Below are 54289 nucleotides of genomic sequence, written 5' to 3' on the forward strand. Positions count from 1 at the left end.
CAAGCCGGTAAAACAGCTGCTGGAAGACATTAAGCCTGCTGTTGAAGTACAAGAAATCATTAAACCTCTATACAATTTTAAAGGCTGATGATGGAGGAGGAAATATTTTGAGACAGAAAATCATTATGAAGAAAATATTGGCTTCAGAAAAACAGTTCTATAGAGAACTGCAAGGAGAGTTGATGAGTCTGGAGAATATGACAGCTGTCCAGCAGCAAAAGCTGGCACAGCTGTTATGGGAGGCTTTTCACGGATCAATCGATGATCTGGGCGAAACACCGGAAGAAATGGAGCAGGAAGTGACAGAAATGATTGCTGGAAAATATGGTAAATTTCTTGGGAAGCACTCCTTTGCTCTTTTAGAAGAAAATAAGGAAGAGTTCCTAGGCTGTGTACTAGTCAGCTTTTTTCGGGAAATACCGCTGATCATCTACGTATCGGTAAGTCCGGCAGCACGAGGGCAAAAGCTATCAACAAAGATCATGAATCAAGTGATGCAGTCATTGGCACAGGAGTATGAAGCTGCCTATCTAGTCGTGATAGAAGAGAATCTTCCAGCGAGAAAGATTTATCAAGGCTTGGGATTTGAAGAAGTAGGCAGTGACTGGGACCGTGTATTGAATGAAAAGTGAAAAGAGGATTGATGCGAGGATGAACACTATCTATTTAAAACCAGTAACTACAGAAAATATCGATGTCTGTCTATCGTTAGAGGTGTTGGAGGAGCAGCAGCATTTTGTAGCGCCTGTAGCAAAAAGTCTGGCTTATGCTTATGTAAATCAAGACTATTGTCGACCATTTGGCATTTATGATGGAGAGAAAATTGTAGGTTATGTATCGACGATTTATGATCCGTCAGATGGGATGTACTGCATCTGGCATATGCTAGTTGATAGGAACGAGCAGGGAAAGGGATATGGAGCTGCAGGATTGGCAAAGGTCATTGAGTATTTCAAGTCTGAGCCTTTTGGTAAAGGGACAAGTATAGGGCTATCTTGTCATGAGCAAAACTCAACCGCTTTAGCTGTGTATCATAAACTTGGCTTTAAAGAAAATGGAGAAAAGGATGACGAGGGAGAGATAGTTTTACTTCGTTCGTTGTAAGCCAAACACGCAGAAAGAATAGAAAAAAGGTAAGCTGGACACTCGTGTCTGCTTACCTTTTTTGTACTTTTACAGAGTTATTTTTCAAACAGACTAACATATCTGCGGGTAAAATAATCGAAGAAGAAGGTCAGTGGATAAGTACCGATTTGTACATAATTTTCTTTTGTGACCCGAATCGTTTGAGTAAATTGATTGGTCAGTGTGTTCTTCGTATTTTGTGTGATAAAGATAGAGTCAGCGGGACTTTGACTAATCTTGCGCGTCAGCTCATGATTCTTTGTCAGTAATGTCCCATATGAAGAAATGACGATGATCAAGGCATTCTTGTCCAACTGATCGATCAGCTCTTTTTGCAGCTGCTCTGTTTCACCTATATAGAGGATTTTCCTGCTGGAGAGAAAAGCAGATTGTACTTCTTTTGCCAGTTCAAGTGTTGAGCTGTAACCAATCAAAACGACTTCAGAAGCGACATGGATTTTATGGAGAAGTTGATCGATTTCCTCGATATCAATTGTTTTTAGAACATCATGGATCGATGCTGTGATCTCTTCGCTGTAACTAGTCAAGTAAGCCTTGGGATCTTTTTGAAGCAATCGAAAGTCCTTTTCATTCATTCGTAGGCCGCTGTAAGGGGTGATGCCATCAAGCTGCTGCAGCGCATCCCGTAAATCTGCAAAGGAAGCAAAACGAAAATGGCGACTAAAACGAGTTAGAGTAGCTGGAGAGACGTAACATTTTTCAGCAATTTCTGAAATCGTTAAGGAAGGAACTTCTTCCGGATGAGTCAGCAGAAAAAGAATGATCTTGGAATAGGTTGTTTCTTTTCCATGTGTATTCAAGTAAGTTAAAAAATCAAAAATATCGAACATAACCAATGAGCACTCCAATCAATAGACTTCATTTTCATTAATGTGAAAATGGTCGTAAAAGATGAAAATAGCGATAAAAACAGGAAAATAGAATTGGTTATTCCTGTGATAAGATAATAGGGATTAAGTGCTTCAATTATACACTAGATTTTGATGGAAAAGAAAGGATGAATGGAATGAGCGGATTTCCAAAAGATTTTTTATGGGGCGGAGCAACTGCGGCCAATCAGTTTGAAGGAGCCTTTTTAGAAGACGGTAAAGGCTGGTCGACAGCCGACACAGCACGCTATATCAAAGAGAACGGAACAGATATCCATGCCATCACAAAACCAATGACGACAGCAGATGTCAAAGCGGCGATGGAGGACAAAGAAGGGGTTTATCCAAAACGTCACGGTATTGATTTCTATCATCGGTATAAAGAGGATATTGCTTTGTTTGCAGAAATGGGCTTTAAGACATTCAGATTGTCGATTTCATGGCCTCGTATTTTTCCAAAAGGGAATGAAAGTGAGCCGAATGAAGCAGGCTTGGCTTTTTATGACAAGGTGTTTGACGAACTGTTGAAGTATGACATTGAACCGTTAGTAACGATTTCTCATTATGAGTTTCCGTTAGAGTTGGCTTTTGAACAAAATGGCTGGGAAAGTCGTAAAACTGTGGCAGCGTTTGAGAAGTACGCACGTGTGCTTTTTGAACGATATAAAGGGAAAGTGAAATACTGGCTGACATTCAATGAAATCAATATCATTGGAATGACAGGGTACTTAAGTGGCGGTATCTTAGCAGATAAAACGGAGAACCTGCTTCAAGCACAATTCCAAGCTGCTCATCATCAGTTTATCGCAAGCGCATTAGCTGTCAAAGCGTGTCATGAAATCATTCCTGATGCTAAAATCGGTTGTATGCTGGCAAGAATGGAAGCTTATCCAGATACTTGCAACCCAATGGATGTGATGGAGAGTATTTACAGTGACCATACAAATCTGTTTTATTCAGATGTCCAAATCCGTGGCTACTATCCAAGCTACATGAATAAATTCTTCCGCGACAATAATATTGTAATCAAAAAAGAGGCCGACGATGATGCACTTCTTAAAGAAGGTACTGTTGATTATATGTCCTTCAGCTATTATATGAGTAGTATCGCTACGCATGAGAAGGATAGCGATCAGGTTGGCGGAAATCTTTTAGGATCGAAGAAAAATCCATATCTGAAAGCTAGTGACTGGGGTTGGCAGATCGACCCTGTTGGTCTACGTGTGACATTGCATAAACTGTATGACCGTTACCAAATCCCGTTGTATATTGTGGAAAATGGGTTAGGTGCGAAGGATGTTGTTGAAGCTGACGGCAGTATCCATGATGCCTATCGAATTGATTATCTTCGTGACCACATCAAAGAAATGGAAACTGCAATTGATGAGGGCGTTGAATTGATGGGTTACACACCATGGGGCTGTATTGATCTTGTCAGTGCAAGCACTAGTGAAATGTCTAAACGTTACGGTTTCATCTATGTCGATTTGGACGATGAAGGCAACGGAACGCTGGATCGGTCGAAAAAAGATTCCTTTGACTGGTATAAAAAGGTTATTGCCAGTAATGGGGCAGATTTAGCTTAACGATTAAAAGAGAGTGGGACAATAATCTGTTCCACTCTTTTTCATACCCTAAATCCGAATAAACGGCGAGTCAGAAGCAGCTCCTACGACAGTAAGCCATTGCTTACAAAGTAAGCAGAGCAGATGCTGAAAAGTACCTACCTGGTGCTTGTAGCTAAACACTTCTGTTTCGGCCTCTTTTTTATCAGTAAAGTTCTATAATTCTTAGTTATTTCGTTGAGCATAATGCTGCCAAGCAATTCCTCGGCTCTCACACCAGTCGATAATCGAGCGGTCGAAAATGAGGTCAGTTGTCAGTAAATCAGAAGTTTTTCTTTTTCCGAGAAGCGTATAAAGCATTTGGAGTTCTTCTTCCCACTGTCTGGTCAACTCAATTGCGGCATCAAGCCCATGAGTGAGTAATTCATTCAAGAGAGTGCCGGCTATACCAACGCTTTTTGCACCTAGGCTTAGGCACTTGATGATGTCCAGTGAATTCCGGATTCCACCGGAGGACAGTATGGTCATATCCTTTTGATGATTGGAGGACTCTACTAGTGAAAGTACGGTTGATTGTCCCCAATCACTTAGAAAGTCCAGCTCTCGCTTTTTACGACGGGCATTTTCGATTTGAGTGAAGCTTGTACCACCTTGCCCGCTGATATCAACCGCTGTTACTCCTGTCTGATAGAGCTGATCGATCGTTTCACTACTCATACCAAAACCAACTTCCTTAACGATCACAGGTACCTTAAGTCTGCTAGTGATTTCTTCAATCGATTCCAGCCAGCTGCTGAAATTTCGATCGCCTTCCGGCATAACAAGCTCTTGCGGTGCATTGAGATGGATCTGCAATCCATCTGCTTCGACTAGCCTGACCGCTGCTTCAGCATCCTTTAAAGAAGCACCAGCTCCGATATTTGCGAAAATCACGCCATTTGGATTTTCTTTGCGCACAACAGAAAAAGAATCAGCTGTATCTGGATTCTTCACTGCTGCACTAACGGAGCCAGTGGCAATCATGACGCCGGTTTCTCTTGCAATGATTCCCAACTGGCGATTGACTTCTTTTGTTTTTTCACTACCGCCAGTCATGGCATTGATATAAAACGGCTGAGGAAAAGAAAATCCCAAAAAAGCAGTAGAGATATCCGCCATGTCCAAATCAATTTCAGGCAATGAATGGTGGACAAAACGAATGTGATCAAAATCATTTTCTCGTTCCCTGTGAAAAGCTTTTGCTAAAGAAAGGTGTTCATCCTTTCGGTTCATCATGTTCTTGACCTCCATAAAAATAGACATGCAGCGGTAATGGTGTGAGCTCTTGTTTTTCCCAAGCGCTGACTAATGGCAAAATTCCTGATTTTTGTTTGAACAGTACGATACCGCAATCACCGCCTCCGGCACCAGATGACTTTGCAGCCCCGCCAAATTGTTCAGCCAGATCACAAAGCTTCTTAAGGGCTGGGGTTTCAATGACCACGCCAGTCAAATCAGTCAGTTGAAGCAGTAGTTGACGATTTTCTCTCAATGCAGCCTGAATGGTGTCGATGTCGTTGCTCTTAAAGCCTTGAATCATTTGCGTCACACATTCTCTGCTTTTATCCAGAAAGGTTTGGTAAGATAATTCCTTATCCCCTTTAGAACGATGAACTTGATCCACTAGATCAGAGGTTGATGCTGGACTCCCTGTCCAGCCAATCAACAATCTGAGATGCTTCGGTACAGCCAGTGACTCAATCATCAAATCAGGCCAGTCACTGATGAGCAGTTCGTGGAGTGTCTGTTCTTCCGATTGTTTTCTGACCCATTGATGATCAAAGGTGGAAAAAGCAATCCAACCGCCATAACAGCTGGCTGCAATATCTCCACAGGAGCCGTTTCCCTGTACGGCTAAATGGGCCAAAGCCGACAGCTTGAAGATTTTTTCATTGTCTAAGCCTAACTGATAGAAGGCATTCAGAGCTTTCACAGTGGCGACGGTTACCGCTCCGCTTGATCCCAATCCATATTTTCGCCCGCTTGCATTATCAAGCTCACTGGTTACTTTCAAATGATAGAAGGAAAGGGGTGCATCCTGCTCCTGTGCATATTTTTCGGTCAGGTGGATCGCTGCCAGGATATAGTGAAATGGATTTTCTCGAATATCTAAAACTAGTTCATTGTTTTTTCTGGTCCAGCGTACAGGAATCGAGCGGTACTGCTCTGATTGGATACTGCCCTCGTCCTGTGCTTTTTCAAGAGTAACTGTTACAAATTGATCAACAGCAACAATCACGGCAGGATGTCCTGGCTCAACGACAGCGTACTCACCTGAAATAAACAGCTTTCCGGGTGCTGAAATCTCAATCATGTGTCAACGACCTTTCCGAATTTAAAATCTCTATACCTGGTCCGGCACTTGCCATGACCAGTTGGTTTTCACTGAACTGTTCAGTGAACTGCGCCAACAATCTCGCCTGATTTTTTTTCTGTACTAAGACCTTGACATTGGGTCCCGCATCCATCGTGAAGTAACAGGAGATCCCTTCTGCACGGCAAGCACGAACGAGATTCATCGCTTTCAGACTATCTGGAGACCAGTAGGTAAATGGCGGCATTGCACCGAGTGTAGTTGCATGCATGCGAAGCGCGTTAGCTTCAGCAGTTTCCCCTAAGGATACGAAGTTCTTTTCTTTGATTGCTTGTTTGGCTGTTATCAGATCTTCAGCTGCAGCTGTCAGCCAGCCTTGATAAAAGACAGAGGTTTCGACTGTTCGTTTCATGCCGTCTCTGCTGGATACATCCTTTTGCGCATCATCCACCAGAACAAACAGCATTGCCAGCTCATCCTCCCATGAATCGGAAGAAACTTGAACGGCGTAGGAGGTGTCATCTGAATCCCCCTTTTGCCACTCTGCAAAGCCGCCGAAAATACTACGACAAGCTGAACCAGAGCCTCTTCGTGCCAATCTAGATAACTCTTCAGGTGTAAGGGATAGATCCAATGCTGCATTACAGGCCCCTGCTAATGCAGCTAATCCACTGGCGGAAGAAGCTAATCCAGCCGCTGTAGGTACAAAATTCTTGCTGGTTACTTCAGCGAAAAGAGGAACATCATACTTATGTCGTACAATATCAAGAAAGCTGCTGATTTTTTTAGTCTGAGCGTCATCTTGCAATTGACCATCTAAATAAAAGCGATCAGTTGGAAGCTCAGGTGTGAACTGAACACTGGTTTCAGTATAAAAAGCATCCAAGGTCAAAGAAAGGCTGTTGTTCATTGGTAGGATCAATCGATCATCCTTTTTGCCCCAGTATTTGATTAAAGCAATATTTGTATAGGCCCGTGCCTTTCCAATGTTCATGATTGTGCCTCCAATGATTGAATCCATGTATTTACTGCGCCGACTTCCGTAAAGGCGTCAGCAATCTTTTCAGCAGATGCTTGTGAGTCTGCTAATGCAATCACACAACCACCACGACCGCCACCGGTCAATTTTGCGCCAAGTGCCCCTTGTCTCTTTGCTGCTTCGACTAGATGCTCGATCATCGGATGACTGACCGTTAGCTCAGCCAGTATCAGTTGTGCCTGATCCATTGCTGTTCCAAGCTGTGGTGCATCATTTGCCATAATTGCTTGCTTACTGCGTTGAGTAAGTTCTCCCAGAGCTTCGATTTTTTTGCCGACAGTCATTCTATCTGTTTCAAATAGATGAGCGACATCTTTAACCGCTTCTCGTGTCTGTCCCTTGATTCCAGTATCAGCTACAATCAGCCAAGTGTTTTTCAAATCCATAGGGAAAAGACTAAGTTCCTGTCCTTTTACAAAAAAGATAGGCTGACTACCGCTTGTTGCAGCAGCATCGATACCACTAGGATTTCCATGAGCAATTTTTTCCGCCTGATTGACCAGTACAGCGAGCTCTTCATCTGTCGCTGAGTAGTCATAATAATCAAAAATACTGCGGATCACAGAAACAGCAACAGCTGCACTTGACCCCATACCTCTTTCCGGTGGAATCGTACTTGTGATTGTAAAGGAGAAGAAATCCTCCCTATTTAAAAATGCCAATGTTTGAATAATACTTTCTTTTATATTATGAAGCTGCTTAGGTGCTTTTGACAGACTGCCTGAGAAATACGCACAATCCAGCAGCATTTCCTCAGCTGGTTCCGCAATCGTCGTCACAGCAGCAGCGTGAAAGGGAAAAGCAATGGCTGGTTCTCCGTAAACAACAGCGTGTTCACCCATCAGGATAATTTTACCTGTGGCAGTGCCGATCCCTGAGTTATTGTTTTTCATTTGATACATCCTTTTACATTAAAATAATAAGTGAGTGGCGATCCATGGTGCAGCATAAAGGATCATGAACTGAACGCCGTAGTTGACCCCCATATTGTTCAGCGTGCCGCAGACGATCCCAACAAGTAGGACGCCGAAAATATTGATAAGACCTGCATCCATATAGGCAAGCAGAAGAATAAAGCCAATGAATAGTCCTAAGATCGCTTCATGAGGGATCTTTTTCAATACAAAAGCAGTCATCTGCTGTGCGTATTTCATGGCAATAAAGTAAGTAACAATAGAAGCAATCACTGCCGCTAATAAAATAGAAAAGATAAATTCATTTCGTGAAAGCAGATGATGGATATTATTATCCAACGTAAATACAGGTGGTGCATTAAATAGAGCATTTGCCGGACCGACTGCCACAGGTGATAGTGGAATCCCTAAAGCAATCAATGGAATGATCACACCGGAAAGATATGTTGCATGAGACAACGCACTCATTGAAGTGATGGCCATGCTGGCTTTTTTCACAGGATCTTTTTCTTTATTCGCTGCAATCTCTCCAAAAAGAATCGTTAGTCCAACTGGGCTGAGGAAAAAGAGAAAATTGGACAACAGAGAAACGAGTGCACTGGTTCCAGCTTCTTTTTTTGTTACAGTTTTTAAAGGGTGCTTCAAGCTGCCCTCTTCGTTGACTCTTTTTATAGTAATTTTCTTTTTCGCATGTCGAGGAAGCTGGTCCCGCTTTTGCTTATTCAAAAGACCTAATAAAGAAACAATCAATGGTCCTATGGTGATTCCTAAAAAGAAGGAAGTCGTAACATTTTTTTCCTGAGGAACTGCCCCAATCCCCCAATATAAATAACGCAATCCTTGAAAAAGAAGAGCTAAGGGAATGATGCTGAGTAGTGCGAATAATTTGTTTTTCCCAATCAGCGCCAGAAAAATTGCCCCGAACACAAAAAGCAAAGAGGCGTAAGCCTTAACAGACTCAGAAAATGGCGCTAGAATATTTGCCAGCAGAAGACTGACAGGGATCGCAATCACGGTTCCAATGATGGAGCCAGTCGCCATTTTCTTGATACTGGTAGCTGCCAACCCTTTTTCCTTTAGAAAAAGGGCATGCTCGATCATAGGAGTAGACATCACTCCGCCTGGTAAGCCAACGAGTGCTGTCGGGATAGCATTCATCAAGTTCAGTGTAATAATTGCTGCGATAAAGAAGGTCAAAACAACAATCGGTTTAACACCTGAAAGAACTAACGCCAATGTGACAGGCATCAATACGGATGTTTCATCTGTGCCGGGAACAAAGCCGATGAATGTATAAAGAACAATAGCGCCGAAAATTGCCAACAGCATTTGCAGAAGTAAAGAAATATCCATGATTATTCCTCCTCCTCAATCACTGTACGTTTCGGTTTGATGATAAAAGTAGTGATCAAAAACCCTAAAACCGCTCCGCCAAGACCAAAAAAGAGCTGTTTTGTCTGATCAGAGGCTGGTGCAAGGAAAAAGCCTCCCATAGTAAAAACACTGCATAAAACAATTGCAAGGATCAAATCCTTGATCATAACGAGATCTCCCCAGATCTCAATAAATTCTTTCTTCAATTTTTTTCTCCTTTCGATTTGTGAAACAGAAAAGGTTGTGATAGAACCGCACAACTCCTAAAAACACATCGATTGCTCCAAAAATAGCTTCCTATATTTTTGTGAGTATTTGACATATTTCCGAGAAAATCGCTTTTACATTCACGGTTCTCGGCCTGCTGCAATCCTTGAAGCAGGGAGGAGCTTTGGGACATCATTTATTATGATAGTCAACACAACCTATATCCAGTGAACAAAAAAGAATGCAGACTCAATACCTTAGCATCAGCCTGCAATTTTTTATGATTTCACAAGTTGAACCTTCATTAGTTTATCGAAAAAGAGAAGGCAAGTAAAAGAATTTTACTTATTTCTAAAGAAAACGTTAAGCCCGACAGTAAGGGATTTGCGGGATTTTTAGGGATAAAATAACACGCTACTTGAGAATGATTCCCAGTGTTTCGGCAATTGTCAGAGCTTGTTCTGCGTTGACGATCATTCCTCGAATCGATTCGGGAGAAAGAGCAATCGTATCAAATTGATTCTCTGAAAAATCAAGGTCCTTTAATCGGGTATTGAACCACTGACTTTGTGTAAGTTGGCAATCCTTCAGCCTCAGGTGCTGCCAATCAAGTTCAGAAAACTCTGCTTGCCTTAAGCTGGATTCTTCAAAATCAACAACCTTCATCGTAGACATTGAAAAGGAAGCATAATCCAAAATACAGCCGCTGAATAGGCAATCCTTCAGGTAGGCTTCAGCAAAATTGCAACCAGTCAGCTTGCATTGACGAAATTCAACTTGATGAAAGCCGGCTCCGATCCATTCGGAATTGGAGAAATCACAGTTTTCAAAAACCACATTGACACATTCGAACTGACTCAGCCGACTGCCCAACATCTGCATTTTTTTGATACAGCTCTCTTTAATAAATAAATGATGACAGTCAGCTTCTTCGACAAATTCGTTTTCAATTTGCAGTGCTTCAAGCATGGCTTCATCTTCGATTACCGGCATTTCACTTGTTAGACTATTTGGCAGTATAGGCATGATTCGCTTTTTTATTTTCATATTCATTTGGCTTCCTTTCAATCCTGTTTTTCATTCTATTATACTAAAACAATCTATGACTAATCGAAATAGTTGGAGCAATTTTATGTTTCTGTGAGGAAAATGAGGATAAGGAAAGCTAGGAGTGCTGAATAATATGCACTTGTAGTGATTAATTCTGAGCAAAAAGAAGTTTTTATGACTTATTATTAAGATAGCATAAGATTTTTCTTGATTTTTTAATGTTATGAAGGTAAACTATATCCCATAGCAATAAATAATTATTAAATTCTGAGTTTTCAGAAAAATCGGAAACAGAATTTTCTAGGAGGAAAAGGGAATGAAGTTAAAGAAATCATTTGCTTTAGGGGCAATCACATTACTTAGTGTGTCAGCATTGGCAGCCTGCGGAAGCGGCGGAGGAACCGACGATTCAAAATCTACAAGTTCAGAATCCAATGGAAAAGCCAGCGGAGAACAAATCTTTCGCGTAATTGAACAACAGGAAATGCCTAGTGCCGATTTGTCAGTAGCAACAGACGTAATCAGCTTTACTGCACTGAACAATGTTTATGAAGGATTATACAGATTAGACTTGGACAACAAGGTAATCACAGCTGGTGCAGCTGAAATGGCTGAAATCAGTGAAGATGGAACAGTCTACACTGTGAAGCTGAATGAAGACTCTAAATGGACTGATGGCGAGCCTGTAAAAGCAGAAGACTACGTTTATGGTTGGCAGCGTACAGTTGACCCTGCAACAGCATCTGAATACGGATATATGTTTGCACCGGTTAAAAATGGTGAGAAAATTGCCAATGGCGAAGCAAAACCAGAAGAATTAGGAATCAAAGCAGTTGGTGATTACGAATTAGAAATCACACTGGAACAAGCAACTCCTTACTTTGATTACCTGTTAGCTTTCCCTTCATTCTTCCCACAAAGAAAAGACATTGTGGAACAATATGGAAAAGAATATGCAGCAACAAGCGAAAATGCAGTATACAACGGACCGTTTGTATTAGACGGCTTCGATGGACCAGGTACAGATACTGAATGGTCATATAAGAAAAATGAAGATTACTGGGATGCTGAAACTGTTCAGCTGGATGAAGTGAAAGTAAGTGTTGTTAAAGAAGCACCAACTTCACTGAACCTATTCCAAGACGGACAAGCGGATGACGTAATCCTAACAGGTGAATTGGCACAGCAAATGGCTGCAGATCCTGAATACGTGATTCAAAAAGAAGCATCTACACAATATTTGGAATTGAACCAAATCGAAGAAGATTCACCATTTAGAAATGAAAACCTAAGAAAAGCGATCTCTTACGCAATCGATCGTGATGCTTTGGTAACTTCAATCCTTGGCGATGGTTCAGTAGCACCTAAAGGTCTAGTACCTGCAGATATGTCTACAAACCCTGATACAGGCGCTGACTTTGTAGAAGATGCTGGTGACGATATCAGCTCTGATGAAAAGAAAGCCGCAGAATATTGGGAAAAAGCGAAAAAAGAACTGAAGATCGATTCTCTGGAATTTGATATCCTTTCTTCTGATACTGATTCTTCTAAGAAAGTAACGGAGTACATTCAAGGCGCTATTCAAGAAGCATTGGATGGAGTAAAAGTAACATTGAGTCCTGTACCTTTCTCTGTACGTCTGGATCGCTCAAACAAGGGTGACTTTGATGTAGTAATGGGCGGTTGGGGTGCTGACTATGTTGACCCAAGTAGTTTCTTGGATCTATTCATTACCGGCAACTCTTATAACCGTGGACGTTACAGCAACACTGAATATGATGAGTATCTGAAATCAGCATCAACAACAAATGCTAATGATCCTGAAAAACGTTGGGATGACTTGGTAAATGCAGAGAAAATCATTACAGGTGAAATGGGTGTCATTCCTCTTTACCAAAAAGCAGAAGGTCATATGAGATCTGCTAAAGTGAAAGATGTTGGCTTCCACCCAGCTGGAGCTCAATACGATTACAAATGGACATACATTTCAGAATAATCTGAAATAGCCGTCTATATAAATTCTATTAGATATGAAAGTCTATGAAAATTTATCTTTGAATGCAGTACAAACAAAGGAAATAAACATATGTCTCACGTATTGAATAGGAGTTATATACAGCAAAAGGACCCTTGCCTTCTTAGGAAAAGGCAACGGTCCTCTTGCTATCTTTGCTTAGAAAAAGTAAAATAGTAAGGAAACGATAGCTGGAATCAGCAACAATCCCCCTGTTTCAAGCCAGTAAAGCCGGTGGGCGTTGCCGATTTCTGAAAATGGTATGAATTCTTTCGGTTCATTTTTCTTTCTCCATTGAAAAGCTTTTTTCATAAAGTATTGAAAATTATCGAAGAAGCCTGAGGACATGATCCACAGTGCGATCCCGATGATGAGAAAGAAAAGTGAAACGATAAAGAAGGTATCAGATATGGATTGGACAGTAACTGATTTTTTGATTAGAAATAAATAGATAAAAATGCCAAAACTGGAGATTATAAATGTGGCCAATGGCCATTTTAATTTTTTCATAGGTTCTTTCCTTGTCTATATTAGTTTTATTGTCTATACTTTATCGAAAACAGCTGTTGAAGTCAAAAAAATTTCGGAGGTGTCATTCTTGAACAGTTTTGGGAAGTATTTTCTTAAACGTGTTTTCTTCATGATAATCACATTGTGGTTAATCGCAACACTTACGTTTTTCCTAATGCAATTATTACCAGGTACTCCATATACCAATCAGGAAAAACTAAGTCCAGAAACAATTGCCATGTTGAACAAGCAGTCCGGGCTGGACAAACCGGTCATCGTTCAATACGGAATCTATTTAAAAAATCTTGTAGTGGGTGATTTTGGGATTTCATTCCAATTTAAAAATCAACCAGTAGCGAAGCTCTTGATTAATCGAATCGGTCCTTCTGTACAATTAGGTGGACAGGCGATTATATTCGGTACTTTTGTAGGTATCTTGTTAGGTATTATCGCAGCAATGCGTCAAAATACTTGGGTGGATACATTAGCAACCTTGCTTGCAATCTTAGGAAGGTCTATTCCAAACTTTGTTTTTGCAGTACTGCTTCAATACGTTTTCGCAATGAAATTGGGCATACTGCCGATCGCAAAATGGGAAACCTTTGCTTCTACAATTTTACCAACCATCGCTTTAGCGATGAGTCCTATGGCAGATTCGGCCAGGTTTATACGAACCGAGATGGTTGAGGTGTTACATAGTGACTATGTAGAGTTAGCGAGAGCGAAAGGATTAAGCCGCTGGCAGGTGGCATTCAGACACGGTTTAAGAAACAGCTTGATCCCGTTGATTACTTTGTTGGGACCTTTAGCTGTTGGATTGATGACAGGTTCTCTTGTTGTTGAAAATATTTTTGCAATCCCTGGTATCGGGGAACAGTTCGTTAAATCGATCATGACGAATGATTATCCAACGATCATGGCAGTAACAATTCTTTATTCTACAATGCTGGTTATTGTTATCTTGGTTGTTGACTTGCTTTATGGATTGATCGATCCAAGAATTCGTGTATCAGGAGGTGACAACGGCTAATGGAAACAATTAATTTGAACAAAGTACCTGATTCAGTTAAGAATATTCCTTCTGATGAGTTTCAACTTTTAGATGCTTCTACATCAAAAGAAAGAGAACGAATCGTTGCCCCGTCACTGAACTTTATTCAGGATTCATGGCGTCGTTTGAAAAAGAACAAGGCAGCAGTAATTTCACTGGCTATCTTGATTGTTGTTATCATTATCTCGATTGGTTCGATTTGGGTATCACCCCATGATCCAACCAAGCAAAATGTTTCTTATATTAATTTACCTCCGAGAATCCCGGGGTTGGATGCAATCGACGGCTTGAACGGTAAAGCTGTAGTTGCAGGTCAAATAGTAGATAAATATGCACAGGCAAAAGTTCCGGAAGGGACAAACTTCTATTTCGGTACAGATGGATTGGGTCGTGATGTCCTGAGTCGCTTAATGATGGGGACACGTGTTTCTCTATTGATTGCCTTTATTGCAGCAATTCTTGATATTACGATTGGTGTAACCTACGGATTGATTTCAGGATTGCTTGGCGGACGTGTGGATACTGTGATGCAGCGTATTTTGGAAGTCCTTTCCGGTATCCCGAACTTAGTAGTTATGATTTTGATGCTTACTGTATTTGATCCAGGTATCCTATCTATCGTTCTTGCGATGGTTGTAACGAACTGGATTTCGATGGCCCGGATCGTCCGAGCCCAGACCTTGAAATTGAAGGATCAGGAGTTTGTTTTAGCGGCACAAACATTGGGAGAATCCCGATTGAAAATTGCTGTGAAACATATCCTTCCTAATATTTCAAGTATAATCATTGTACAAATGATGTTCAGTATTCCATCAGCAATCTTCTTCGAGGCTTTCTTAAGCTTCATCGGATTGGGATTAAGACCGCCGACCGCTTCTCTGGGTACGTTACTGAATGAAGGTTACAAAACATTCAGATTCCTGCCTTACCTGATGTGGATTCCGGCAGCAACATTATCTGTAATCATGATTTGTTTCAATTTACTGGCTGACGGTTTACGTGATGCCTTAGATCCTAAGATGAAAGAGTAGAGTGAATGACTATGGAAAAAGTATTAGAAGTAAAAGATTTGCATATATCTTTTGATACATTCGCAGGAAAAGTCAATGCCATTCGTGGTGTGAACTTTGATCTTCATAAAGGAGAAACACTGGCAATCGTTGGTGAATCTGGTAGTGGGAAATCTGTAACAACCAGAACAATCATGCGTCTATTGAGCAGTAATGCGAATATTGACAAGGGTGAGATCCTATTTAAGGGTGCTGACATCGTCAATAAAACTGAAAAAGAAATGCAAAGTATTCGAGGAAAAGAAATTGCGATGATCTTCCAGGATCCGATGACTTCATTGGACCCGACAATGCCTATTGGTAAACAGGTAGCTGAATCGTTGATCAAACATAATAAAGTCTCTAAAAGCGAAGGCTTGGCTCAAGCACTGGAATTGCTGAAGCTGGTAGGTATTCCAAACGCTGAGAAGCGCTTGAAGAACTACCCTCACCAATTTTCCGGCGGACAACGTCAGCGTATCGTTATTGCGATTGCGTTGATCTGTTATCCGGAGGTTCTGATTGCTGATGAGCCGACAACCGCATTGGACGTAACGATCCAAGCACAGATCCTTGAGTTATTGAAGGACCTGCAGCAAAAAATCAGCACATCGATCATTTTCATCACCCATGACTTGGGTGTTGTGGCAAATGTTGCCGATCGTGTGGCTGTTATGTATGGCGGACGAATCGTAGAAGTGGGTACTTCAGAAGAAATCTTCTATAACCCGCAGCATCCTTATACATGGGGCTTGCTTGGTTCTATGCCTACATTGGAGGGAACAGAAGAGAAGCTTTACGCTATTCCAGGTTCACCTCCGGATCTGTTGGACCCTCCTAAAGGAGATGCCTTCTATCCTAGAAATGAGTTTGCATTGAAAATCGATGCAGAACAGCAGCCTCCGTATTTTGAGGTATCGCCTACTCATAGAGCGGCAACTTGGTTGTTAGCTCCACAAGCGCCGAAAGTAACTCCTCCGGCGGAAATTGAAAGACGTTGGGCTATTTATAGAGAGCGTCATAACATTTCAGAGACAGGAGGGGCAAACTAGTGGATTTAGAAAAACGTAAATTACTTTTAGACGTTAAAGGATTGAAGCAGTATTTCAATGTTGGTCGTCCTGATGAAGTTAAAGCAGTAGACGATGTCAGCTTCCATATTTATGAAGGCGAAACATTTGGACTAGTTGGAGAGTCCGGTAGTGGGAAATCAACAACCGGTCGAAGCGTGATCCGCTTGTACAAGCCAACAGCTGGCGAAATCATTTTTGATGGTGAAAATATTGCAAACATCCGTTCAAAGGAAAAAATGCAGGCATTTCGTCGTGAAGTTCAGATGATTTTCCAAGATCCTTATGCGTCATTGAACCCGAGAATGAAGGTCAATGATATTATCGCTGAAGGGATCGATATCAATAAATTAGCGAAAAATGAAGCCGAACGTACTGCCAGAGTTGAAGAACTGCTGAAAGTCGTTGGTTTGGACCCAAGCCATGCGTCTCGTTACCCACATGAATTTTCAGGTGGACAGCGTCAGCGTATTGGGATCGCTCGTGCATTAGCTGTTGATCCGAAGTTTATCATTTGTGATGAGCCGATTTCAGCACTGGATGTTTCGATTCAGGCGCAGGTGGTCAACTTGCTTCAGGATCTGCAAAAAGATGCTGGTTTGACGTATCTGTTTATCGCCCATGATTTGTCTATGGTGAAGCATATCAGTGATCGTATCGGTGTTATGCACAGTGGTAGATTACTGGAAATGGGTTCAAGTGAGGATATCTATAACTTTGGTGTTCATCCTTATACAGAAAGCCTGCTTTCAGCAATTCCATTGCCTGATCCAGACTATGAGCGTACTCGTAAGCGGATCATCTACAAGCCTCAGCCAGAAGATGGCAAAGAGCGTAAGCTGAGAGAAGTTGCGCCGGAGCATTATGTATTTTGTGCTGAAGATGAAGTAACGATGTACCGTGAAAAAATCGAAGACAAAAAAGCAAAAGCACGTCATTAATAAGCGAAAGCTTTTGATTTCTGAGTGCAGCAGTGCTCAGTAGAAAATACTATAAAAGCTGAACAAATCTGTTCAGCTTTTATAGTACTCTTGGTAAGTAAGAGAAAAAGGAAAGGTCTGGTCTGTCAGAGGAAGAAGACTTGCCGATTGAAGCTCCTTCAGTTCAAGAATCTTCCCGCGGCCATTCTTGCAGGGTGGTGTTATTGGTGAAAGTATTGAAAGCCTGCAAATACAGACTCTATCCAACTTCTTCTCAGATTGAATTTTTTGAAAAAACATTTTCCAGTGTGCACTTGGTTCATAATCTTCTATTACAGGATCGAATTGCTCTGTATAAAGAAGCAAAGAAGAACCCCCAAAGGAAGAACAGCCTGCCAACTCCGGCAAAGTATAAAAGGGAATATCCTTTGCTTAAAGAGGTGGACAGTCTGGCACTGGCAAATGCACAGGTTCATTTAGAACGGGCACTAAAACGTTTCTATAGTGGAAAGGATGTTGGCTTTCCCAAAATGAAGTCAAAGAAAAATCCGGTTACTTCCTATACAACCAACAATCAAAAGGGAACGATAAAAATTGTCGGTTTAAATTGTTTGAAAATTCCAAAATTAAAAACGTTGATTAAATTAAAGGTGCATCGTGAACCAAAAGGGAAAATCAAATCAGCTACGATTTCAAGATCTTCAACAGGCAAGTATTTTGTATCGATCCTTTGTGAAGAGACTATTCAGTGCCGTAAAAAAACAAATAGGGCTGTCGGAATCACTCTGGGTTGTTCAGAATTAGCCATTTTATCTAATGGTCAAAGAATCGATAATGATCAACTGACGAAAGAAATCGAGGGAAGAATTCAACGGGAAGAAAAAAAGCTGGCTCGAAAAAAACAATTGGCCAGTGAAAAAGGTCTGGATCTGCTGGAACAGAAGAACTATCAAAAACAAAAAATGAAGGTTGCCAGATTAAGAGAACGATTATTGAATCAGCGTCATGATTTTTTAAATAAGGTGACAACAAATCTGGTAAATGAATATGATTTGATCTGTATCGAGGATGCACATAAAAAAGAATTCAATCGAAACTGTAAATTGAATAAACGGGTTTCTGATGTTTCATGGTCTCTATTTGTTTCCAAGCTGGAGTATAAGGCTATGTGGCACGATAAGCAGCTAATCAAGCTCAAACGAAGCTGCACTGAAGAACCATGTGCTAAACCTTTAACAGAACTGCTGTTGGATATCGATAGCGAGAACGGCAAGCACGACAAAGAAATTGCTTCGAGTATTCAACTGTTGTTTCAAGGATTAAATCAGTAAGTGTGAAAAACTGTAGGGACTACAGGGCTAGCTTAGGGTATATAAGATAATCGATTATCTGTTTCTAAGAAGCCCTTTAAGGGATTTAAAGGGCAGTTCACTAATTATTAATAAAAGAATATAACTCATTTTCCGGCTTAATTGGGAGATGAGTTTTTTTTGATCAAATCAGGGTAGGTGCTTCTCGACAGGAAGGTTGAAAAAACAACTAGAAGAGAAAGCTTGAAGGGAGTGTTGACAATCAAAGAAATATCGTTTATACTAATCTAGTTGAGAAATAAAAGCAGAAGCACCCGCTTCTCGCCTTAGTTGAGTATATCACTGGGCTGGATAAGAGGATTCCTTGTATCAGAAGATATGAGTATGAATTTGCGCGGGTTCTGAATAGGACCGGCTTTTTTTATGCGATTATCTGCTGAAATGTAGGATATGATAAAGCATTCCGCTGGATTTTCTCTAAAAAACTTGGAGGTGAATGACCATAGCAAAGGATATGATGGTGAACGACGGTATTCGTGCGCGTGAGTTACGTTTGATCGGGCAAGATGGTGAACAACTAGGTGTAAAGACAAAAGTAGAAGCATTGCAAATTGCTGAAACTGCAAACCTGGACTTAGTCCTTGTTGCTCCAGGCGCAAAACCACCTGTTGCACGGATAATGGATTATGGTAAGTTCCGTTTTGAACAGCAGAAAAAAGAGCGTGAAGCTCGTAAAAAACAAAAAGTAATCAGCGTAAAAGAAGTTCGTTTAAGTCCGACAATTGATGTCAATGACTTTAATACAAAGCTTCGTAATGCACGTAAATTCTTGGAAAAAGGTGACAAAGTGAAAGCTTCGATCCGTTTCAAAGGCCGTGCCATTACCCACAAAGAAATTGGTCAGAAGGTTCTTGATCGCTTAGCTGAAGAAACTGCAGATATTGCTACAGTGGAACAGAAAGCGAAAATGGATGGACGCAGCATGTTTCTAACGCTGGCACCGAAAGTCGACAAGTAATTTGAGAAATATCAATGGATCTGTTCGTTAGAACAAAAGATTTTGAGGAGGAAAATTAGTCATGCCAAAACAAAAAACACACCGCGGATCAGCAAAACGCTTCAAGCGTACTGGTAAAGGCGGGTTAAAAAGATTCCGTGCGTTTACAAGTCACCGTTTCCACGGTAAAACTAAAAAACAACGTCGTCAATTACGTAAAGCAAGAATGGTATCAGCTGGCGATTTCAAGCGTATTCGCCAACAATTAGCAGGTATGAAATAAATCGAGGTTGTGACAAAGCTTCTCTATGCTTTGAGAACACCGCTCATTTAAACTTAAAAAGTTTAAAAGGCTGGACTCGATTTTCTAACCAGTCAATTCTTGTAACGAAAAAATAAAAATCCAAAGAAATGATAGATATTTAGGAGGAATTCAACATGGCACGTGTTAAAGGTGGAACAGTAACCCGTAAACGTCGTAAAAAAATCCTTAAGTTAGCGAAAGGCTACTACGGATCAAAACATACTTTATTTAGAACAGCTCAAGAGCAAGTAATGAAATCTTACAGCTACGCATACAGAGATCGTCGTCAGAAGAAACGTGACTTCCGTAAATTATGGATCGCACGTATCAATGCGGCAGCTCGTATGAATAACCTTAGCTACTCTAAATTGATGCACGGTTTGAAATTGGCTGAAATTGATATTAACCGTAAAATGCTTGCAGACCTAGCTGTAAACGATGCAGCTGCGTTCACTACTTTAGCTGACCAAGCGAAAGACGCTTTAGCTAAATAATTAGGCAATTTTTAACTCCTCTGTCTTAAGCGACAGAAGGAGTTTTTTTGTTTAGTAAAGAATAAAACAAACAGGATCCACTTTGCGATTACAGCAAGTGAATCCTGTTTATTTTTTTTATAAAAAATATGTGCTATTTCTCTGTTGGCTGATAAAGAAAGTGTCTGCCAACAGAAAGGTCTGTTGAGTTGCTAGAGGGAGTCTTAGGTGACCCGTCTTGAGTGTAACGAGAGGCATTGGCTGCTGCGTCCTTCTCTTGGAAGATGTTGTAGGCACCTGTGAAAAGGGCAATGCCAATCAAGATTAAACCAATAAAAGTAATAAATGCAAGGCTTGGCGGACGCATTTTTTGAGAATCAAGCATGACCTTTAATCGATTTTGTATCTCATTAGGGTTTTCATACAGAGTGACCGCAGCGGTCTTTTCTTTGTAGGTTCCCGTATGTCGAGTCATTTCAATCAATGTCATCCCGTAGTCATAACGTTCTTCCTTGGTCATCCCTCGTGTAGAGAGCTCATCACATGCATACTCACATTCCTGATTAACGATCTTATTGATATAGTAGACCAGAGGATTGAACCAATGGATACAGAGAATCAGCTGCATGAACCATTTATATAAAAGATCCCTGCTTTTAAAATGACTAAGCTCATGTGTCAGGATATGATGCAGCTGAACTTTTGTCAGATTCGTATGCGGGAGAATGATCGAGCTTTTTCTTATCCCCAATAACAACGGAGAAGATACCAGTGGAGTAGTATATAGCTCAATGGGTGCAGTTATCTTCTTCTCTTCACAAATCGTACTGAGCAAATCAAGGATTTCAGGATCATCAACAGGCATCCAATCTGATTTGATATATTTTATAAAGCTTTGATATTTTGTGATTTTTTGTACCAAAAGGAAAAAAGCAGCAATCAGCCAAATATAAAATAGATACTGATCAACAGGTGTCCGAACGCTGCCCAGTACGACATTGTTCCCGACAACGACATTTTCCCCGACAAAGATTGGTGAGGCACTATTTGCTTCGCCGAAGATCAGCTCATAAACAGAAGTGGCTTCCAGTGAAGGATAAACTGCTCCTATGAGGCTATATTCAGCGGTTACAGGAAGCAGAAATCGGAAGAGCACAATCAACAGCAAATAATACTGAACGCGCTTCGTCACCTTTTTCTGCAAATATGGACTGGCTAATTTCCATATAATAAAGACAATTGATCCTGAAAGACTAAGAGAAAAAAGCAGGTTAAGAAATTGTTCGATCGTCATTCCGCATTCTTCTCCCAATATTCTTTTAGCTTAGCCATCTCATCATCTGAAATCAAATCATTTTCAACTAATGTAGCAATCAAGCCCTTAACTTCCCCCTCGTAGACTTTTCCAACAAACTCAGTTGTTTCCTGCTTCAGGTACTCTTGTTCGGTTAAAACGGCGATATACTCATTCTTTCGTCCTTTTTTTTGAACCTTCAGCATATTTTTGTCCGTCAAACGGGATAGAAAGGTTAAAATCGTATTGTTTTTCCATGTAAATTCTTTTTTATGCAGCTCGTCAACGATTTCAGAGAACATCATGTTTCTGTTCTGTTCCCAGATAATCTTTAATATTTCCAGCTCTGAATCGGATATCAATGAAGCCATCTGCAGCCTCCTTTTTATTTTAGTTGTCGTGTTTTCATTTAAAATCATAAATATTTTTACGATTTAATTATAACATGAATATTGACACAATATAATAACGTATGCTAGTATAACTACATGTTGTAGGTATAAAATGTGAGCGCGCACAAATGAACTTAACAACACTCTCAAATTTAGGGGGTATTACTTGAATAAAAGGTATTTGCTGGGACTGCTTACCTTATTTATTGTTGGCACTGCAATAAATAGCTATTGGATGCTTCACAATTCAGCTGCATCGATAACGCCACCTGACTCATCAGAAGCTGAGGTTTCAGAGAGAAGCGACGAGCAGGTCGAACAAAGCATCCAAATAAACGAAGATATATATGACGATCTCTACACATATGTCAGTAATCCACAGATGATTTCTCAAGCAGCGATATTTGAACAGGAACTCTCATTTGTTGCTGAGGTAAGAGGCGAAGCGATGGAGATAGAATCTCCTGATGATTCATTTGTCGGAGAATGGTATGTCACAGCTTATCTATTAAGAGATAAGGACACACCTATTTATTTGAATATTTCATCCTTAGAGAAGGAAGACTGGCCTCAGGATGGCGATGTTTTAAAAATTACAGGAAAACCAGTTGGCTACCTCTATGCAGCATATGAAAATAAACGAATGGACGTCCTTGATATGAAGGCTGTAAGTTTAGAGGAAAAAAGGAGTAGTACACAAGCAGCTGCTAAAGAAACGATCGAAACAGATGACTATAAAATAACAATTACGGATACAGCAGTATTGTATGATTCTTTTGATGACCAGACCTTGATTATTTATTATACATTCAAAAATAAAAAGAGTACGATTGCTGCTTCTCCAATCAGGACCCATTTTTTCTTTACTCAGGGAGAAAATCAGTTAGCTCATACGATTTTAGCTGATAGTAATGACCAACTTGATTCTCTGGCCTTGAAAAATGATTTGTTGGAGCCGAACACTGAACTGCTGTATTATGCAGCCCTCAAGTTGGCGGAAGAAGAAACACCGGTCAAGATGACCGTCTATGATGATGAATACAATGTATTAAGCATGCTGGAATTAGCAGTGACGGAAGCGAAGCAGCAAAATGAATAGGCATCCTTGCTGAAAAAGCTGAGAGAAAGCTAGGTCAATTTAACTTGCTGTTCTGGTATGAGGATAGAAAGATTTTGGAAGAATGAGCAGCAACTCAAAAAAATTATTACAGGGAGAAACGAAATGAAAAAGAAAGTGTTATATATAGGGATTTTGATCAGCATGGTGACGGTACTGTTTGCCGGATGCGGTTCAACTGCTGATAAAGAAGCCGGAGCAGATCAATCTGCAAAGTCAGAAAAGAAGCAAGCGAATGTTGATGATATTCGAGTGGGACAGACAAAAGAAGAACTGATCAAAGCATATGGAGAGCCGGAGAAGACTATCTCTGATAATACAGAAGTGATTCAGGGACTGACAACAGATATGGCTGATCTGCAAGCAGATATGACAGGGGAACAGGAAGAGCAAGTAAAACAATTCTTCGGCGGTAGTGAAGAAAAAATGCAGGAAGCCTTTACCGACATGCTGGATACGGCAAGTGAAGGTATCGAACTTTTGACATATGCTATAGACGGTAAAGAGATAAATATCTATATTGTCGGCGGGAAGGTATTGCTTAGAACTTTCTAAGCTTGTAAGAAGTGAATAGAGTGGATAGTGGGATTCAGTCAGCAGGAAGTAGGGGAGAAGGACCGGACAGCCGATAAAATAAAAACGGCGGTATCGGAAAATCTTAATTATCCAGCTTGAAGAAATTGAAAAGAATTATAGATCACAGCAGCTTCTTATAGAGAGTGAAGCAGGAAAGCTTAGAAAAATAGGATGGAGTTACAGCAAATGAAATATATTGTAAAACAAAAATTGATTGCATTGAAGCCGACATATGAAATTTTAGATGGTTCCGGGAATGCAGCTTATAAAGTGAAAGGCAGCTTTCTTGGTCGGGAAAGTTTTGAAATCACTGATTTAGAGGGACAGACGGTTGCCAAGTGTAAGACCAATGTGAATGCATTAAGCGTATTAGGTTCATTTCTGCGGTACAATTTCAAAAAATACCATATCAGTGTTGAAGATAAAACAGCATTATCTATTGCCAGATCATTAAATATTTTTAGTTACAAGTTTAATGTCGATTCCTCGCTAGGAACAGTACAGCTGGGCTATGGAGTGACTGGTAGTCATCAATTTACGTTGGATGGAGCAGTTCTTTGTGATATCGACAAGCGTAAGCTGACTATGGGGGGCGATGAATACCATATCGAGATCGACGATGCACATGATCACAGAGTATTTTTGCTGACAACAATTGCTTTAGATAGAATCTATTATACAAAGAGATAGAAAAAGAATAGCACTTCAAATTTATAAAAAGAACGTATATATGGAAGCGATGAGGTAATCTGAACAAGTTCAGATTGCTTTGTCGTTTTTTGCTTGCAATCAGGAGTGGTGATTAATGTCTGAAATAATATTCTCAGAGATATTTAAGAATAATATAGACGAATAATAGAGCGCTCCGTTATAATAGAGAAAAAGAAAAAAGGATGATGACATTTTATGGACCCCCAGATAGGCATGATGTTGCCTGTATTGATTCTATTGATTTTACTTTCGGCATTTTTTTCTTCCAGTGAAACAGCCTACTCTTCGCTGAATAGAATCCGAATGATGAAGCTGGCAGAAGCCGGTGATAAAAGAGCAAAGACTGCATTAGAGCTGCTAAACGATTTCGATCGATTTCTTTCAGCAGTTCTGATTGGAAATAATATTGTAAATATTGCCAGTTCCTCTATAGCGACCATGTTGTTTGTGGCTTACTTCGGGAATATGGGTGTGACCCTATCTACTGTCGTAATGACTGTGGTTGTACTGGTCTTTGCGGAGGTTTCCCCAAAGACGATTGCGAAGGAATCACCTGAGTATTTCGCTTTGGCCTTCGCCAGACCACTAAAGCTTTTGATTGTTGTTTTATCCCCATTGACGTTGTTTTTCGCAGGAATGAAAAAAATCCTAGTTTGGTTGATGCCGAAAAAGGATGGCGGACCATCTATTACAGAAGAAGAATTGCTGACCTTAGTGGAAGAGGCTGTACAGGAAGGCTCGATTGATGAAGAGGACGAAATCCTGATCAAGAATGTGGTAGAGTTCAATGATTTGGAAGTGCAGGATATCTATACACCACGCCCGGAAATCGTTTCGATCAGCAGTAAGAAAAGTCTTGAAGAAATTTCAGATATGTTTCGTGAAAGCGGCCTTTCTCGTTTGCCCTATTATGATCAGACGATCGATCAAGTACTTGGTGTAGTGAATCAGAAGGATTTTTATTACGATGTTTTGATTGGCGAGATGGCACTGACTGAAATCGTCAAGCCGGTTCTATTTATTCATAAGACCATGCGGATTTCAGAGCTGATGAAAAAATTCCAGCTGGAGCAGAGTCATTTGGCTATCGTCGTTGATGAATACGGTGGAACGGAAGGATTGGTTACATTAGAAGACGTAGTAGAAGAGCTAGTAGGAGAAATCTGGGATGAACACGATGATCGTCAGACAGATTTTCAAAAGCTGAGTGAACGCCAATACCTGATACAGGGAGCTGCGGAGTTTGATGTACTTGAAGAACTGTTCGGACTTGAGAATGATACAGGTGCAACGACTTTCGGCGGGTATATCATGTCTACGCTTGGCCACGTACCAATGGTTGGGGAAGTACTTGATGTTGCCGGATTAAAGCTGGAAATCATGAAGATGGATGAGCATCGGGTTGATGAGGTGATGGTAACAGTCACTAAGAATCAAGAGGAAGATAGTGAAGTAGCCCAGCATAGTGAAACACCAGTGCTGGAGGATGGACATAAATTAATATAAAAGAAAAGGCAGAGCCAAAAGTGGGATGCTCCGAGAATCAAGAAGAAATAGACGAAAATGACTTTTCATATTTTCAGTATCCAAGTAGGTACTTTGCCACGTCAGAACTACTGCAGTAGTTCTGATGTGTTAAAGCAATTTCGGCTCAATTTCGAAGGAGCAGCTTTTGGCTCGCCGTTTATTCATGTTTAGAGTGTGGGACAATTTATTGTCTTACACTCTTTCTTTATTATAGGATAATCAAGCTTTTTTAGTATAAGGAGCAGCGGTTTCTTTCAGAACGGCATTCAGTTCTTCGATGTTTTGACGACCGATTGTCTGCAGCCATTCTCTGGCAGCTGCTTCTCCTTGCTTGATGAATGGTTCCACGCCACCAGCCCAAGTCGCCCGTCCGCAAAGAACGCCGTTAAAGGTTGAACCTGCTTCTTTTGCGAAGTGAAGGGTCTCCTTAAATAAATCAGCAGAGACTCCTGCGCTCAAAAAGATAAATGGAATATCTGTTATGCTGCTTTGCTCAAGAAAATAAGCTTGTGCCTGTTCTTTGGTATATACGACCTCATCACCAAAACCTTCCACAAAATTCATATTTACAGGAACTTCGACCTTCAGTACATCTACGTGAAATTGAGGTTCAGAAAAGGTTTTCATCATTTCAATTACTTTTCTTGGTTTGATTTGAGCATATTCTTTCGATTGTGGATCGCTGATTGTATCATCATAAGACAGCAGCTCAAGATAGAAGGGCAGCTCTTCTGCGATGCACTCAGAAGCAATTCTTTCAACAAAGGCCCTTTTACGATCGTTGATTTCAACGCTTTCGTCTACGTCATAATACAGTAAGAATTTGCAGGCATCTGCACCCGCTTCCTTCAAGCGTCGAACAGACCAGTGATCAAGTAAATCCGGGAAGCGTCCTTTAACCGAAGAATCATAGCCAGTTTTCTCATAAGCGAGCAATAAACCGGCTTCCTTATAACGTGCCTTACTGGCTGGAAGACCATACTCCGGGTCTAACAGAATAGAAGAAGCATAGGGTGTTAGCTCTTCTGAAACAAGGGTTTTGAATGTCTCGATTTCTTTTTCATCTGTGGATGCTTGAAAGCGAGTCATCATTTTTTTCATGGCTCCCCGCTGGTCGATCGCTAATGCGGCAATCACACCGTCTTTATTTGCTAATCGCTTCATTGCAGCTTGTTTTAATGAATCATTCAATTTGAGTTCCTCCTAAAGTTCTTCTACAAGTATTTGGTCAAAATAGTCATTGAATTTATCGATGTTGATCGTTCCTGTCTGGGCTTCTAAAGTATTAAGCAGTCCGGTGGTCATTCCGGTTTTTAGTAGATCTGGTAATGATTTCTTTTGGTACAGTGCAGCTGCCATTCCAGCCAGTGAAGAATCACCGGAGCCAACAGGACTGACTGCCTGTATTTTCGGAAGGGAAGCCTTATAATAGCTATTGCCATGCTTGATCAGAGCACCCGCTGCACCTAATGTGACGACGATATAGGCGACACCTTCAAATATAGGGTTTTGAAGATAGCGCATCAGTGTCTCTGTTTCACAGCTAGGTTCTACCTGCAGAAGTTCGGCAATTTCATGGTGATTTGGTTTGATAAGGTAAGGTTTGTCCTTTCCAGTTAATGCCTGCTGAAGGTAGGTACCAGATGAATCCAGCAAAACGTTACAGTTGACTTCGGCTGCTTGAGAAATCAGCACTTGATAAAAGTTATCAGGGAATCCTTTTGGGAGGCTGCCTGAGATAGTGATTAGTTCTGTTTCTGCTTTTAATAGCGCTGCAAAGTGTTCCAAAAATCGACTGATTTCATCATCTGTTATGGTAGGACCCGATTCTAAAATTTCTGTCTGTTTATTTTCGGATAATACCGCAATACAATTACGTGTTTCCCCAGTACAGGAAGAAAAAGAATGCTGAATACCCAGCTGATCTAGCCCATCCTTCAGTAGCTCACCAGTATGACCGCCTAAAAAACCGGTAGCTGTTACTGGAATATTCAACTGATGAAGCACTCTGGTAACGTTCAGACCTTTCCCGCCAGGTGTTTTGGTGACTTGATTTGTTCGGTTGACAGTATCCAGTTGAAAGCTGTCAATGAAGTAAGAGATGTCAATCGAGGGATTAAGGGTCACAGTTAATAGCATGGATGGCTCTCCTTTCCTAGTCAGTGTATTCTCCGCGATCCCATTTTTTCAGAAACTCATCAAAAATATGCTCATCAGCAATTGCTTCTCCCTGAGTTGTTTCAATCTCTTGGATTTTTTTGATGAGCTGTTTATTTTCAGGTGTCGGCTGATAGTCTGTTTTCAGAAATTCCTGAATGATATCACACAGCAAGAGCTCTCCGATGATTTTTCCGCCAAAGGCAATAACGTTAGCATCTAACTCTTTTCTCGCATAAACAGCGGTAGACATATCTCTAACTAGCGCTGCACGTATTCCGGGTACTTTATTCACCGCATTTGTTATACCGACCCCTGTCCCGCAAATGGTAACGCCCATATCTGCTCGACCTGAGCTGACCAGCAACCCAACCTTTCTTCCGTAGATAGGGTAGTGGGTTCGAGAGAAGTCGTAGGTTCCGACATCTAAAACCTCATGTCCTTGGCTTTTTAAAAAATCTGAAACGGCAATCTTTGTATCTGTGACAATATGATCACAGCCAATAGCAATCTTCATTCTTCTTCCTCCTAAAACATTTTATTGAGCATATCTACACGGATTTGGTGGCGTCCGCCTTCGTAATGTGAAGTTAGGAAAGCGTAAACAATATTTTTTGCGAGATCTGTACCGACAATGCCGCTGCCGATCGTGATGATTCGAGAATTGTTATGTTCACGAGTCATATAAGCAGAGCGCTCATCAGAGACCTCAGCAGCAATTATCCCTTGGTGCTTAACCGCAGTCATGAAGCTGCCAGCTCCATAACGATCGAATAGGATACCAAATGCTTCCTCATTTTCCTTGATTTTTTCGACAACTCTTGTAGTTGAATCGATGAAATCAAGCGTTTCTGAAGTGGTTGTGTCCACAACATCAAAGCCCTTTTCCTTTAAGAAAGAATGAATCATGTCTTTCATTTGCGTTCCTTCTTTGTCTGCACCAATTATTACTTGCATCACTTGTTCCTCCTAGTTGATAATTTGGATGATTTTTTCATATTTTGTAAACATTTCCTCTGGAATCGTGTGGTCTGTGATTAGATAATCTGCATCTGATAGAGAATAAAATTTATAAAAATCCTGTTTATCCAGTTTGAAATGATCGGCGATAATATATTTTGTGTGAGCGCTTTGCAAGATTGTTCGTTGGGTAACACCTTCATCTTCATTTGAATTTGTCACAAAGTTGTCCAAGATCCCGTTTACACCAATAAAGGCCTTATGAACTTGGATGCTTGCAACTGTATCATTGGCGATAGTACCAACAAAAGCCCCAGTTTTTGAGCGGTAAGAACCGCCAATCAGTACTAATTCGAAGCGACTGTCATTTTTGAATTTATCAAAAACATGGATTGAATTCGTAATGATTTTTGCAAAGTCGCAGGTCAGGTGATCGTAAACCAGCTCAATGGTTGTACCAGGACCCAAAAAGACAGTGTCGCCTGTCTCAATTTGTGCGGCAATATTTTTAGCAACCTCTTCTTTTTCGGATAAATGGATGTTTTTCTTTTCAATATGGCTTAGCTCCATGAGTGTGAGGTCATTGTTCTTAGCTGCTTTTGCGCCTCCGTGTACACGAATCAATTTACCCTGTTGTTCAAGCTCCTTCAGATCTCTTCGAACAGTCATTTCTGTTACATTGATCTTTTCGGTGATTTCACTGACCTTCAAAAATTCCTTTTTATCTAAAAGATCAAGCAGAGCTTTTTGACGTTCTTCCTTTATCAAATCTAACTCCTCCTTAATAATTGTTTTAAAATGTTCGTTAATGTTTAAATAGAACTTATCATCTATTTTCCTTTATGTCAATGGAAAATCTTTTTGTTTTTCAAAAGAATTGTATTGACATATCTATGAAAGCGGTATATCATTTGTTTGTAACGAACATAAATGAACAAAAACAAACATAAAGTGAGGGTGTACTATGAATAAAGAAGAAGCAGCAATGGTTGGTTTTGAAGTCGTGGCTTTTGCAGGGGAAGCTCGTTCCAAGTTAATGGAAGCATTAAGTGAGGCGGAAAAAGGAAATTTTGCAGATGCAGATCGTTTAGTAGAAGAAGCAAATACAAGCTTGATTGAAGCACATAAATCACAGACACAGATGTTGGCAGCTGAAGCTAGAGGAGAGTCAATAGAGGTAGGGTTCATCATGGTTCATGCACAGGATCATTTGATGACGACTATGTTATTGAAGGATACTATCAAGCATTTGTTCAATATTTATAAGAAATAGCCGAAAGAAGAAAGGAGTTTTACCATGAATGTATTAGTTTCTCGGATTGAAAAAATGAAACCAACGTTCGAAAAGATATCGAACAATCCTTATTTGCGGGCAATTAGAGATGGATTTATCAGCCTGATTCCTGTTATTTTGTTTTCAAGTATTTTTCTTCTTGTTGCCTATGTTCCTAATATTTTTGATTTCTATTGGAGTGGGGAAACAGAAGCAGTCATTATGAAGGCCTACAATTATTCCATGGGGATCTTAGGTTTGCTGATGTCATCTACTGTGGCGAAAAGCTTGACGGACAACTTCAATAGTAAGTTACCGAAAACCAATCAGATCAACACTGTTTCTACAACGGTAGCAGCTATTATTTCTTTCTTACTACTTGGTGTTGACCCACTTGAAGGCGGATTTGCAACTGGCTATATGGGAACAAAAGGGTTATTGACAGCCTTCGTTGTGGGTTTCGTCGTACCGAATATTTATCGACTATGTATCAAGAACAATATCACCGTGAAGATGCCGGAAGAAGTTCCCGGAAATATTTCTCAGACCTTCAAGGATTTGATTCCTATGACGCTCTCTGTTGTTTTCTTCTGGTTATTTGATCTTGGGTTTAGAAATCTTGTTGGAACGAACTTTTCTGAGAAAATCATCGAATTGTTCCAGCCGATATTTAGTGCTGCCGACGGCTATCTGGGTTTGGCTCTGATTTTTGGTGCAATGGCCTTCTTCTGGTTTGTTGGGATTCATGGACCGTCTATTGTTGAGCCTGCTGTGGCGGCTATCTATATTACTAATGTGGAAACTAATCTGCAGCTGTATCAAAACGGCGAGCATGCTAACCGTATTTTATCTCAAGGTACACAGTACTTTGTTGCTACTCTGGGAGGAACTGGAGCAACACTGGTGATTACACTGATGTTTGCTTTTCTGGCAAGATCCAAGCAATTAAGGACGATTGGGCGAGCATCCTCTGTGCCGGTTTTATTTGGTGTCAATGAGCCAATGTTGTTTGGCGCACCAATCGTGTTGAACCCGATTTTCTTTATTCCATTTATTTTGACACCAATCTTGAATGTCTGGCTGTTCAAATTCTTTGTGGATGTATTGGGAATGAATGGGTTTATCTACAATCTGCCATGGACGACTCCCGGACCACTAGGTTTGATCATGGGTACGGGGTTCGCTTTTCAGGCAATTATTTTGATGCTGGTTCTGTTAGTTGTTGATTTTCTTGTGTATTTCCCATTCTTTAAGGCGTATGATAATGAGCTGTTGGAAAAGGAAAGAACACAAGAAAGTGAAGTAGTGGAAGAGAAGCTGGAAGCAGCGGAAGAGCAAGCTGTAACAGCGGCCGCGGCTGAGGCAATGGCAGATACAAAAACAGAAAAGAAAATTCTTGTATTATGTGCCAATGGTGCAACAAGTGCGATGTTGGCAAATGCCATCAAAAAGGGCGCAAAGCAAAAGGATATACCGCTGGATTCTACAGCTATGGCCTATGGTCAGCATAAAGACTTGATTGGTGAGTTCGATTTGATTATTCTGGCACCTCAGATGGCATCCATGCTTGGGGAACTAGAGGAAGATGTCAAGGGCTATAAAACGAAGGCAGTTTCTACCTCTGGTGCGGAGTATGTTGCATTGGCTCGAACACCTGAACAGGCGTTGAATTTTGTATTTGAAACGTTGGCATAATACCACGTGCTGACAGAATAAATAAAAAGGAGTCTATCATGCAGAAATTTCCGAAGAACTTTATATTTGGTGCGGCAACTGCGGCGTATCAAGCAGAAGGAGCAACGCAAGTCGATGGTAAAGGAAAGACTTACTGGGACGATTACTTGGAGGAACAGGGAGTGTTTGATCCGAGTACAGCCAGTGACTTTTACCATAAATATAGAGAGGATATTGAACAGGCACATGCCTTTGGTATAAACGGCATTCGAATTTCAATTGCCTGGACGAGACTCTTTCCTGAAGGAAAAGGTGCCCCGAATCAGTCTGGTGTAAGCTACTATCATGATTTGATCGATGCTTGTCTGGCACAGGGTGTAGAACCATTTGTTACGCTGCATCACTTTGATACCCCAGCCCCTCTATACAAGAAAGGGGATTGGCTTTCTTCTGAAATGATTGAAGCATATGTTGCTTTTTCTGACTTTTGCTTCAAAGAATATGGGCATAAGGTAAATTATTGGATCACGATCAACGAACCGTGGTCAGTTGTAGCCGGTCAGTATATTATTGGTCATTTTCCACCGAATATTCATTATGATATCCCGAAAGCGATCCAGTCGATGCATAACATGATGGTCGCACATGCAAGGGTAGTGAAACTATACAAAGAACAGGGATATTCAGGTGAAATCGGGATTGTTCATATTTTGGAATCGAAATATCCAATCAGTGAGCTTCCAGAGGATCAAGATGCGGCTGTAAGGGAGCATATTCTAGCTAATCGTTTTATGCTGGATGCAACATTCACTGGCACGTATTCGGCTGAAGTGATGAATGTTATCGAAGATATTCTGAAGAAGAACCAAGGGGAATTAAGGACAGAACCGAGGGACTTTGAGTATCTGAGCTATGCGGCCGATAAGATTGACTTCTTAGGTATCAACTATTATGCCAGCCATTTTCTAAAGGCATATGATGGAGAAAGCATGATCCATCATAATGGCACAGGGGAAAAAGGCAGCAGCGTCTTTGCGCTAAAGGGAATTGGTGAACGTGTCAACAATCCGTTGATTCCTACAACAGATTGGGACTGGCCGATTTTCCCGCAAGGGCTGGAAGACATGCTGGTATCTATCAAAGAGATGTATCCGAATTATAAAAAAATCTATGTGACGGAAAACGGTATGGGAGATAAGGATGTACTGATAGAAGAGACGGTTCAGGATGATGCAAGAATCGATTATGTCCGTCAACACTTGGCAGCAATCTTGAAGGCTGTTGCACGTGGCGTAAATGTTCAAGGGTACTTTATCTGGTCCTTGATGGATGTCTTTTCATGGACAAACGGCTACAATAAACGTTATGGTTTATTTTATGTGAATTTTGAGACACAGGAAAGATATCCTAAAAAGAGTGCTTACTGGTATAAGGAAATGGCAATGAAGAATGAACTGGTATAAAGCTGATAAATGAAAAATGGACACACAGAGACAAGCTTTGCTGCTCTGTGTGTCCATTTTTATCTTGCTTCATGCATTCCAGCAGATTAATCCAGTTCTGCTCCGTTGCTTTCAATAACCTTTTGATACCAACTAAAGCTATCTTTTTTGTAGCGCTTCATGTCCTTCAAATCAAAATCGGAACGGTTGATGTAGATGAAGCCGTAGCGTTTTCTAATTCCTTCATGGGTACTGATCAAATCCATAGCACTCCATGGACAGTAGCCAATGATATCAGCGCCATCGCCGATTGCTTCGTTCATTGTACGAATATGATCTCGTAAGTACTCGATACGATAAGTATCATGGATTTTTCCGTCTTCTGTCAGCTCATCTCTGCCGCCAAGCCCATTTTCAGTAACGATCATTGGCAGATGATAGCGAGAATAAATCTCATTTGCTGTTGTACGGAAGCCTTCTGGATCGATTTCCCAGCCAAATTCAGTTGTACCTAAGTGCTCATTTTTGACACTTTGGAAGTAGCCTGGCAAATTGAAGCCGCTTTGCTGGTCTGCTTTTCCAGAGCTGTCAGCCGTTACAACGCTGGCTTTGACAGTTCCTGAATTGTAATAGTTGAAGGCGATGAAATCACAGGTGCCGGCTTTCATGATTGCCAAGTCTTCCTCAGTCATCTCAGGTTCTGCACCGATTTTTCGCAGCATTGCCAAGACTTGATGGTTGTAAACACCGTAAACAGCGGCATCAAGAAATAGCCAGTTTCTCAGCGCATTAAAGTTTTGTGCTGCAAGGACATCCTCTGGCTTATCTGTTTCCGGATAGGCAACAGCGATATTTGGTGCCGGCCCGATTTTCCCGTTATAGCCCTTTTCATGATAATCTCTCATGACCATTGCTTGAGCCACCAACATATGATGGTTTTCTTGGAAAAGCTGCTTATATGGACGATCGCCAGTCCCAACCGCTGCACCGGCAAGCACCATCATGTTCTGTTCATTGATTGTTTGCCAGTAAGTGACACGATCGCCAAAGTGTTCGAATAAAATATTGCAGTAACGAACAAAGGCATCGATTGTTGCCCGATTCCCCCAGCCGCCTTTTTCATCAAGCACAGCTGGTAAATCAAAGTGGTAAACAGTAACAACCGGTTCGATTTCATGTTTGATGCATTCATCGATCAAATCACTATAGAACTTGATGCCGGCTGGATTGATTTCACCGTCGCCATCAGGAACGATACGTGTCCATGCAATAGAGAAGCGGTATGCCTTCAGTCCCAGCTCTTTGAATAGTGCGATATCCTCTTTCATGTGATGGTAGTGGTCAGCGGCCACTTTAAAATCACTGGTATTGTCAGGCAAAATCTTGACATCCTGAACAGATTTTCCTTTACCGTCTTCATCCCAAGCCCCCTCAACCTGATAAGCACTGGTTGCTGCTCCCCATAAAAAATTATTTGGAAAATGGTTTGTCATCCTGTTTCATCCTTTCGATTCTGTGATATAGATAAACAATAAGACATGGGAATGTTCCCATGTCAAGAAGTAATCTTATTAACTTTCTTCAGCGATTTCAATTTCCATTTCTTCGTCGTATGCTTTCTCGCCTTCGACCTCGATTCTATAAGCTTTTAGGTCTTCCATCTTGAAGAATGGGTAGTATAGACCGAAGCTAAGAAGAATCTGAACAACCTGAAGCAGTGCGCCGCGCCAACCTGAAAGCAGGAATCCGGCTACTACCGGCGGTGTTGTCCAAGGGAGTAGAATCCCATTCGTGATAGGAACTAAACCTGTTGCCATAGCAGAGTAAGCAATGATACACATCAAAAGCGGCGCAATGATAAATGGAATCAGCATAATCGGATTCAATACGATTGGGATACCAAATACTAAAGGCTCGTTGATATTGAAAATAGCTGGAGCAAATGACAGTTTACCCAGTGTTTTAAACTGAGAAGATTTTGCAAAAAACAGACAAGCGATTGCCAAACCAATCGTAGCACTTGAACCGCCTAGCTTGATAAAGTTTCCGTAAAATTGAGCATTGACGATATTTGGCAGTACATCTCCACGAGCAAAGGCTTCTGCATTTTCCACCGCTAAGGCTGTCCAAATCGGTGTCATAACAGCGCCGATGATATTTGAACCATGAATACCAAAGGACCAAAGCAATGCTTCGAATAGAAGAACAATCAAAGTTGCCGGAAGAGAGCTTCCTAATGCAAGCAATGGTGTCTGCAGCACATTGAAGATGAAGTTCTGAGCTGTTTCAAACTCTGTAAAGGTAAAGCCGATTCGAATCAAGTTGAAAGCCACAATAACGAAAAAGCCGGGAATCAGAGCAGAAAAAGATTTCGATACATTTGACGGAACAGACTCCGGCATTTTGATTGTCCAGCCCTTTTGTGTGACCCAGCGGAAGATTTCCACTGCCAGGATCGCAGTGATCATTCCGACGAACAGGCCGGAAGCACCAAAGTTTCCAAGTGGCAGGAACATACTTCCTGATTCATCTGAAGTCAATGGTGTTAACACAAGGAACGCAACAATGGCTATCGCCTGTGAGGAACCTCTGTCAACCTGATAGTGTTTTGCCAATTCACTGGCAATCCCCAGAATAACAAAGATCGTCATAGCATTCATTGTCATGTTGTTTACTTGAAGGAATAAGTTCATCCAGTCATCACCGAAAACAGAAGCCATAAAGTTTAAATAGGCATCAGATGGTAATTGTGTAACTAATAGGAATAAGGAACCAATGATCAATAAGGGCATTGCAACAAAGAAACCATTTTTGATAGCGGATAGATACCGATTTGAGTCTAGTCTATAAGCGATGGGGCCTAATTTATCTTGTAAACCGTCCATAAATTTATTCATTTTTTTGTCCTCCTTTTAATAATGATAGGGCCATTTCTACTACTTTTGCTCCGTCCATTCGACCGTAGTCAATGATGGAAATTGTACTCACGACAAAGGAGCTTTCCTGATATTTTTCCTTGTATTTCTCCTCTAAAAAGGAAATTTGGGGACCTAACAGCAGGATATCTGTTTCAGACAAATGCTTTTCAAACTGTTTTTCCGGAACAGCGATAATTGCGACATCAATATTTTGAGCAGCGGCATATTTTTCCATTTTGCTGACCAGAAGACTGGTTGACATTCCGGCAGCACAAGCGACAGTAATATTGATCATCTTCAGATTCCTCCCTTATCTAAACGATGGTACAGCTGAATCATGCGATCCGCCATATCAATGGATGTGATGGCACTCATCAAATGATCTTGTCCGTGCATCAAAAGCAAAGGGGTAGGAAGAACAGTTTCCTCAAGATGGTCCTGAGTCAGCAATGAATGATAATCATGAGCAGTGCTGAGGGCATCATGAGCCTGCTGCATCAAATCTTTTGACAGTTGATATTTTCCTTCGGCAGCCTGATCGACCGCCTGCATGGCTAAACTTCTAGCTGTTCCCCCCTGTAAGATCAAGCCAATAATCCAATCCTCCTCTACAAGTTTATTTTCCATTACAAACCCTCCTATCTAGCTGATTCATCTTTATATAAGCAAGATGTATGCCAAAACACATGAAGCGGATAAAAATGTGTTTACTATAGAGAGATGGCAGCAGCTGAATCACTGAACTGTTTTTTTCTGTTGGTGGGTGCAAGGGGGAAGTGAACGCTGAAGCAGTAGGTTAACCAAAGAAAATTCATGACTTTTCAAATTGAATAAAAAAACTTGGAGATCCTGAGCAGCAGTTGTCAATAGCTGATGTGTTTTCCTCTTTGGAAAAAAATGAAACACATCAAAGCACATTGACCTTTACATTTTATGAAAACCCTTTAAAATGGAAACAGAGAGAGGTGAAGAGATGAAACGGATGGAACTTGTTTATGAAGGCTTGAAGCGTTTGTACGAAGGGGCTGGTATCACAACGAATGAAGTAGCAGAGCAGCTGGAGCTTTCCAGAGCGAATGTCAGTAGTGATTTGAATCAGCTGGTTGCCCAAGGGATGGCTCGAAAGGAATGCGGAAAGCCGGTTTTGTATCATCCTGTGATAAAAATGACAGAGCTGGAGCAGTTTGTATTGAAAAATCCTTCCCTGAAAATGATCGTTAATCAGGCGCAGGCGGCTATTCTATACCCTCCCAATGGACTGAACATGCTTTTTTATGGAGAAACAGGGGTCGGGAAATCCATGTTTGTTTCCTACATTTATGATTATGCAAAAACAGTCAAACGAAAAAGTGAGGACTATCCGTTTATTCGTTTTAACTGTGCTGATTATGCGAATAATCCGCAGCTGTTGATGGGGCAGCTGTTTGGTGTGACGAAAAATGCATACACTGGTGCGGAAGAGGAACGAAGAGGTCTGATTGAAAAAGCAGATGGCGGTATCCTGTTTTTAGATGAGATTCATCGACTGCCTCCGGAAGGTCAGGAGATGCTGTTTACCTTTATTGATTATGGAACCTATAATCGTTTAGGAGAGACCGCGAAAGAAAGAAGTGCAACCGTTCAACTGATTGCTGCAACGACGGAGGCGCCAAATTCGGCTTTGCTGCAGACCTTTCAGCGACGGATACCAATGGTTCTGAAAATCCCTAGTCTGGCAGAGCGAACATTGGAAGAAAGAGCATGGCTGGTTTCTTTGTTTCTTCAGGCGGAAGCCAACAGGTTGAACGAGCCAATCAAAATCACACAGAACAGCTTGCGGGCATTGATCAGCTATCATTGTCCAAGTAATATCGGGCAGCTGAAAAGTGATGTTCAGCTTTGCTGTGCGAAGGCATATGCTGACTTTCTGCTGAATGGTCAGCAGGATATTCGGATACATAGTCCGGAACTGATGCCGCATATTCTAAATGGACTTTATCAGGAACCGGATAAGCGAATCATTTGGCAGAAAATGCGAACGACTGTTGGACGCTATGTCCTTTTTCAGCCGGATCAGGATCTCGATAAGGATGGTTCTTCGGATCAGAACAACATTTATAAATTGTTGAATGAAAAAACAGATGAGGTCAAATCAGGCAAATTGAGCTATGAAGAGCTGGTAAAAATCGTCGAAGAAAATTACCAATCTCTTTATAGAGAAGAAAGTGACGGACGATCCATCAAAAATCTGAAAACCGTCTTCTCAGAGCCCTTGTATGAGACATGTATCCAGACAATTCAGCTAGCCGAGCAATTGTTGGAGCGAAAACTGAATGAGAAAATACAAGCAAGCCTGGCAATTCATTTATTGAATACGTATGATCGAATTCGTCGTGGAGACCACTTGACGATTCATCCGGATAATCTTGAGATAGAAGCAAAATATCCTGAATATGTGATGATTGCAAAAGAATGTCTATTGTATCTGAATTGTTCACTGGATATCAACATTCCTGATGAAGAGGCTGTTTTTTTAGCGATGTTCTTTATCTATAATAGTGACGACAGTCCCGAAAGCTCCAGACAGGTTCAAGTGATCGTGCTGGCTCATGGTGCTTCTACGGCAACCTCTATGACAACCTTTGTCAATCGCTTGCTGAATGTTGAACAGGGCGCTTGGGGTATAAATATGGATTTGGAAGAAAGTCCAAAATCGATGCTGCAGCGATTGAAGCAGCTGCTGATTGAGAGTAATACGACTGCGGATTTGTTATTCCTTGTGGATATGGGATCGCTGAACAATATCGGCCATGAGATCGAGAAGGAGTTAGGCAACCACTGTGCAACGATTGGACTGGTCAGCACATCCCATGTACTGGAGGCAACGAGAAAAGCTGTATTGGGAATTCCCCTTGATGAAATTTATCAGTCTACATTGCAGGTCAATGAATATGCAGTGCCGAGAGAATCGTCGGTTTGTCATTCTGCTTGGGACGACAAAAAGGAATCGGTGATTTTGACATTCTGTGTTACAGGAGAGGGCACTGCTGTGACGATGAAAAACATTTTGAAGAATAAGTTGACGGTCGATGACGAAGCATTGACAATCATTCCGGTGACGCTGCTGCATAATGAAAGTGCTGTAAATTATCTTTCAGCGATGCAGAAGAAATACACGATCCTCTGTATCGTTTCGTCTTTACCAATCAAAACGAGTATCACACAATTTCAGCTGTACGACTTGTTTCAGCCGGAGGCGCTGGCCCAGATTCAGGAAATCGTAGATATAGACAGCACGTATCGCAATATTGGTCAGACGCTGAAGGATGAGCTTTCTGATATAGACAGTAACGAGATCGTTGCTGATGTAAAAAGTATTTTACCGCTTTTAGAGAAGAAGCTGCAGCGTCAATTTCATAAACGAACGATTTTCGGTGCAATTTTCCATATCTGCTGCTTGGTGGATGGTTTGAAAAAGGGTGACAGAGGAAATGATTTTCCGGATCAAAAGATGTATGAAGAAAAATTTGCATGGGAGCATCTAGTGATTAGGGAAGCAATCCAGTCGATCGAGGAAAAATATGCTGTGACGATTTCAGATGGAGAAATCAGTTATATGGTCAGCCTGTTTGTTACGTATCCCCAGACAGCATTAGGCTAAGCAGATGAACAAAAAAAGCTGGTTTTATAGAAATATATGTTCTTTTCTGATGTGCAAGAAAGGATAATAGAGATGAAATTGTTGTGAAAAAGTGGTACACTCACTGTAGAAAGTGAGTGATATGAATGATTCGATTTGCAAGAAAAGAGGATGGTGCGATGATCGCTCCATTGATTCTTGTTATTTTAAAAGACATGGAGCTGCCTATATTTGAAGAAGTTTCAGAAGAAATGGTACTCTCGATCCTTGAAGAGGCCATCGCAGATCCTGCCTATCGTTATGGCTATAAAAGAGGGCTCGTTTATGAGGTAGATGGGAAAGTAGCAGGGATTGCCTTTGGGTATTCTTCCGAAGAAGAACCGACCATCGACGTGCCGCTGAAGAATATTTTGAAGAAATATGGCATTGATGACGAGCTTGAGCTGTTTGTCGATCCGGAAACATTGCCGAATGAATGGTATTTAGATACGATTTCTGTAGCAGCAGACTTTAGAGGGATGGGCGTCGGCTCTAAGCTGTTGGATGCACTCCCTGAAATGGCGGAGCGAGAAGGAAAGAAAGTGATTGGGTTGAGCGTAGATGAGGCTAATCCTAATGCCAAGCGTTTATATGAGCGCCACGGTTTCAAGGCAGTCGAAGAACGCATGATCAGTGGTCATCTTTATGAGCATATGCAGAAAAATATTTTAGAAAAATAAAAAAGAGGCTGAGACAGAAGTGTTTAGCTACAAGCAATAAGCCGGAATTCACGAAAATTGTTTCACCAATTTTTGTTGAATTCCGGCTTATTGTCGTAGGAGCTGCTTCTGACTCGCCGTTTATTCGGATTTAGGGTATGGGAAAGAGTGGCAACAGATTATTGTCCCACTCTCTTCTCTATTTGGAAAGCGGTACGAACACAATTTTTAAATCAAAGGATGACCGAAAGCTTATAGAACAAGCGCCGCATATCGCATTTCAATTCTCAGAGCTGTCAGCTTTTGCATCGATTGCTTCCATCAACAAGAACCCCAACCGATACCAATCATCGGCTGCTGTTTCTGGTTGTTGTCTTTTTTTTTATTATAAAGCCAGTAATCAAGGACTGCGGCGATACAGATACATAGTGGTGCGTCCTCATCCTTCTCTACCTCCAAGGAAAAGTAGTTCCCGGAAAATAAAGTGGCTTTACTCATTTCCATGATTTTATGACTGTTATGATGGATCGTATAGTAATGGTTTCGAATGTCCCCGATCACTGTCCAGTGAAGTTGATTTATATAGTAAAAATCTGCATTCAGATTCAACAGCTTTTTAAGTGTTCCAACTTTTTCAAATCCTTTATAAAGATCGAAGCGAGTACCGAAGAAAAACGAAAGCTGTTTGATGCTGGCAACTAGTTCACCGTTCATAGCATAGAGGGATAGAGCGTCTCCTCGAGTGCCCCAGCGTCCCACCAGCAAAAAGAGTGATTTGCCATCCTCATCTTTTACAATAGTTCGAGTCACGTTGCTCAATTGTTGTTCCTGAATAAAGTATTCAGACACGAAGCTCCACCTCTTTTCAGATTCACCGACAAAAATTATAAATCTTCACGAATCGACCGTAAAATCGCTTCACCTACGCCATTTTCCAAGTTTGTTGATGTGACATATTTTGCATATTCCTTTACTTCTACCTCAGCATTACCCATTGCAAAGCTGACGCCTGCCCATTGCAGCATACTAACATCATTGAAATTATCGCCGATCGTCATGACCTGCTCCGCATCGATGCCGCGTAATTTTGCAACGTGTGCAACTGCAATACCCTTTTGGGCATTTTTATGGTTGATTTCAATGTTGTTCTGAGCAGAAGAAGTAACAACCACATTCGATAGTTTTTCGATCTCCATACCGGCAGGACCGAGTACCTTAGGCCCGTCGATGCTGAAGCCAATAATTTTCAGTATTTCAATATCATCACGCTTTATCACTTCACTCATATCATCGACATAAGTGATTTTTAATAGAGATAAATGAGCCGCCGCCATTGCAATGGCCACCTTATAGGTAAGGTGAGGCATCGTTTCAGCAATGTGAGCTGCGAAATTTTCAATTCTCTTTTCTTGATGTTCTGAGAAGATTCCTTCATTTGTAGAAATCTCATAATAGATATTATTTTGATCAAGGAGATCAAGAGCCTTCAAGGCTGTATCTTTTTCAATTCCGGCAGTGAAGATTGTCTTTCCTTGTTTATCAAAAACCTGAGCTCCGTTTAGTGTGATCATGGCACAATCGATCCCGGCTTCTTCCAGTGCAGGCTGAGCCTCTGAATACGCTCGGCCGGTAGCGACCATAAATTCGATACCCTGACGAGCTGCTTCACGAATAGCAGAAGCGTTGTCATCGGAAATGGCCATTTTGGAATCCAGCAATGTACCATCCATATCTGAAGCTATTAACTTAATCATAAACTATTTCCACCTCATTCATTTTACATACCTATAGTTTACCATGTTTTCAGTCTAACTGTTATAATAAAATTCCCTTGTAACTTTTAATAAAGTTGGTTATTCTAGTTAGGTAAAGGAGCTGAGGACATGAAGACAATTATTCATAATAGCTGGCAAGAAATGTTGGCGGAGGAATTCAGTCAACCATATTACAATGAGTTAAGAGAATTTTTGAAAAAAGAATATTCAACACAGACGATTTATCCGGATATGTATCATATCTATTCGGCATTGGAACTGACGCCATATGAGGATGTCAAAGTAGTGATTTTAGGTCAAGACCCATATCATGGGCCGAATCAGGCACATGGCTTGAGTTTTTCTGTACAGCCTGGAATCAAGACACCGCCTTCTTTAGTGAACATCTACAAAGAGCTGCAGGAGGATTTAGGTTATGCACCGGTCAATCATGGTTTTTTGGAGAGCTGGGCAAAACAGGGAGTATTGCTTTTGAATACGGTTCTGACGGTTCGGGCAGGACAGGCGTATTCTCATCGTGGTCAAGGCTGGGAGCAATTGACAGATGCTGTAATCAAAAAGCTGAATGAACGGGAGAAACCGGTTGTTTTCATTTTATGGGGCAAACCGGCACAGGATAAAATGCGGATGATCGATACGAATAAGCATGTGATCATCAAGTCGCCGCATCCTAGTCCCTTATCAGCACACCGCGGATTTTTCGGGTCAAAACCGTTCTCTCAGGCAAATCAGGCATTGCAGCAGCTAGGCGAAGAGCCTATCAATTGGCAGCTTCCTGATACAGTGTCTTAAAACAGCGTGAAACTGTTATAGTATAGATTGACAAGTTTGTGAAAAAGTTATCATAATAAGGTTTTTTCATTGATACAGACAAAAAAAACTGTTATTTTCTTTTGGAATAGTGTATGATTGTGAATGTACATGTAAAAGAATATTGGAGGGTGTATTGTGGAACTATTCGATAACTTAAAAGCGAAAGTCATTAACAAAAATGTGAAGATTGTTTTTCCGGAAGCATTAGATCCAAGAATTTTAGGTGCTGCAGCTCGTTTAAAAGCAGAAGAATTACTTGAGCCTATTTTGATTGGTAAACCGGAAGAAATCGTTAAGGCAGCCCATGCACGTGGGATCAAGACATCTAATTTTACGATCATCGATCCTGATAACTATGATCAATGGGATGAAATGGTTGAGTCATTTGTAGAACGTCGTAAAGGGAAAGTCAGCAAAGAAGACGCTGAGAAAATTCTTAAAGATGTTAACTACTTCGGTACAATGTTGACATATATGGGAACTGCTGATGGAATGGTCAGTGGTGCGATCCACTCAACAGGTGATACAGTGCGTCCTGCATTGCAAATCATCAAAACAAAACCTGGTGTGAGTCGTACGAGTGGTGCGATGATCATGTTCCATGGTCGTGGACAGGAAAGATACATTTTCTCTGATTGTGCAATCAACGTGAACCCAAATGCTGAAGAGTTAGCTGGAATCGCGATCGAAAGTGCAAAAACAGCGAAGTTATTTGATATCGAACCTAAAGTAGCAATGATGAGCTTCTCAACAAAGGGTTCTGCGAAGGCTCCTGAAGTGGATAAAGTCGTTGAAGCGACAAAATTGGTAAAAGAAATGGCGCCGGATTTGGACATCGATGGTGAATTACAATTTGATGCTGCTTACGCTGCATCTGTTGCACAATTGAAAGCACCAGGTTCTGACGTTGCGGGTAAAGCGACAGTCTTTGTTTTCCCTGAACTGCAATCTGGAAATATCGGCTACAAAATTGCTCAGCGCTTAGGTAACTTTGAAGCGATTGGACCAATCCTGCAGGGCTTGAACAAGCCTGTTTCAGATTTGTCTCGTGGAGCGAATGAAGAAGATGTATATAAACTTGCTCTTATTACTGCTGCACAAGCAATGATGGATAAGTAAGTCAAAGCAATCTAAAAGAGAGTGGGACAATAATCTGTTGCCACTCTTTTCCATACCCTAAATCCGAATAAACGGCGAGTCAGAAGTAGCTCCTACGACAATAAGCCGGAATTCAACAAAAATTTGTAAAACAATTTTCGTGAATTCCGGCTTATTGCTTGTAGCTAAACACTTCTGTCTCAGCCTCTTTATTTGCTGTGTGTAAAATTATAATACAGGTAGGCAAGTGAGCCCTCCTGTATTATTTCTATTTGCACATCATCGCACAATCAGAAGGGATAACTATTTCAAATACTCATCCTTTGTAAATTCGGTCTCTTCATATTTGCCCTTTTCTCCATAAAAACGATTGTAGCGTTGCTTGAATTTACGGAAAAGGTAGATAACAAAGACCTTGAGAAGACAGTAAATCGGAATTCCGAAGATTACACCAACCAAGCCTAAAAGATCACCCATAACAAGCAATACCAATAAAATGGTGATTGGATGGATTTTCAATTTGTCGCCCATCACTCGTGGAACGACCAAATCGCCATGAATCAGTTGAACGACAAACCAAACGATTAGGAATTTGATTCCCATAAAGGTCGAATCCTGAAAAGCAATGATCAGTCCGGGGATGAATGCGATAAAAGGTCCAATATATGGAATAATACATAGAATCCCAGCAGCAAGAGCCAGAATTCCGGCAAAAGGCATACCAATCAAAAGGAAGGTCGGTAGATACATCACACCTAAAACAAGAGATGCAATGATTTGCCCCTTCAGATAGTCACCAATTTGGATGTTTACGATTTGACTGAGTTCATCAAAATCATTTCGGAAAACCGGCGGCATGATTCCTTTCAAGGTTTTGTAGAACTTTTCTTTATCCTTCAGTAAGAAGAATGCAATAATTGGCCCAGTAAATAACGTCAGAAAAGTCGTTGATACTGCAGAAAAAACATTGCCTAACCCTTGGGCGCCTTTTTCTAAGTAATCACCTGCGACACCACTGATTTTACTCCAGAGATTTTCCAGAGATTCCGTTGCTTGACTGAATTCTCCGGCGAACGGTGTTTTAGCAACAAAGGATTCTGCAGTTTTTTGAAAGTCATTTAAAAAGGTTGGGAATTGCTCGATCAACTCTTCAGTTTGTTTTTGAATCATTGGGAAGAGCTGCAGTCCACCTAAGAACAGCAGTGCCAAAACTAAAACATAGAGTCCGGCAATGATCCAAACTCGAGGCAGCTTCTTATCTAGTCGCTTTACGACAGGGTTCAATAAATAATAGATAATGATTCCGAAAACAGCTGGAGGAAGAACGGTAACAAAAATAACAAAAATAGGTGTAAAAATAAATGAAATCGTATGAAGCAAAAAAATCAATATGGCGGTAAGACATAGTACGGCTAGAGTGAATATCAGATTCCCTCCGCCTAAAAAGCGTTGCCAGCGGCTTTTTCTCTTTTCCATTCTCGCTCCTCCTTTTAATAACTTAAGATTTTGTTATTCGTCCACCAAGACTGCAAAAGGTAAAGTGCAAATTTCCCCATATTTAGGTAGATGAACAAATAAAACAGCAATAATAAACAACTGTATGTTTGAAGTATATATTACATTTATTATAGACTATCGTTGCATAACTGTAAAAACAAAGGAACAGGTGGTGACTAGTATTTTTATCGAGAAGAGGTTGCTAAAGAGATTTAGAGATAAAATCCTGTTGCTGTAGTGCGTCCAATGATCACTTTATGATATACTCTCAAAAAGGAAAGCATCTTGATAATAGTTTTTGAAAACAGAAAATACTATTTAAGCACTTAAGAGAAGTGCTGTTGTCAATAATCGAAGCGATGGAACGAAAGGGCATGAGAGAAAATGAAATTAACAGTAAAAAATAGTCACGAAACTGAAGCTCTGGCGAAGGTGATCGGCACCGTTGCTCAGGCGGGTGACATTATCATATTATCCGGTGATTTAGGTGCCGGGAAAACAACGATGACAAAAGGGATCGCTCTGGGGCTGGGCATCGACAAAATGATCAAAAGCCCTACTTATACAATCATTCGAGAGTATCAGGGAGGTCGCTTGCCGCTTTATCATATGGATGTGTATCGCGTGGAGGGACAGACAGAGGATCTGGGGCTGGAAGAGTATTTTGAAGGAGAGGGGCTGAGTGTTGTCGAATGGGGACAGCTACTTGGGGAAGATGGTCCGGAACAATACCTCGCGGTTGACTTAGAAAAAAATCCTGCTGCAGAAGAAGAGCGTATGATTTCTTTAGATGGGATCGGTGCAGCTGGATCGGCGCTTCTTGAACGAATCGAAGAGCAGTGGAAGGAGAACGGCAAATGACAGAAGAGATTGAACTGACAATCAGAGAAGCGATACCTGATGATGCACAGCAGATCATTGATGTTTTACAGAAGGTTGCTGTTGAGACTCCGTATTTAGTGATGGATGGGAATGGGGAGCCGATGATTATTGAGGATATGGAACATAATTTAGCTGAGCTCTATGACTCACCAAATAATACATTGATGGTGGCGACCCTCGATGGTCAAATTGTTGGCACGGCTTCCGTCAGTGCTTCTAAGCAAAAACGAATGGAGCATCTTGGTGAGATTGGCATCAGTGTTCTGAAGGAGTATTGGGGCTTTGGTTTGGGACGTACTATGATCGAAGCGCTGATTGATTGGGCTTTTGAAGGAGGGATTATCCATCGTCTGGAGCTAACTGTTCAGGAACGAAATGAGCGGGCAATCAAGCTATATGAAAAAATTGGATTTCAGACAGAAGCGGTCATGTCCCGAGGGGCAAAGACGGATGATGGAGAGTTTTTAGATGTACGATTAATGAGTTTACTGATCGATTGAGAGGGGAGCATTTAAGCGACATAAAAAAAGTTTTTATTTCCGAAGGGTTATTGTTTGCAATTTTATTTGAGCGATAGTATTATAATCTCACAACAACTAACAACCCTTTTTATTTTTCATTTAACTCCTTTTTCCCATCCTTATTTTAATAAGGGTGGGTACTTTTTTTATAATAAAATTGTTATAATAATTTTATTATGGTGTAAATTACTATCTTTTAGTATGAAAGTATTTATAATTATGATAATATTGTTATAAAGCTTGGATAACAATATTTTTAATTAGGAAAACATAGACATTGTGTTGAATCTCTGGGGAATCATTAAAAGATGAGTCGTGTCTTTTGTGAATGGGAGCGCTATGTCTGGTAATTGTTTACATAGAAGCGGAGATATAGTGGATGGAAAAGAAAGATAGAAATGATTTTTTTGCGGAGCTTGAACAGGAAGAAAATCGAATTGCCCATGAACACTATAGGGCAGAGCAGACAGAGAAAGAAATGAGTAAGCTTCGGACTGATTATGAAGGATTGTTTTATAAGTCGACGCAGCTATTTTCAAAGCTGGAAAAGCTGTTTCATAAGAGTCAGACAAGATATGTTTTCACTGAACTATTTTCTGAAGTAAAGAGAGAAGAACAGGATATTTTTGAACGAATAGATGGAGAAAAAGCTGCTTTACATCTGAAGAAGAAAGAATTGGAGCAGCGAGAAAATGAGATTTACTATGAGAAAAGACGGTTAAAGGAAGAACTGCGTTGACGTCTTGAGGAATAGATGAGATTTGTGTTTTTCAACAATGACAGAGGCTGAACGAAGGAACCGACAGAGCGAGCTGACCCAAGAAAGCGAGAGAAAGAATCTGGCTTTTGATGGAGGCTGTGAATTGTCAGGTTCTTTTTTTTGTTTACAGGTATATTTTTGTGTGGTACGATGTAAATCGTAATTATTACTATTTATATTTTAGGAGGACATGTCATTGAGAAAGTCAGGCGTTTATACAGGTATACTTACATTATTTATTTTCGGTCTGGTCGGCTGCGGCACAGTGAAGAATTCTGAAAGTCAAGAATCATCATCTTCGATGAGTGAAGAAACTTCAGAGACTGCCCATGATCACGATCACTCTCATGTGAAGACACCGGCAGCAGAAGGTATTTTTGAGGATTCTGAAGTAGAGGACCGCACACTTTCAGAATGGGAAGGAGAATGGCAATCTGTTTTTCCGTATTTAGAGGCTGGTAAGCTGGATGAAGTGTTTGAGCATAAAGCAGAAGATGGAGAAAAAACTGCTGATGAGTATAAGGAATATTACACGATTGGCTATCAGACAGACGTAGAAAAAATTGATATCTTTCAGGATTTGATTTCATTTTACAAAGATGGAGAATGGGCCTCAGGAAATTATGAATATGCAGGATATAAAATTTTGACTTATGAATCCGGTAAAAAGGGTGTTCGCTACTTATTCGACAAGGTAAAAGGAGATGAGGCTGCACCTAAGTCAATACAGTTCAGTGACCATATTATTGCTCCGGAGCAGTCAGGGCACTACCACATTTACTTTGGAAACTTAAGTCAGGAAGAATTGTTGAAAGAAATGGATAATTGGCCGACTTATTATCCAGCTTCGATGTCTACCTCGGCTATTGTACATGAAATGCTGTATCATTGATCCGCTCTTAGCATGGACTTATGCTGCAGTTGTTGATGGATTAGGTGTAGACAAGGTGAGCTGTTTTGAAAGTATAGGGAATGTTGACGTGAGCTGTTCCTGTATGCTATAGTTTCTCTAATTGGTAATGATAATCATTATCATTTAGTGGGGAGAGAATGAATTGATGAATAGCAAAATAGAAGCTGTCATTCGAGAGCGTAGAACAATAAGGGAAGTACACGGAGAAGAAATCTCAGAAGAATTATTGACGAGTATTTTGGAGGCTGCCGCATATGCACCGTTTCATTCGGCTAAGGAACCATGGAAAGCCTACATGATTCGAGGACAGGAAGAGCACAAAGAATATATTGAACGAGTGCTGAACTGTTATTCAAGAATCAAGGTATGGGAAAAATTTGGTGCTGAACGAATTTTAGATTTTGAAGAAAAAACACGCAGTTATTATGAAATGATACCTGTTTCGATGGTCATTACAAGTAAGCAGATTCATGAAGAAAAAGCAGATTTTGAAGCAGTATTGGCAACTGCAGCGTTGATTCAAAATATACAGCTGCTTGCATGGGAGCAGCAAATTGGTGTGACTTGGCGGACAACAGCAGATATTTTTGATAAAGTATTTCAACAGGAAATTGGTATTCCCAGCAATGAAAAAATAGTAGGAACACTTCATTTTACGCAAATCCCGAAAAAAATCCCGAAAGCAAAGAATCGACAACCAGTATCAGATTGGCTTCACTCGTTGGAACTGCCGATTTTATAAAGAGAAAAGCCATGTTCGCTGCTGAGATTAGCGGACATGGCTTTTATTTTAGTAGTTGTTTTTCTATTTCCAACGGATTGAGATTCAGTGAGTATAGCTCAATAGAGATATGTTCAAGGGAAAGTAGTGTGTCCTTTGCTGATAACTCATAGATTTCAATAAAGCAAACCTCTTCTTTTTCTTGAGCCGATAAACGCATTTTCAAGTGCAGGTATTATTTGGTTGTGTTCAAATCGTATGGATGACATATATTGATCCGTCTTAAAGAAGAAGACTGCAGTCCCTTTATGGAAGAACGACCACTATCGTACAAGACAATCGATATGTGAAGCGGCAATTATTTCCTGGTAAGCAAATAGATCCTCTGAATGGAGTTGCGGGATGTCATGCATAGCATATTCTCTATTCAAGTATTCATATTTTTTTTCTCCAAATTGATGAAAGGGCAGAAGTTCAACCTTCTCCACACCATAGTCACTAAAGAGCTTTGCAAAGTGCTTCGCATCATCTAAGCTGTCATTATAAAAGGGAATAACTGGAATCCGAACAACCAAATCAGAATGCTGAGCTGCAGCAGTCTTTAAATTTTCCAAAATCAATTGGTTGGAAACGTGTATCCCAGCTTGATGTTTTTCATCATCATAATGCTTTACATCAAAATAAAGCAGATCGACATATTGAATGAACATCTCAAAGACATCATTTTTGGCATACCCTGTGGTTTCGCAAGCGGTATGAATTCCTCTTTGCTTCAGTTCTTGCAGCAGCTTAGTCGCAAATTCAGCCTGATAAAGCACCTCTCCACCAGACAATGTAACCCCACCATTAGATTCTTCATAGAAAGGCGTGTCCTTCAGAACATCATCAAGAATTTCTTCCATTGATTTATATTCTCCAACAAGAGTTGTCTGTTTTTTTTGATTATCCCACATTTCTTCAGGCCTACCAGATTGAGATTCAGGGTTGGCACACCAATAGCATCGTAGCGGGCAGCCTTTAAAGAAGACTACTGAACGAATACCGGGTCCGTCATGGATACTAAATTTTTGGATATTGAAGATACAGGCTTTCTCATTCATCATGAATCCCTCCTAATTTCAAGATAAGCTTATCACGATATTGATCAAACGTAAATGTTTTTTATTACGAACGAAACTTTTCGGCGGTTTGAGATATGAATAGTGCTGTGATAGAATAAAAAAGCGAGGAGGGTATTATGTCTAGAGAAGAAAAGATTATTTCCATGGTTAGCAAGCAAAAAAAAATAGAAGTCAACCGTTTGGCAGAGCTGCTGAAGGTTTCGAAAGTAACAATCAGGAAAGATTTAGATAAATTGGAAGCCCGGGGGATCTTACATAGGCAGCATGGGTTTGCCCTATTGAATAACGAGGCAGATATCAACTATCGCTTGGCTAAGAACTATGAGTTAAAACTGAGAATTGCTAAAAAAGCCGCTGAAACAGTATCTGACGGGGAAATGGTCATGATCGAATCTGGTTCAACCTGTACTTTATTAGCTGAAGAGCTGGCTTTTCAGCGAAACGATATTACGATCATTACCAATTCCAGCTTTATTGCGTCCTACATCAGAAAAGCAGAAAGTGTTAAAATCATCCTGTTGGGAGGCGAATATCAAAAGGAATCTCAGGTAAATGTCGGACCTTTGGTGAGACAGGTGATTGAGAACTTCCATGTAGATAAAATTTTCGTAGGAGTTGATGGCTGTGATTTGGCACGAGGCTTTACAGGCAGTGACATCAATCGATGTGATACAGCAAAGGTCATGGCAGGACATGCCAATAAAACGATTCTGCTTACCGATTCAAGCAAGTTTGAAAAAAAAGGAGCCGTTGCTGAATTTGCTTTTAAAGAAATAGCAGAGGTCTACACAGATAACGGTATTCCCAATCAAATAAAATCTTTCCTTGAGAAAGAGCAGATTTCCGTAACAACGGTTTAACAGATGCTAAAAGCTGTTATTGCACAATTGTGCAGTAGCAGCTTTTTTTATAGTAATGATTGAGAAATTTTCAATGTGATGGTACAATTTGTTCGAAAGAAACTGTTTTGCGTTTCGAAAGAACTTTTTAGATAAAACGGAGGTGCTTTACAATGAATGCTGTAATCAAAGAAAAACAGAAGAAGCCTTATTTTGGGAATTTAACAGGAAGAATGGAGGACTATAGAGAAAGTGTTCTGACTGCCAAGCCCTATATCTGTGCGGAACGAGCGCTTTTGGCAACAGAAGCTTATAAAGAACATCAAAACCAGCCAAATGTTGTGAAGCGTGCATTGATGCTAAAAAACATTTTGGAAAAGATGTCTATTTACATTGAAGATGAGACGATGATCGTTGGGAATCAGGCTGCTTCTAATAGAGATGCACCAATATTTCCAGAGTATACTTTGGAGTTTGTTTTGAATGAGTTGGATTTATTTGAAAAACGGGACGGCGATGTATTTTATATTACAGAAGAAACGAAAGAAGATTTGCGATCGATTGCTTCGTTTTGGGAAAATAATAATTTGAGAGCTAGAGCAGGTGCTTTACTTCCTGATGAAGTCTCTGTTTTTATGGAGACAGGATTCTTCGGCATGGAAGGAAAGATGAATTCCGGAGATGCTCATTTAGCGGTGGATTACAGAACTGTACTTGAAGTCGGCCTTGTCGGATACAGAGAGCGAACACTTAGAGCAAAAGAAAATTTGGATTTGACAGAGCCTGAAAGCATCGATAAATATCAGTTCTATCAGGCGGTATTGATAGTCTTGGACGCAGTGAAACTATACGCAGAGCGTTTCTCAGCTTTAGCCATGGAGCTGGCAGGAGGCGCCGATCCAAAAAGAAAAGCGGAATTATTGGAAATTAGTCGCGTATGCGGCAAGGTCCCAAATCAGCCAGCTGAAACATTCTTAGAAGCCATCCAATCGGTTTGGTTCATCCAATTGATCCTGCAAATTGAATCGAATGGTCACTCTTTATCCTATGGGCGCTTCGATCAGTATATGTATCCTTATCTGAAAGCAGATATAGATAGTGGAAAGGTAACTGAGGGTGAAGCAGTCGAGCTGTTGACGAATCTGTGGATCAAAACTTTAACGATCAACAAGGTCAGGAGTCAGGCGCATACGTTTAGTAGTGCAGGGAGTCCGCTTTATCAAAATGTGACGATTGGCGGTCAAACGAGAGAGAAGGAGGATGCGGTGAATGAACTGTCTTATCTTGTTCTGCAAAGTGTTGCGCAAACAAAGCTGCCGCAGCCGAACTTGACAGTGCGTTATCATTCCGGCTTGGACAATCGATTCATGAATGAATGTATCGAGGTCATGAAACTAGGCTTCGGGATGCCGGCCTTCAACAATGATGAAATCATTATTCCTTCTTTTATAAAAATTGGTGTTACTGAAGAAGATGCGTATGATTATAGTGCAATAGGTTGTGTTGAAACGGCTGTTCCCGGTAAATGGGGCTATCGTTGTACAGGAATGAGCTACATGAATTTCCCAAAAATCTTGATGATTGCAATGAATGACGGAATCGATCCGGTTTCCGGTAAACGATTTGTGAAAGGGTATGGACACTTCAATGAGATGAAATCTTTTGAAGAACTGCAGGCAGCTTGGGATAAAACCGTTCGAGAGCTGACACGTATGAGTGTGATTGTAGAAAATGCTATCGATCTGGGACTTGAGCGAGATGTGCCGGATATATTGTGCTCGGCATTAACAGAGGATTGTATTGGACGTGGAAAAACACTCAAGGAGGGCGGTGCAGTCTATGACTTTATTTCCGGACTTCAAGTTGGAATTGCTAATTTGGCAGATTCCTTGGCAGCCATCAAACTGCTGGTATTTGAAGAAGGTAAAGTAACACAGACGGAGCTCTGGGAAGCGTTGATGACGGATTACGAAAGTGACCGCAGCAAAGAAATCCAACAGATGCTCATCCATGATGTTCCTAAGTATGGAAATGATGATGATTACACAGATGATTTGGTGACAAAGGCCTATGACAGCTATATAGAAGAAGTGAAGAAATACCCCAGCACTCGTTTTGGCCGTGGACCAATTGGCGGGACCCGCTACTCAGGTACATCCTCTATTTCTGCAAATGTTGGACAGGGAAAAGGAACAATGGCAACGCCGGATGGACGAAATGCATGGGTTCCGCTGGCAGAGGGCTGTTCCCCGTCCCATAACATGGATAAAAACGGTCCTACTTCTGTCTTGAAATCTGTTTCCAAGCTGAGAACAGAAGAAATAATCGGCGGTGTACTGCTAAATCAAAAGGTCAATCCGCAAACCTTGGCAAAAGAAGAGGATAAGCAAAAGCTGATCATGCTCCTTCGAACCTTCTTCAATCGACTGCAAGGGTACCATATCCAATATAATGTGGTTTCTCGTGAGACCTTGATCGATGCACAAGAACATCCCGAAAAGCACCGTGACCTGATTGTCCGAGTTGCTGGCTATTCTGCCTTCTTCAATGTATTATCCAAGGCGACTCAGGATGATATCATTGAGCGAACAGAGCATGTGTTGTAGTAGACGAAGAGTTTGAGAGTTATTTCATCTCAAACTCTTTTACAGCATAAGAGAGTGGGACAATAGTCTACTCTCAAAAAGAAAACAAGTCTGATTTTGATGATCAATATCAAAATCGGGCTTGTTTTTTCTTCTTTTCGTCTCTTTCTCTCCATGTGCTTCCCTAATTT

General features: G+C 40.8%; 55 protein-coding genes and 1 other annotated feature (1 of these 56 only partly in view). Of the genes, 31 read left to right on the forward strand and 24 right to left on the reverse strand.

Annotation, left to right across the window (positions count from 1 at the left end; translation table 11 throughout):
- The 3 genes in view from I6N96_RS11595 to I6N96_RS11605 are tightly spaced (at most 19 nt apart) and all read left to right on the forward strand, a layout consistent with a single transcriptional unit that may run on beyond the window.
- On the forward strand, positions 1–88 hold the end of the coding sequence (locus tag I6N96_RS11595; protein WP_209557698.1) for an RtcB family protein. It extends 1088 nt beyond the left edge of the window; only the last 88 of its 1176 coding nucleotides appear in the window; the start codon falls outside the window, past its left edge; the stop codon is at positions 86–88.
- A gap of 19 nt (positions 89–107) precedes the next feature.
- Complete coding sequence (locus tag I6N96_RS11600) at positions 108–632, forward strand: GNAT family N-acetyltransferase (RefSeq protein WP_209557699.1); 525 nt, start codon at positions 108–110, stop codon at positions 630–632.
- Between the two features lie 19 nt (positions 633–651).
- Positions 652–1104 (forward strand): GNAT family N-acetyltransferase, encoded by a 453-nt coding sequence (locus I6N96_RS11605; RefSeq protein ID WP_209557700.1) that lies wholly within the window; start codon positions 652–654, stop codon positions 1102–1104.
- 77 nt (positions 1105–1181) lie between these two features.
- Here I6N96_RS11605 and I6N96_RS11610 read toward each other — a convergent pair whose 3' ends face one another.
- Positions 1182–1976, reverse strand: a complete 795-nt coding sequence (locus tag I6N96_RS11610; protein WP_209557701.1) for a MurR/RpiR family transcriptional regulator — start codon at positions 1974–1976, stop codon at positions 1182–1184.
- A 176-nt stretch (positions 1977–2152) separates the two neighbouring features.
- Here I6N96_RS11610 and I6N96_RS11615 point away from each other — a divergent pair, with 176 nt between their 5' ends.
- A complete protein-coding gene (locus tag I6N96_RS11615) occupies positions 2153–3601 on the forward strand; it encodes a glycoside hydrolase family 1 protein (RefSeq protein ID WP_209557702.1) in 1449 nt (482 codons plus the stop codon).
- Positions 3602–3805: 204 nt separating this feature from the next.
- Here I6N96_RS11615 and fni read toward each other — a convergent pair whose 3' ends face one another.
- From fni to I6N96_RS11650, 7 genes are all read right to left on the reverse strand, one after another.
- The gene (gene fni / locus I6N96_RS11620; RefSeq protein WP_209557759.1) at positions 3806–4852 is read right to left on the reverse strand and encodes a type 2 isopentenyl-diphosphate Delta-isomerase; all 1047 of its coding nucleotides are present in this window, start codon (positions 4850–4852) and stop codon (positions 3806–3808) included.
- Positions 4836–5933, reverse strand: a complete 1098-nt coding sequence (locus I6N96_RS11625) for a phosphomevalonate kinase (RefSeq protein WP_209557703.1) — start codon at positions 5931–5933, stop codon at positions 4836–4838. Before I6N96_RS11625 ends, fni begins: the two co-directional genes overlap by 17 nt.
- Positions 5926–6927, reverse strand: coding sequence for a diphosphomevalonate decarboxylase (mvaD, locus tag I6N96_RS11630; protein ID WP_209557704.1), 1002 nt, complete (start codon positions 6925–6927; stop codon positions 5926–5928). Before mvaD ends, I6N96_RS11625 begins: the two co-directional genes overlap by 8 nt.
- Positions 6924–7865 (reverse strand): mevalonate kinase, encoded by a 942-nt coding sequence (mvk, locus tag I6N96_RS11635; RefSeq protein ID WP_209557705.1) that lies wholly within the window; start codon positions 7863–7865, stop codon positions 6924–6926. The genes mvaD and mvk overlap by 4 nt, the downstream gene beginning before the upstream one ends.
- A gap of 18 nt (positions 7866–7883) precedes the next feature.
- A complete protein-coding gene (locus I6N96_RS11640) occupies positions 7884–9239 on the reverse strand; it encodes a tripartite tricarboxylate transporter permease (RefSeq protein ID WP_209557706.1) in 1356 nt (451 codons plus the stop codon).
- Positions 9240–9241: 2 nt separating this feature from the next.
- Entirely contained in the window at positions 9242–9466 is a 225-nt protein-coding gene (locus I6N96_RS11645; RefSeq protein WP_209557707.1) for a hypothetical protein, read from the reverse strand.
- Positions 9467–9881: 415 nt separating this feature from the next.
- Positions 9882–10514 carry a pentapeptide repeat-containing protein gene (locus I6N96_RS11650; RefSeq protein ID WP_209557708.1) on the reverse strand — a complete coding sequence of 211 codons (633 nt, stop codon included), beginning with the start codon at positions 10512–10514 and terminating at the stop codon, positions 9882–9884.
- Positions 10515–10833: 319 nt separating this feature from the next.
- On the opposite strand from I6N96_RS11650, the gene I6N96_RS11655 reads away from it, so the two are divergent.
- Entirely contained in the window at positions 10834–12513 is a 1680-nt protein-coding gene (locus I6N96_RS11655; protein ID WP_209557709.1) for a peptide ABC transporter substrate-binding protein, read from the forward strand.
- Positions 12514–12690: 177 nt separating this feature from the next.
- Here I6N96_RS11655 and I6N96_RS11660 read toward each other — a convergent pair whose 3' ends face one another.
- Complete coding sequence (locus I6N96_RS11660) at positions 12691–13041, reverse strand: DUF3899 domain-containing protein (protein WP_209557710.1); 351 nt, start codon at positions 13039–13041, stop codon at positions 12691–12693.
- 88 nt (positions 13042–13129) lie between these two features.
- Here I6N96_RS11660 and opp1B point away from each other — a divergent pair, with 88 nt between their 5' ends.
- From opp1B to rplT, 8 genes are all read left to right on the forward strand, one after another.
- On the forward strand, positions 13130–14071 hold the full coding sequence (gene opp1B, locus I6N96_RS11665) for an oligopeptide ABC transporter permease Opp1B (RefSeq protein ID WP_209557711.1): 942 nt from the start codon (positions 13130–13132) through the stop codon (positions 14069–14071).
- Entirely contained in the window at positions 14071–15123 is a 1053-nt protein-coding gene (gene opp3C, locus I6N96_RS11670) for an oligopeptide ABC transporter permease (RefSeq protein WP_209557712.1), read from the forward strand. The genes opp1B and opp3C overlap by 1 nt, the downstream gene beginning before the upstream one ends.
- 5 nt (positions 15124–15128) lie before the next feature.
- Positions 15129–16193, forward strand: coding sequence for an ABC transporter ATP-binding protein (locus I6N96_RS11675; protein WP_209557713.1), 1065 nt, complete (start codon positions 15129–15131; stop codon positions 16191–16193).
- Positions 16193–17152, forward strand: a complete 960-nt coding sequence (locus I6N96_RS11680) for an ABC transporter ATP-binding protein (RefSeq protein WP_209557714.1) — start codon at positions 16193–16195, stop codon at positions 17150–17152. Before I6N96_RS11675 ends, I6N96_RS11680 begins: the two co-directional genes overlap by 1 nt.
- Positions 17153–17358: 206 nt before the next feature.
- A complete protein-coding gene (locus I6N96_RS11685) occupies positions 17359–18462 on the forward strand; it encodes an RNA-guided endonuclease TnpB family protein (RefSeq protein ID WP_209557715.1) in 1104 nt (367 codons plus the stop codon).
- Between the two features lie 275 nt (positions 18463–18737).
- Positions 18738–18871 (forward strand) — a sequence feature (ribosomal protein L20 leader region).
- 66 nt (positions 18872–18937) lie between these two features.
- Positions 18938–19459 (forward strand): translation initiation factor IF-3, encoded by a 522-nt coding sequence (gene infC, locus I6N96_RS11690; protein WP_202055945.1) that lies wholly within the window; start codon positions 18938–18940, stop codon positions 19457–19459.
- Between the two features lie 61 nt (positions 19460–19520).
- Positions 19521–19721 carry a 50S ribosomal protein L35 gene (gene rpmI, locus I6N96_RS11695; RefSeq protein WP_086350119.1) on the forward strand — a complete coding sequence of 67 codons (201 nt, stop codon included), beginning with the start codon at positions 19521–19523 and terminating at the stop codon, positions 19719–19721.
- 155 nt (positions 19722–19876) lie between these two features.
- The gene (gene rplT, locus I6N96_RS11700) at positions 19877–20236 is read left to right on the forward strand and encodes a 50S ribosomal protein L20 (protein ID WP_086350120.1); all 360 of its coding nucleotides are present in this window, start codon (positions 19877–19879) and stop codon (positions 20234–20236) included.
- 133 nt (positions 20237–20369) lie between these two features.
- On the opposite strand, the gene I6N96_RS11705 is transcribed toward rplT, so the two are convergent.
- Both I6N96_RS11705 and I6N96_RS11710 read right to left on the reverse strand, forming a co-directional pair.
- Complete coding sequence (locus I6N96_RS11705) at positions 20370–21509, reverse strand: M56 family metallopeptidase (RefSeq protein ID WP_209557716.1); 1140 nt, start codon at positions 21507–21509, stop codon at positions 20370–20372.
- Positions 21506–21880 (reverse strand): BlaI/MecI/CopY family transcriptional regulator, encoded by a 375-nt coding sequence (locus I6N96_RS11710; RefSeq protein WP_209557717.1) that lies wholly within the window; start codon positions 21878–21880, stop codon positions 21506–21508. The genes I6N96_RS11705 and I6N96_RS11710 overlap by 4 nt, the downstream gene beginning before the upstream one ends.
- Before the next feature lie 187 nt (positions 21881–22067).
- On the opposite strand from I6N96_RS11710, the gene I6N96_RS11715 reads away from it, so the two are divergent.
- The 4 genes from I6N96_RS11715 to I6N96_RS11730 all read left to right on the forward strand — a co-directional run bounded on the left by I6N96_RS11715 (position 22068) and on the right by I6N96_RS11730 (position 25811).
- Positions 22068–23000 (forward strand): DUF5067 domain-containing protein, encoded by a 933-nt coding sequence (locus tag I6N96_RS11715; protein WP_209557718.1) that lies wholly within the window; start codon positions 22068–22070, stop codon positions 22998–23000.
- Between the two features lie 123 nt (positions 23001–23123).
- On the forward strand, positions 23124–23573 hold the full coding sequence (locus I6N96_RS11720; RefSeq protein WP_209557719.1) for a hypothetical protein: 450 nt from the start codon (positions 23124–23126) through the stop codon (positions 23571–23573).
- Positions 23574–23780: 207 nt separating this feature from the next.
- Positions 23781–24284: an LURP-one-related/scramblase family protein gene (locus tag I6N96_RS11725; protein ID WP_209557720.1), complete on the forward strand. Its 504-nt coding sequence runs from the start codon at positions 23781–23783 to the stop codon at positions 24282–24284.
- A gap of 216 nt (positions 24285–24500) precedes the next feature.
- Positions 24501–25811: a hemolysin family protein gene (locus tag I6N96_RS11730; protein WP_209557721.1), complete on the forward strand. Its 1311-nt coding sequence runs from the start codon at positions 24501–24503 to the stop codon at positions 25809–25811.
- Positions 25812–26051: 240 nt separating this feature from the next.
- Here the strand turns inward: I6N96_RS11730 and lacD are convergent, their stop codons facing one another.
- From lacD to I6N96_RS11755, 5 genes are read right to left on the reverse strand one after another with little or no spacing between them, the layout of a single operon-like run.
- Positions 26052–27023: a tagatose-bisphosphate aldolase gene (lacD, locus tag I6N96_RS11735; protein WP_283811194.1), complete on the reverse strand. Its 972-nt coding sequence runs from the start codon at positions 27021–27023 to the stop codon at positions 26052–26054.
- A 12-nt stretch (positions 27024–27035) separates the two neighbouring features.
- Entirely contained in the window at positions 27036–27971 is a 936-nt protein-coding gene (locus tag I6N96_RS11740; RefSeq protein WP_209557722.1) for a hexose kinase, read from the reverse strand.
- A gap of 16 nt (positions 27972–27987) precedes the next feature.
- A complete protein-coding gene (gene lacB, locus I6N96_RS11745) occupies positions 27988–28506 on the reverse strand; it encodes a galactose-6-phosphate isomerase subunit LacB (RefSeq protein WP_209557723.1) in 519 nt (172 codons plus the stop codon).
- A gap of 11 nt (positions 28507–28517) precedes the next feature.
- Entirely contained in the window at positions 28518–28946 is a 429-nt protein-coding gene (gene lacA / locus I6N96_RS11750; protein ID WP_209557761.1) for a galactose-6-phosphate isomerase subunit LacA, read from the reverse strand.
- 12 nt (positions 28947–28958) lie between these two features.
- Positions 28959–29717, reverse strand: coding sequence for a DeoR/GlpR family DNA-binding transcription regulator (locus tag I6N96_RS11755; RefSeq protein ID WP_209557724.1), 759 nt, complete (start codon positions 29715–29717; stop codon positions 28959–28961).
- A gap of 196 nt (positions 29718–29913) precedes the next feature.
- On the opposite strand from I6N96_RS11755, the gene I6N96_RS11760 reads away from it, so the two are divergent.
- The 3 genes from I6N96_RS11760 to lacG are packed head-to-tail and all read left to right on the forward strand — an operon-like array spanning position 29914 to position 33359.
- Positions 29914–30222: a PTS lactose/cellobiose transporter subunit IIA gene (locus tag I6N96_RS11760; protein ID WP_209557725.1), complete on the forward strand. Its 309-nt coding sequence runs from the start codon at positions 29914–29916 to the stop codon at positions 30220–30222.
- A gap of 24 nt (positions 30223–30246) precedes the next feature.
- A complete protein-coding gene (locus tag I6N96_RS11765; RefSeq protein WP_209557726.1) occupies positions 30247–31917 on the forward strand; it encodes a lactose-specific PTS transporter subunit EIIC in 1671 nt (556 codons plus the stop codon).
- A gap of 38 nt (positions 31918–31955) precedes the next feature.
- Positions 31956–33359 (forward strand): 6-phospho-beta-galactosidase, encoded by a 1404-nt coding sequence (lacG, locus tag I6N96_RS11770; RefSeq protein WP_209557727.1) that lies wholly within the window; start codon positions 31956–31958, stop codon positions 33357–33359.
- An 86-nt stretch (positions 33360–33445) separates the two neighbouring features.
- On the opposite strand, the gene I6N96_RS11775 is transcribed toward lacG, so the two are convergent.
- The 4 genes from I6N96_RS11775 to I6N96_RS11790 all read right to left on the reverse strand — a co-directional run bounded on the left by I6N96_RS11775 (position 33446) and on the right by I6N96_RS11790 (position 36883).
- Positions 33446–34831 (reverse strand): glycoside hydrolase family 1 protein, encoded by a 1386-nt coding sequence (locus I6N96_RS11775; RefSeq protein WP_209557728.1) that lies wholly within the window; start codon positions 34829–34831, stop codon positions 33446–33448.
- 78 nt (positions 34832–34909) lie between these two features.
- Entirely contained in the window at positions 34910–36235 is a 1326-nt protein-coding gene (celB, locus tag I6N96_RS11780) for a PTS cellobiose transporter subunit IIC (RefSeq protein WP_209557729.1), read from the reverse strand.
- Complete coding sequence (locus tag I6N96_RS11785; RefSeq protein ID WP_209557730.1) at positions 36228–36551, reverse strand: PTS sugar transporter subunit IIB; 324 nt, start codon at positions 36549–36551, stop codon at positions 36228–36230. The genes celB and I6N96_RS11785 overlap by 8 nt, the downstream gene beginning before the upstream one ends.
- A 2-nt stretch (positions 36552–36553) precedes the next feature.
- Positions 36554–36883, reverse strand: a complete 330-nt coding sequence (locus tag I6N96_RS11790) for a PTS lactose/cellobiose transporter subunit IIA (RefSeq protein ID WP_209557731.1) — start codon at positions 36881–36883, stop codon at positions 36554–36556.
- A 346-nt stretch (positions 36884–37229) separates the two neighbouring features.
- Here I6N96_RS11790 and I6N96_RS11795 point away from each other — a divergent pair, with 346 nt between their 5' ends.
- Both I6N96_RS11795 and I6N96_RS11800 read left to right on the forward strand, forming a co-directional pair.
- Positions 37230–39896, forward strand: coding sequence for a sigma-54-dependent transcriptional regulator (locus tag I6N96_RS11795; RefSeq protein WP_209557732.1), 2667 nt, complete (start codon positions 37230–37232; stop codon positions 39894–39896).
- Between the two features lie 125 nt (positions 39897–40021).
- Positions 40022–40594 carry a GNAT family N-acetyltransferase gene (locus I6N96_RS11800; RefSeq protein WP_209557733.1) on the forward strand — a complete coding sequence of 191 codons (573 nt, stop codon included), beginning with the start codon at positions 40022–40024 and terminating at the stop codon, positions 40592–40594.
- A gap of 300 nt (positions 40595–40894) precedes the next feature.
- Here the strand turns inward: I6N96_RS11800 and I6N96_RS11805 are convergent, their stop codons facing one another.
- Together I6N96_RS11805 and I6N96_RS11810 are read right to left on the reverse strand one after the other, a co-directional pair.
- Positions 40895–41422, reverse strand: a complete 528-nt coding sequence (locus tag I6N96_RS11805) for an LURP-one-related/scramblase family protein (RefSeq protein WP_209557734.1) — start codon at positions 41420–41422, stop codon at positions 40895–40897.
- 35 nt (positions 41423–41457) lie between these two features.
- Positions 41458–42327, reverse strand: a complete 870-nt coding sequence (locus I6N96_RS11810) for a Cof-type HAD-IIB family hydrolase (protein ID WP_209557735.1) — start codon at positions 42325–42327, stop codon at positions 41458–41460.
- A gap of 129 nt (positions 42328–42456) precedes the next feature.
- Here I6N96_RS11810 and I6N96_RS11815 point away from each other — a divergent pair, with 129 nt between their 5' ends.
- Both I6N96_RS11815 and pta read left to right on the forward strand, forming a co-directional pair.
- Positions 42457–43140 (forward strand): uracil-DNA glycosylase, encoded by a 684-nt coding sequence (locus I6N96_RS11815; RefSeq protein ID WP_209557736.1) that lies wholly within the window; start codon positions 42457–42459, stop codon positions 43138–43140.
- Positions 43141–43296: 156 nt separating this feature from the next.
- The gene (gene pta, locus I6N96_RS11820; protein WP_209557737.1) at positions 43297–44280 is read left to right on the forward strand and encodes a phosphate acetyltransferase; all 984 of its coding nucleotides are present in this window, start codon (positions 43297–43299) and stop codon (positions 44278–44280) included.
- Positions 44281–44562: 282 nt separating this feature from the next.
- On the opposite strand, the gene I6N96_RS11825 is transcribed toward pta, so the two are convergent.
- Positions 44563–45735, reverse strand: a complete 1173-nt coding sequence (locus I6N96_RS11825) for an AI-2E family transporter (protein WP_209557738.1) — start codon at positions 45733–45735, stop codon at positions 44563–44565.
- A 405-nt stretch (positions 45736–46140) separates the two neighbouring features.
- Here I6N96_RS11825 and tsaE point away from each other — a divergent pair, with 405 nt between their 5' ends.
- The 5 genes from tsaE (at position 46141) to I6N96_RS11850 (ending at position 49574) form a co-directional block, all read left to right on the forward strand.
- Complete coding sequence (tsaE, locus tag I6N96_RS11830) at positions 46141–46617, forward strand: tRNA (adenosine(37)-N6)-threonylcarbamoyltransferase complex ATPase subunit type 1 TsaE (RefSeq protein WP_209557739.1); 477 nt, start codon at positions 46141–46143, stop codon at positions 46615–46617.
- Positions 46614–47138 (forward strand): GNAT family N-acetyltransferase, encoded by a 525-nt coding sequence (locus I6N96_RS11835; protein ID WP_209557740.1) that lies wholly within the window; start codon positions 46614–46616, stop codon positions 47136–47138. The genes tsaE and I6N96_RS11835 overlap by 4 nt, the downstream gene beginning before the upstream one ends.
- A gap of 400 nt (positions 47139–47538) precedes the next feature.
- Positions 47539–47898, forward strand: coding sequence for a DUF3958 family protein (locus tag I6N96_RS11840; protein WP_209557741.1), 360 nt, complete (start codon positions 47539–47541; stop codon positions 47896–47898).
- Between the two features lie 217 nt (positions 47899–48115).
- Complete coding sequence (locus tag I6N96_RS11845) at positions 48116–48811, forward strand: metal-binding protein ZinT (protein ID WP_245186941.1); 696 nt, start codon at positions 48116–48118, stop codon at positions 48809–48811.
- Between the two features lie 166 nt (positions 48812–48977).
- Positions 48978–49574, forward strand: a complete 597-nt coding sequence (locus I6N96_RS11850) for a nitroreductase family protein (RefSeq protein WP_209557743.1) — start codon at positions 48978–48980, stop codon at positions 49572–49574.
- Between the two features lie 302 nt (positions 49575–49876).
- Here I6N96_RS11850 and I6N96_RS11855 read toward each other — a convergent pair whose 3' ends face one another.
- Complete coding sequence (locus I6N96_RS11855) at positions 49877–50653, reverse strand: glycyl-radical enzyme activating protein (RefSeq protein WP_209557762.1); 777 nt, start codon at positions 50651–50653, stop codon at positions 49877–49879.
- A gap of 137 nt (positions 50654–50790) precedes the next feature.
- Between I6N96_RS11855 and I6N96_RS11860 the strand changes: the two genes are divergently transcribed.
- Positions 50791–51534, forward strand: coding sequence for a DeoR/GlpR family DNA-binding transcription regulator (locus tag I6N96_RS11860; protein WP_209557744.1), 744 nt, complete (start codon positions 50791–50793; stop codon positions 51532–51534).
- Positions 51535–51686: 152 nt separating this feature from the next.
- The gene (locus I6N96_RS11865; protein ID WP_209557745.1) at positions 51687–54119 is read left to right on the forward strand and encodes a glycyl radical protein; all 2433 of its coding nucleotides are present in this window, start codon (positions 51687–51689) and stop codon (positions 54117–54119) included.
- The last annotated feature ends 170 nt before the right edge of the window (positions 54120–54289 follow it).

The organism is Enterococcus larvae (assembly GCF_017830045.1).
GTDB classification, from domain to species: domain Bacteria; phylum Bacillota; class Bacilli; order Lactobacillales; family Enterococcaceae; genus Enterococcus_L; species Enterococcus_L larvae.

Coding starts and splice junctions, on each gene's coding strand:
- I6N96_RS11710 (WP_209557717.1), bottom strand. CDS start 21,880: ATGGCTTCATTGATATCCGATTCAGAGCTGGAAATATTAAAGATTATC.
- mvaD (WP_209557704.1), bottom strand. CDS start 6,927: ATGAACATTGGAAAGGCACGGGCCTATACAAATATTGCTTTAATCAAA.
- infC (WP_202055945.1), top strand. CDS start 18,938: ATGACCATAGCAAAGGATATGATGGTGAACGACGGTATTCGTGCGCGT.
- opp3C (WP_209557712.1), top strand. CDS start 14,071: ATGGAAACAATTAATTTGAACAAAGTACCTGATTCAGTTAAGAATATT.
- I6N96_RS11785 (WP_209557730.1), bottom strand. CDS start 36,551: ATGATCAATATTACTGTCGCTTGTGCTGCCGGAATGTCAACCAGTCTT.
- I6N96_RS11810 (WP_209557735.1), bottom strand. CDS start 42,327: ATGATTAAGTTAATAGCTTCAGATATGGATGGTACATTGCTGGATTCC.
- I6N96_RS11850 (WP_209557743.1), top strand. CDS start 48,978: ATGAATAGCAAAATAGAAGCTGTCATTCGAGAGCGTAGAACAATAAGG.
- I6N96_RS11650 (WP_209557708.1), bottom strand. CDS start 10,514: ATGAAAATAAAAAAGCGAATCATGCCTATACTGCCAAATAGTCTAACA.
- I6N96_RS11835 (WP_209557740.1), top strand. CDS start 46,614: ATGACAGAAGAGATTGAACTGACAATCAGAGAAGCGATACCTGATGAT.
- I6N96_RS11860 (WP_209557744.1), top strand. CDS start 50,791: ATGTCTAGAGAAGAAAAGATTATTTCCATGGTTAGCAAGCAAAAAAAA.
- I6N96_RS11640 (WP_209557706.1), bottom strand. CDS start 9,239: ATGGATATTTCTTTACTTCTGCAAATGCTGTTGGCAATTTTCGGCGCT.
- tsaE (WP_209557739.1), top strand. CDS start 46,141: ATGAAATTAACAGTAAAAAATAGTCACGAAACTGAAGCTCTGGCGAAG.
- I6N96_RS11705 (WP_209557716.1), bottom strand. CDS start 21,509: ATGACGATCGAACAATTTCTTAACCTGCTTTTTTCTCTTAGTCTTTCA.
- I6N96_RS11725 (WP_209557720.1), top strand. CDS start 23,781: ATGAAATATATTGTAAAACAAAAATTGATTGCATTGAAGCCGACATAT.
- I6N96_RS11655 (WP_209557709.1), top strand. CDS start 10,834: ATGAAGTTAAAGAAATCATTTGCTTTAGGGGCAATCACATTACTTAGT.
- I6N96_RS11865 (WP_209557745.1), top strand. CDS start 51,687: ATGAATGCTGTAATCAAAGAAAAACAGAAGAAGCCTTATTTTGGGAAT.
- I6N96_RS11795 (WP_209557732.1), top strand. CDS start 37,230: ATGAAACGGATGGAACTTGTTTATGAAGGCTTGAAGCGTTTGTACGAA.
- I6N96_RS11615 (WP_209557702.1), top strand. CDS start 2,153: ATGAGCGGATTTCCAAAAGATTTTTTATGGGGCGGAGCAACTGCGGCC.
- I6N96_RS11855 (WP_209557762.1), bottom strand. CDS start 50,653: ATGAATGAGAAAGCCTGTATCTTCAATATCCAAAAATTTAGTATCCAT.
- I6N96_RS11730 (WP_209557721.1), top strand. CDS start 24,501: ATGGACCCCCAGATAGGCATGATGTTGCCTGTATTGATTCTATTGATT.
- lacA (WP_209557761.1), bottom strand. CDS start 28,946: ATGCAAGTAATAATTGGTGCAGACAAAGAAGGAACGCAAATGAAAGAC.
- I6N96_RS11775 (WP_209557728.1), bottom strand. CDS start 34,831: ATGACAAACCATTTTCCAAATAATTTTTTATGGGGAGCAGCAACCAGT.
- lacB (WP_209557723.1), bottom strand. CDS start 28,506: ATGAAGATTGCTATTGGCTGTGATCATATTGTCACAGATACAAAGATT.
- rpmI (WP_086350119.1), top strand. CDS start 19,521: ATGCCAAAACAAAAAACACACCGCGGATCAGCAAAACGCTTCAAGCGT.
- I6N96_RS11765 (WP_209557726.1), top strand. CDS start 30,247: ATGAATGTATTAGTTTCTCGGATTGAAAAAATGAAACCAACGTTCGAA.
- I6N96_RS11625 (WP_209557703.1), bottom strand. CDS start 5,933: ATGATTGAGATTTCAGCACCCGGAAAGCTGTTTATTTCAGGTGAGTAC.
- fni (WP_209557759.1), bottom strand. CDS start 4,852: ATGAACCGAAAGGATGAACACCTTTCTTTAGCAAAAGCTTTTCACAGG.
- I6N96_RS11800 (WP_209557733.1), top strand. CDS start 40,022: ATGATTCGATTTGCAAGAAAAGAGGATGGTGCGATGATCGCTCCATTG.
- mvk (WP_209557705.1), bottom strand. CDS start 7,865: ATGAAAAACAATAACTCAGGGATCGGCACTGCCACAGGTAAAATTATC.
- celB (WP_209557729.1), bottom strand. CDS start 36,235: ATGAATAAATTTATGGACGGTTTACAAGATAAATTAGGCCCCATCGCT.
- I6N96_RS11760 (WP_209557725.1), top strand. CDS start 29,914: ATGAATAAAGAAGAAGCAGCAATGGTTGGTTTTGAAGTCGTGGCTTTT.
- I6N96_RS11675 (WP_209557713.1), top strand. CDS start 15,129: ATGACTATGGAAAAAGTATTAGAAGTAAAAGATTTGCATATATCTTTT.
- rplT (WP_086350120.1), top strand. CDS start 19,877: ATGGCACGTGTTAAAGGTGGAACAGTAACCCGTAAACGTCGTAAAAAA.
- I6N96_RS11790 (WP_209557731.1), bottom strand. CDS start 36,883: ATGGAAAATAAACTTGTAGAGGAGGATTGGATTATTGGCTTGATCTTA.
- I6N96_RS11610 (WP_209557701.1), bottom strand. CDS start 1,976: ATGTTCGATATTTTTGATTTTTTAACTTACTTGAATACACATGGAAAA.
- I6N96_RS11840 (WP_209557741.1), top strand. CDS start 47,539: ATGGAAAAGAAAGATAGAAATGATTTTTTTGCGGAGCTTGAACAGGAA.
- I6N96_RS11605 (WP_209557700.1), top strand. CDS start 652: ATGAACACTATCTATTTAAAACCAGTAACTACAGAAAATATCGATGTC.
- I6N96_RS11815 (WP_209557736.1), top strand. CDS start 42,457: ATGAAGACAATTATTCATAATAGCTGGCAAGAAATGTTGGCGGAGGAA.
- I6N96_RS11720 (WP_209557719.1), top strand. CDS start 23,124: ATGAAAAAGAAAGTGTTATATATAGGGATTTTGATCAGCATGGTGACG.
- I6N96_RS11660 (WP_209557710.1), bottom strand. CDS start 13,041: ATGAAAAAATTAAAATGGCCATTGGCCACATTTATAATCTCCAGTTTT.
- lacG (WP_209557727.1), top strand. CDS start 31,956: ATGCAGAAATTTCCGAAGAACTTTATATTTGGTGCGGCAACTGCGGCG.
- I6N96_RS11825 (WP_209557738.1), bottom strand. CDS start 45,735: ATGGAAAAGAGAAAAAGCCGCTGGCAACGCTTTTTAGGCGGAGGGAAT.
- I6N96_RS11740 (WP_209557722.1), bottom strand. CDS start 27,971: ATGCTATTAACTGTGACCCTTAATCCCTCGATTGACATCTCTTACTTC.